Raw genomic sequence first — 57671 nt, forward strand, 5'->3', positions numbered from 1 at the left:
GCACTTGCCGTGTTACTCATGCCAACTGCGTGGGAATATACCGTTTTTCAAGCATTGAACTATACGAAAATTGAAATGGCATTTGCTATTGTACTTATTTTACTGACGCATACAGTCGTCGTGAAAAATCGTTTTACGTTCGATCATGCTGCCTTTTCCGTTTTAGGTGCCCTTTATGTAGGGATTGGTTTTTATTATTTAATTGAAACTAGACTGTATGGTATTGAATTTGTTGTGTATGCGCTGATGGTCATTTGGACGACAGATTCAGGAGCTTATTTCATTGGTCGGAAAATGGGTAAACGTAAGCTGTGGCCTGAAATATCACCGAATAAAACGGTAGAAGGATTTGTCGGTGGTATTGTTTGTGCTGTTGTTGTTGCATTTGTCTTTCAGTATTTTTATCCAATTGCTTCTACGTACACAATACTAGTCGCTGTGACGGTTATTGCATCGATTGTTGGGCAAATGGGTGATCTTGTTGAATCAGCGCTTAAAAGGCATTATGCAGTTAAGGATTCAGGTAAGCTGTTGCCGGGGCATGGTGGTATTTTAGATAGATTCGACAGCCTATTATTTGTATTGCCATTACTTCATTTTCTACATTTTGTAGGTTAAGGAAAGATAGGTGTCACAATGTCAAAGAAAATTAGTCTGCTCGGAGCAACTGGCTCGATTGGAATTCAGACACTGGATATTATCGAGTCCAATCCGGATAAATTTAAACTCGTATCTTTTTCAGCCGGTATGAATATCGATAAGGTGAGGGAAATTGCTCTTAAGCATCAGCCGCAAACGGTCTCCGTCATTAGGAGTGAGGATGCAAATCGATTGCAAGCGGAATTTCCATCCATTCGTTTTCTCTACGGGGAAGAAGGACTAATTGAGGTAGCCGCACATTCGAGGGCTGACGTCTTAGTTAATGCTGTAATCGGTAGTGTTGGGCTTAAACCGACGCTCGAGGCAATCCGTGCAGGTATCACAATTGCCATCTCGAACAAGGAAACGCTTGTCGCGGCAGGGGATATTGTCATGTCTGAGGCGCGTAAGTATGACGTACCATTGTTGCCTGTTGATAGTGAGCACTCTGCATTGTTTCAAGCGTTAAATGGAGAAAATCCAAAACGTATTTCCAGACTGATTTTAACTGCGTCTGGTGGTAGCTTTAGGGATTTATCCCGTGAGGAACTATCCAATGTGACACTTGAACAGGCACTTGCACATCCGAATTGGTCGATGGGCAATAAGCTGACGATTGATTCTGCAACGATGATGAACAAAGGGCTCGAGGTCATAGAAGCACATCATCTATTTGCCATGCCTTATGATCAAATCGATTGCTTGCTACATAAAGAAAGTATTATTCACTCGATGGTGGAGTTTGAGGATACGAGCGTGATGGCACAGCTAGGTTCACCTGATATGCGTGTTCCTATCCAATATGCGCTGACGTATCCAGATCGAATTGCGATGCAAAATGCGAAGCCACTGCGTCTAGAGGAAGTTGGTAAGCTGCATTTCGAAAAAATGGACCTTGTGCGTTTTAAGGCGTTAGCGTTAGCCTATGCTGCTGGTAGAGAAGGTGGCACGATGCCAACAGCGATGAATGCGGCGAATGAAGTAGCCGTAGCTCTATTCATGCAGGGACGTATTCCGTTTATTCAAATTGAGGATATAATTGAGCGTGTCATGGATACACATCGAACAAGTGCCGTTCCAGATTTAGAAACAATTTTGGAGGCAGATTCACTTGCCCGAAAAATGGTGTATGCTATGGTAGAGTGAATTATTTAATTTGAGCCAGAGGGGGTTTAAACTCCCTCTGACTCAAAAACGCCGTGGCGTATTTGATAATCAGAAACGACCAAAATGGTCAGTGAAGGGGTTTTTCATGGAAACCGTTATTGCGTTTATTATCATATTCGGTTCTCTCGTTTTTTTTCATGAACTAGGGCATTTCCTGTTTGCGAAAAAGGCCGGGATTATGGTTCGCGAATTTGCGATTGGATTTGGGCCGAAAATTATTGGTATTCAAAAAGGTGAAACATTATATACAATCCGCCTGTTACCACTTGGTGGTTATGTCAGGATGGCAGGAGAAGATTTTGATAAGGTTGAATTGCAGCCAGGGTATCGTGTGGGTTTGCTCATCAATGCTTCGGATGAAATTGAAAAAGTGTATTTGAATCGTAATGTTGCCAATCCAGATGTACTATTTTTGGAGGTAGAGACATCTGACTTGGAAAGAAAGCTGTTTATCGAGGGCTATGATGATGAAGGGCAATTAGTGCGCTTCAATGTATCTAGAAAAGCAGTTATTTATGAAAAAGGTCAGAAAACGCTTATTGCGCCGTATGACCGACAGTTTGAATCGAAATCTGTAGGTAGTCGAGCGATGGCTATTTTCGCAGGTCCTTTATTTAACTTTATTCTTTCATTCTTCATCTTCCTGGCACTTGGACTTTTACAAGGAGTTCCGGTGAAGGAGGCGGTTATTGCTGATGTGCAAAGTGATAGCGTTGCTTTTGAATCAGGGGCAGAAGCTGGAGATATTGTGAAAGAAATTGATGGTCAGTCGATTAGCACTTGGAATGAATTTGTGGAGGTCGTCCAAGCTAGCCCGGGTATACCGCTACAATTTGTTGTGGAACGTAATGGTGCGCCGGTGAAGCTGGATATTACTCCGACGACGATAAAAGATAAATCAGGCAAAGAATACGGGCAACTTGGTGTTACTAGACCGATGGAAAAAAATCCACTGAAGGCCGTTGTATATGGCGCGGATCAAACGATAAGTTGGATTGTGAAAATATTTGAATTACTAGGTTTGTTAGTAACAGGTAATTTCTCGATTGACGATTTATCAGGACCTGTAGGGATCTATAAGGCGACTGAGGAGGTCGCACAGTATGGGATTTATAATCTCATGAACTGGGCTGCGGTGCTAAGCATTAACCTAGGGATTATGAACTTATTGCCATTGCCTGCATTGGACGGCGGAAGATTATTGTTTTTCCTTTTTGAGGCAGTGCGTGGTAAGCCTGTTGATAAGCAAAAAGAAGGAATGGTCCATTTTGTAGGGATTGTCCTGTTAATGGTCTTAATGTTAGTCGTTACTTGGAATGATATTCAACGCTTTTTCTTTCCGTAACGTTTAACTTCAGTCAGCCGGGGTTCAAAACCGAGCTAGCCACAATTACGCCTAGGCATAATTGATTAAAATTACTTAAGGTGGGAATTTAATGAAACAATCACGAACATTCATACCAACAATGCGTGAAGTACCTGCTGATGCAGATATTAAATCCCATCAGTTGTTGTTACGTGCAGGGTTTATCCGACAAAATACGAGTGGAATTTATTCCTACCTTCCTCTTGGCAAGAGAGTTCTTCAGAAAATCGAGACGATTATTCGTGAGGAAATGGAAGCGATCGATGCGATGGAAGTGTTCATGCCCGCTATGCAACAGGCAGAACTTTGGCAGGAAACGGGAAGATGGAGTACATACGGTCCTGAATTATTCAGATTGAAGGATCGGCATAATCGAGAGTTTGCACTTGGCGCGACACATGAAGAAGTTATTACTTCACTTGTTCGTGATGAAGTGAAATCGTATAAAAAGTTGCCGCTGACGATGTACCAAATTCAGACGAAGTTCAGAGATGAGCAACGTCCACGTTTTGGTTTGCTCCGCGGACGTGAGTTCATCATGAAAGATGCGTATTCCTTCCATGCAACGGAAGATAGCTTGCATGACAAGTATATGGATATGATGCAGGCGTATACGAATATTTTTACGAGGCTTGGTCTAGATTTCCGTGCGGTCATTGCGGACGGTGGTTCGATTGGTGGGACAGGGACGCATGAATTTATGGCCTTGTCAGATATCGGTGAGGATACGATTGCTTATAGTGATTCCTCTTCTTATGCGGCCAATATTGAAATGGCAGAAGTGAAAGTGGACTATGACAAGCGAGATGGGTTATTGAAAGAAGTAACCAAAGTCGCAACACCTAATCAACGAACGATTGACGAGGTTGTGTCATTTCTTGAAGTGGATGTAGAGCGTTTGATTAAGACACTCATATTCAAAGTGGATGATGAACTAATCGTAGTTTTAAGTCGTGGAAATCATGAAATTAATGATATTAAGCTAAAAAATGCGCTTGGTGCGACAGAGGTTGAATTAGCGCATGAGGCAGATGTGTTAGAGCTTCTGTCCTGTGAAGTGGGGTCGGTTGGTCCTATTAAGTTGCCCATCGGTTTAAAAGTAATTGCAGATCATGCAGTTGCATCTGTAGTTAATGGTGTTTGTGGTGCGAATGAAGACGGCTTCCATTTGACAAATGTCAATCCGGAGCGTGACTTTGCGATTGATCGTTATGAAGATCTTCGTTTTATCCGCGAGGGAGATGCTTCACCGGACGGCAATGGAACGATTCGGTTTGCTAAAGGGATTGAAGTCGGTCATATCTTTAAGTTAGGCACTACGTATAGCGAGTCGATGGAAGCAACGTTCTTGGATGACAACGGTAAAGCACAGCCGTTTATCATGGGATGCTATGGCATTGGTGTATCACGGATTCTTGCAGCTGTCGCAGAGCAATATAATGATGATGGCGGTTTGAAATGGCCGGCGAAGCTTGCACCTTTCGATATCCATCTGGTTACGGTAAATGTCAAGGATGACAGTCAAGTAGGCTTGTCCGAGGAATTGTATACGATTTTGAAATCGTATCGTTATGATGTCCTTTATGACGATCGTCCGGAGCGTGCAGGTGTGAAATTTGCTGATTCAGATTTGATTGGTTTGCCAGTTCGGATAACTGTTGGGAAAAAAGCAGTAGATGGTATTGTTGAAGTGAAGTTTAGACAAAGTGGAGAATCATTTGAGTGGCGAAAAGAAGAAATTACTGAGAAACTACAAGCATTTTTCGGTGAGTAACATAAAAGATAATGAGAAGGGAAGGCCGTCTGTCGGTACTTCCCTTCTCGCTTGCTTCTACTGAAGCAAGTTGGCCTCCGGCGGATGTCACAAATTTTGAAGGGAGTTAAAGAAGGCAACCTAAGTTCGCCGCGTCCTGCGGCACGGTTGCATACCCGCATCCTGCGGGCACAATTCAAAATTTGGACGCAATTACGCCAAGGCGTAATTGATCTAAAAGGTAGGGGTGAGAGATTTATGGATGCGATGAACAAGCTGTATATTTTGTTACAACAAATTGGTATGACGGATGACCAATTTGCAATCCACTTTGAACAAGCCGAGCTGAATCGGGTGAATATCCATCGAAAATCACGACTTTGGCAATTTAACCTGACATTGAAGCAGCCGTTACCAGCAGCTGTTTACCGTGAATTTAGCAAACGCGTCAATGAGGCTTTTTCTGTGATTGCAACGGTACGATTGGAAATAACATGTCACAAGACTGAAGTCGATGAGACGATGCTGACGGATTATTGGCCATTTATTATTGAAGAGCTAAGTGATATGTCACCTCCAATTCGGGAGCGGCTAATGAGTCAAAAGCCAGTCATATCGGGCGGGAAGCTAATGCTACATTGTACAAATGATTTGGAGCTACAAACCTTGAAGGGCAAGTATGTGGATTTGATTGCTGATGTCTACCGTTCCTTCGGCTTCGCACGACCATTTATCGAATTCAAATTAACAGAGGCAGATAGTGGTGCAGAAGCGGAACGGTTGGCGTTTCTGGCGCAGCGAACCGCTGAAGAAGAGGCGCTTGGTCAAAAAGCACTTGCCGATATGGTCCAACGAGAATCATCCAAGAAGGAAAGTGGCGGTACTGTATCTGGACCTTTCCGGTTAGGTACACCGATTAAAGCAGATGAACCAATCATGGAGATTCAGCATATTCAGGACGAAGAACGCCGTGTAACTATTGAAGGATTCGTCTTTGATACAGAGGTGCGTGAATTACGCAGTGGTCGATCACTCTTAACAATCAAAGTGACGGATTATACCGATTCTATTTTGGTGAAGATGTTCTCGCGAGATAATGAGGATGCAGAAATGATGAAGACATTGAAAAAAGGGGCGTGGGTGCGCGCGCGTGGAGGGATTCAAAACGATACCTTCGTTCGGGACCTCATTATGATGGCACAAGATGTGCTGGAAGTGTCAGCTATCATCCGTCAAGATAAGGCACCAGCGGATCGCAAGCGAATTGAGTTACACGCCCATACGACGATGAGCCAGATGGATGCAGTCGTATCTGCGTCTAAGCTCGTCAGTCAGGCGGCAAAATGGGGGCATCCAGCCATTGCCATTACAGACCATGCTAACGTGCAGTCATTCCCAGAAGCCTATGCGGAAGGGAAAAAGCAAGGCGTTAAAGTTATTTTTGGGCTGGAAGCGAATTTAGTCGATGATGGCGTGCCGATTGTTTTTGATGAACAGCATCGCAAGCTGGAGGATGACAGCTTTGTCGTCTTTGACGTGGAGACAACGGGTCTTTCGGCAGTATACGATACAATTATTGAGCTAGCCGCGGTACGATTAAAAAATGGTGAAATTGTGGAGACGTTTGAACGCTTTGCCAATCCGCATCACCCACTATCCTCAACGACAACTGAACTAACGGGTATTACGGATGATATGGTGAAGGATGCACCTGAGGTAGCGGACGTCGTGAAAGATTTCAGTGACTTTATCGGTGATTCGATCTTGGTTGCCCATAATGCTAAATTCGATATGGGGTTCTTTTATGAAGCTTCCAAGAAGGCTGGATTACCAGCTATTGCCTATCCCGTAATTGATACGTTGGAGCTGGCACGCTTCATTCACCCGGAAATGAGAAATCACCGACTGAATACATTGGCCAAAAAGTATAATATCGAACTGACGCAGCATCACCGTGCGATTTACGATACGGAAGCAACAGCTCATTTGTTCCTTCGATTAATGAAAGAGTCGGAAGAAAAAGGGATTGTGTACCTCGATGACTTCAACCGTCATATAGGGGAAGGAGATGCCTATAAGCGTTCACGTCCTTCGCATTGTACACTACTGGCGGTGGATGATGAAGGATTGAAAAATCTGTTTAAACTTGTATCCTATTCGCATATGGATTATTTTTATCGGGTTCCTCGTATTCCACGTTCATTGCTCGTTAAACATCGAAAAGGATTACTTGTCGGTTCCGGCTGCGATAAGGGAGAAGTGTTTGAGGGGCTTATGCAAAAGTCTTTAGATGAAGTAGAGGAAATTGCGAAGTTTTATGATTACCTTGAGGTTCATCCGAAACCTGTCTACTCTCATCTTATTGAGCTTGAATTAATTCGCGATGAGTGGAATTTGGAAGATATTATGCGCAAGATGGTCAAGCTTGGGAAAAAAGTCGGGCTACCTGTTTGTGCAACGGGGAATGTCCATTATATTGACGAAACAGATGCGACATTCCGGAAAGTGCTAGTTCGATCACAGGGCGGCGCTAATCCAATGAACCGTTACACACTACCGGCGGTTCATTTCCGGACGACCGATGAAATGCTAGAGGAATTCTCATTCCTCGGAGAGCAAGTAGCAGAAGAAATCGTCATTGATAACCCACATGCGATATTGGAGAGAATCGGTGAAGTCAAGCCGATTAAAGACGATTTGTATACGCCGAAGATTGAAGGAGCAGATGAAGAGGTAAGGGAATTGACCTACTCCATGGCGAACCAGATTTATGGTGAGCAATTGCCGGAGATTATTGAGGCGCGGATTGAAAAAGAATTGAAGTCCATTATCGGTCATGGTTTCGCCGTTATTTATCTAATTTCGCATAAACTCGTTAAGCGGTCGTTGGATGATGGCTATCTCGTTGGTTCGCGAGGTTCGGTAGGCTCGTCACTCGTTGCGACGATGATGGAAATTACCGAGGTCAATCCATTACCGCCCCATTATGTCTGTCCGAAGTGCAAAACAACAGAGTTTTTCGATGATGGATCCGTTAGCTCAGGCTATGACTTGCCGGATAAGGATTGTCCTTCTTGCGAAGCGAAATTCAAAAAAGATGGACAAGATATTCCGTTTGAAACATTTTTAGGTTTCAAAGGGGATAAGGTTCCAGATATCGACCTCAACTTCAGTGGTGATTACCAAGCGCATGCGCATAATTATACGAAAGATTTGTTTGGTGAAGATTATGTGTATCGGGCGGGAACAATTGGTACGGTTGCGGAGAAGACTGCATACGGTTATGTTCGTGGATATATGAATGACAACGGATTTACTTTCCGTGGAGCCGAAATAGATCGCCTTGTACAAGGTTGCTCGGGCGTTAAACGAAATACGGGACAGCATCCCGGGGGTATTATCGTAGTGCCTGATCATATGGAGATATTTGATTTTACGCCGATTCAGTTTCCGGCGGATGATACGAATTCGAGTTGGAAGACGACGCATTTTGACTTCCATTCCATCGATAATAACTTATTGAAGCTTGATATTCTTGGACATGATGATCCGACAATGATTAAAATGCTGCAAGATCTTTCAGGCATAGACCCATTGACGATTCCACCAGATGACGAAGGCGTCATGGCGCTATTTAGTGGTACATCCTCACTAGGTGTGACGGAAGAGCAAATTGGCTGTAAGACGGGAACGCTCGGTGTACCGGAGTTTGGGACACGCTTTGTTCGACAGATGCTTGAGGAGACGAAGCCGTCGACGTTTTCAGAACTCATCCAGATTTCGGGATTATCCCACGGAACAGACGTTTGGCTCGGCAACGCACAGGAATTGATTCAAAATAAAACGTGTGAGTTATCCGATGTAATCGGCTGTCGTGATGATATTATGGTGTACTTGATTTATCAAGGATTAGACCCTTCCATGGCATTTAAAATTATGGAATCTGTTCGGAAAGGGAAAGGATTGACACCGGAATTTGAAACGGAAATGAAAGCGCAAGGTGTGCCGAATTGGTACATCGAATCTTGTAAAAAAATTAAATACATGTTCCCGAAGGCGCACGCAGCTGCTTATGTTCTGATGGCGCTTCGGATTGCATATTTTAAAGTACATCATCCGATTTTATATTATGCGACGTATTTTTCAGTACGGGCAACGGATTATGATTTGCTAACGATGACAAAAGGATCAGCATCCATGCGTGCACAAATTAAAGAAATCAACGCCAAGGGCCTGGATGCATTACCGAAGGAAAAGAGTTTATTGACTGTACTAGAGATAGCTTTGGAGATGAGTGAGCGCGGCTTTTCAATTGTGAAGCCAGACTTGTACAAATCAGATGCAACTACGTTTCTAATTGATGGTGACACACTTATCCCGCCATTCAACTCAATTCCATCCCTAGGGACAAACGTTGCGAATTCGATTGTAGAAGCAAGAAAAGACGGAGAGTTTTTATCGAAGGAAGACCTTCAGCAGCGTGGCCGTGTATCGAAAACGGTTGTGGAGTATATGACAACACTTGGCTGTCTAGAGGGTATGCCAGAAGCCAATCAGCTATCGTTGTTCTAGCACATTATTTGCGTGCCTTTGTAACGTATGGTATGATGGGAACAACTTTTGTAATAGTATTGCGCAAAAAGAGTGGGATTTCCCGCTCTTTTCTGTTGTTCTGTGCTATTTTTTACCAATTCAACGGGCTTCTTAACATGCCCTTGCTTCCGGCACAAATGCGCCGAGGCGTATTTGATTAAGATTTTTGGAGGGATAAGATGAGTAAAATTACAGAAGAAATAGAGAAACTCGTCAGTCCAATTGTGGAAGAGTTAAAATTGGAACTTGTCGATATTGAGTTTCTGAAGGAAGGTAGAGACTGGTTTCTTAGGGTCTATATTGATAATCCAGAGGGAAGTATTGATATAGATCAGTGCGCTCAAGTAAGTGAGAAATTGAGTGAAGAATTGGATCGAACAGATCCAATTACGCAAAACTATTTCCTTGAAGTATCTTCACCTGGTGCAGAACGCCCGTTGAAGAAGGAAGAGGATTACCAAAAAGCGGTTGGCCAGTTTGTATTCATTAAGACGTATGAAGCTATCGACGGGTTGAAGGAATTCGAAGGCTATTTATTGGCAAACGAAGCGGAGACTGTAGAAGTAGAAATGCGTATTAAGACGAGAAAAGTGACTGTTGTGATTGACAAGGAAAAAATCGCACTTGCCCGTTTGGCGATCGACTTTTCCGCATAATTGAATGTAGGAGTGATTAACATGAGTAGTGATCTACTCGATGCATTGACAGCCCTCGAAAAGCAAAAAGGGATTTCTAGGGACGTCTTAGTAGAAGCAATCGAAGCGGCACTTGTAACTGCCTATAAACGAAATTTCAATCAAGCGCAAAACGTGCGAGTTGATTTGAATCTCGATAAAGGAACGATGAAAGTCTATTCTCGCAAAGATGTCGTCGAGGAGGTTGAGGATGATCGTTTGTCTATCTCACTCGAAGATGCACAAAAGATTAATCCAGCTTATGAACTCGCAGATATCGTCGAGCAGGAAGTGACACCACGTGATTTTGGACGTATTGCAGCGCAAACGGCTAAGCAAGTTGTGACGCAACGCGTAAGGGAAGCGGAACGAGGTATTATTTACGAAGAGTATGTCGACAGAGAAGATGATATCGTCAATGGGATTATTGAGCGTCTCGACGCACGTAATTTGTATGTTGGACTTGGCAAGGTTGAAGCTGTTTTGCCGGTAGGCGAACAAATTCCAACTGAATCCTATCAACCGCATGACCGTATCAAAGTGTATATTACAAAAGTTGAACGAACATCACGCGGTCCGCAAGTGTTCGTCTCACGTACACATCCCGGACTTCTACGCAGGTTATTTGAAGTCGAAGTGCCTGAAATCTATGAAGGCATCGTCGAAATCAAATCGATTGCACGTGAAGCGGGAGACCGTTCGAAAATTTCAGTACACACGAATAATGAAGAAGTGGATCCGGTCGGCTCTTGTGTAGGTGCGCGTGGTGCGCGTGTTCAGTCGATTTCGAATGAATTGAATGGTGAGAAAGTCGATATTGTTGAATGGTCTGAAGATCCAGCTATTTTTGTAGCAAATGCGCTTAGCCCTTCAAAAGTAATCGATGTCCAAGTCAATGAAGAAGAAAGATCGACAAGAGTTGTCGTACCGGATTATCAATTATCACTGGCGATTGGGAAACGTGGACAAAACGCAAGACTGGCCGCTAAATTAACAGGCTGGAAGATAGACATTAAAAGTGAAACAGATGCCCGCGAACTAGGTATCTATCCACCTGTCTTCGATGAGTCAGTTGCAGAAGCTCAACTAGAGGAACCTTCAAATACAAATGATCCTTATTTCGTTGAAGAAGAAGTGGCAGATGAGTTGGATCACACATCCATCGATCTGTATTCGGACAACGAAGACTGAGAAGAAAGGATGATTACACATGGCAAACATGAAAAAAGTTCCTTTGCGTAAATGTGCGGCAACAGGTGAAATGTTTCCCAAAAAGGAAATGATTCGTATTGTTCGCCCGAAAGAGGGAGAAGTTTCAGTGGATCTCACAGGTAAGAAATCAGGCCGTGGGACATATGTGTCAAAATCCGAAGAGGCAGTTGAGGCAGCGCGCCGTAACCGAGCCATTGAAAGTCAACTTGGAACTGCAGTGCCTGAACAGGTATATGATGACCTTCTCCATGCGATTCGTCGAGAGGCATTGAAATGAGCGAGTCTAAAAAGATTTTTCAATTGCTAGGAATGGCTGCTCGAGCAAGAATGATCATCACAGGCGAGGAACTAGTCATACGTGAAGTTCGTAATGGCAGTGCGCATCTCGTAATTGTTTCCGAAGATGCATCTAACAATACAATGAAAAAACTAACTGATAAATGTATGTATTACAACGTTGAGAAGCATGATTTTGGGAGTCGAGAAGATCTCGGTCATGCAATCGGAAAAGAGTCGCGAGTTGTACTCGCGCTAACGGACGTCGGGTTTGCCCGTAAATTGTCCGGGCTCCTCAACGAATATAACCGGGGGTGGGCTAATGACGAAAATACGTGTACACGAATACGCGAAACAGGTGAATCGGTCGAGTAAGGAAGTTATCGATGAGCTTGGGAAAATTAATGTGAGTGTATCAAACCATATGTCAACAATTGATAAAGAGGCGGTTGCGAAGCTGAATAGTAAATTTGGTGGCAGTAAAAATAACCAACAAGCACCAAAAACAGATGTGAAAAATAGTGGTCAAAAAGATGCGACAGCATCTGTACGTCCAGCAAGTAAGTCAACATCTGATCAGAAAACGACACAACAAAGCGGCCAAAGTCGTCCAGCACAAGGGACACAAGGCAATCGTCCAGCACAGGGCGGCCAAAACCGTCCGGCTCAAGGAGCACAAGGCAATCGCCCAGCACAGGGTGGTCAAAACCGTCCAGCTCAAGGAGCGCAAGGCAATCGTCCAGCACAGGGCGGCCAAAACCGTCCAGCTCAAGGAGCGCAAGGCAATCGTCCAGCACAGGGCAGTCAAAACCGTCCAGCTCAAGGAGCGCAAGGCAATCGTCCAGCACAGGGCAGTCAAAACCGTCCAGCTCAAGGAGCACAAGGCAATCGCCCTGCACAAGGAACAACGCCAGCTGGCAACCGTCCAGCACAAGGTGGTCAAAATCGTCCTGCGGGTGGCGGTGGTCCGGGTCGTCCAGGCGGTGGTCGCGGTGGACGTCCACCAGCACGTGGTATTAACCAAGGACGTAGAAGATACCGCCCAGCTCCACAACCAAAAGTGGAATTGCCATTACCAGAAAAAATTACATTCTACGAATCACTTTCTGTAGCGGAACTTGGACAGAAGTTACATCGTGAGCCATCTGAAATTATCAAGAAATTATTCATGTTGGGTGTCATGGCGACTATCAACCAAGAATTGGATAAGGATGCAATCGAACTAATCTGTGCAGATTATGAAGTAGAAGTTGAAGAAGAAATTCGCGTCGATGTGACAGATCTTGAAATTTATTTCGAAGAATCTGAAGAAGTAGCATCTGAACCAATTGAACGTCCGGCAGTTGTCACAATCATGGGACACGTTGACCATGGTAAAACAACACTTCTGGACTCGATTCGAAATACAAAAGTAACACAAGGTGAAGCGGGTGGAATCACTCAGCATATCGGTGCTTACCAAATTCAAGAAAAAGGCAAAAAAATTACGTTTTTGGATACACCAGGTCACGCAGCATTCACAACGATGCGGGCGCGTGGAGCGAAAGTAACAGACCTTACGATTCTTGTTGTTGCAGCAGACGATGGCGTCATGCCACAAACGATTGAAGCAATTAACCACGCGAAAGCAGCGGAAGTTCCAATCATTGTTGCGGTCAACAAGATGGATAAACCATCAGCAAACCCTGACCGTGTTATGCAAGAATTGACAGAGCACGGACTTGTAGCAGAGGCATGGGGCGGCGACGCAATCTTCGTACCTATCTCGGCGTTAAATGGTGATGGAATTGACCAATTGCTTGAAATGGTTCTACTTGTTGCAGAAGTTGGTGAATTGAAAGCTGATCCTAACATTCGTGCACGTGGAACTGTTATCGAGGCCCAATTGGACCGTGGTCGCGGTTCAGTCGCAACACTTCTTGTTCAAGATGGAACACTTCATGTAGGTGATCCAATCGTTGTTGGTAACACATTCGGACGCGTACGTGCGATGATTAATGATGTAGGTCGTCGTGTCAAAGAAGCAGGTCCATCGACACCGGTTGAAATTACTGGTTTAAGTGATGTACCACAAGCGGGAGATCGCTTTGTTGTCTTCGAAGATGAGAAAACGGCACGTCAAATTGGTGAGTCAAGAGCGAGTGAAGCGCAGCAAGAGCAACGTGTTGAGAAAACACGCGTGACACTTGATAACTTGTTTGATCAAATGAAACAAGGCGAAATGAAAGAATTGAACCTAATTGTAAAAGCAGACGTACAAGGTACGGTTGAAGCGATGGCAGCCTCATTGATGAAAATTGAAGTCGAAGGCGTTAACGTGAAAATTATCCATACGGGTGCGGGTGCGATCAATGAATCTGATATCTCTCTTGCTTCTGCATCTAATGCGATTGTTATTGGTTTCAACGTTCGTCCAGATACAAATGCGAAACGTGCGGCTGACGAAGAGGGTGTTGATATTCGACAACACCGTGTCATCTATAAAGTGATTGAAGAAATCGAGTTGGCGATGAAGGGTATGCTAGATCCTGAATTCGAAGAAAAAGTTATCGGTCAAGCTGAAGTACGTGCGACAATTAAAGTGTCTAAAATTGGTACGATTGCGGGAAGCTATGTAACAGAAGGTAAAATTACGCGTGATTCAAGCGTCCGCATCCTACGTGATAACATCGTTATCTTCGAAGGTGAATTGGATACGTTGAAACGCTTCAAAGACGATGCAAAAGAAGTTGCAAAAGGCTATGAATGTGGGATTACCATTAAAAAGTTCGATGATATTCATGAAGGTGATGTTATCGAAGCTTACATCATGGAAGAAATTAAACGAGTATGATCGTTTACGCGGAATGTTGTTTCTTCATCTCAGAGGCGGCCTCTTTGAAAGACAAGCGGTCCGTTTTAAAACGGATGACAGACCGGGTGAAAAATGCCTACAACGTCTCCATTGCGGAAATCGATCATCAGGACTTGTGGCAACGAACGACTATCGCGGTCGTTGCCGTGGCCTCATCAAAAGATGCGGCTGAGCGTGAAGTAAGAAGGGCAATCCGATTTCTGGAGTCTAATCCAGAATGGGAAATGTCTGAGTTGACGCTCGACTATTACTGATACGGAATTGGGGTGACCATCCATGTCAATGCGTGCTAACCGTGTCGCAGAACAGATGAAAAAAGAACTTGGTGATATCATCGGTAACAAAGTAAAAGATCCACGAATTGGTTTCCTTACGATAACCGATGTCGAGGTAACTGGTGACCTTCAACAAGCAACGATTTTTATCTCTGTTCTCGGAAAAGAGCGGGAAAAGGAAGATACGTTAAAAGGTCTCAACAAAGCGAAGGGTTTTATTCGCACAGAGATTGGTCAGCGAATCAGACTCCGCATCACACCTGAGATTAAATTCGAATTTGATGAATCCGTTGCATACGGCAATCGAATCGATTCACTTCTTAGACAAGTGAAAGACGGACAGGATGAATAAGAAGAAATTCAGCTAATAAAAATGGAGGAAGTCGGTGTCCACAAGGACTTTCCGGCTTCCTCTCTTTACATATAAAGGAGGTTGCATCATGAACGGAATACTTCCTCTTTGGAAAGAAAAAGGGATGACCTCGCATGATTGTGTTTTTAAATTGCGTAAAATTTTAGGGACAAAAAAAGTAGGTCATACAGGCACACTCGATCCAAGTGTAGAAGGTGTGTTACCCATTTGTATTGGACAAGCAACGAAAGTGGCAGAGTATGTAACGGATTCCGGTAAGGAGTATGTGGCGGTCGTATCGATTGGAAAGGCAACTGAAACCGAAGATGCAGATGGCGAGGTTGTTGCTTCTGATTTAACGCTCAAACAAATTACACAAAGTCAAATAGAAGAAGCGCTTGCTCAATTGACCGGCAAAATTACGCAAATTCCACCGATGTATTCTGCGGTGAAAGTAAATGGTCGTAGACTCTATGAGTATGCGCGCAAAGGAATTGAAGTCGAACGTCCGATGCGTAAGGTCTTGATTCATGACATTGAACTGCTTGACCCTGTACAATTGTACGAAGGGGAAGAAGTTCAGTTCCGTATTCGGGTTGCTTGTGGTAAAGGGACATATATCCGGACGCTTGCGGTGCAGATTGGTGAACTACTTGGTTACCCTGCGCATATGGCGTCACTCGTTAGGACTGCGTCAGGGACATATAGACAGTTAGATTGCCGCACGTTGGATGAAGTAAGGCAATTGCAAGAAGAGGGCAGAATCGCAGCGATACTACGTCCTCTTGAAGATGCTTTAGCTGGCTTTCCGAGTGTTGAAATTAGTGAAGATCTGTATGATAAAGTTATGAACGGTCAAGTATTGCCAGAGCATCCATTGCTACAAGCTAATGAATTTATTGTCTTTACGGCGAAGGACAAGGCAATTGCGGTATATATGAAACATCCTACTAAACCGGGCCAAATGAAGCCGGAAAAGATGTTTCCACTGAACGTGTAGTAATAGGTAAGGAGGAACAACAATGGATATTTACAAATTGCATTATCCGGGAACGATTGACATAGATAGTACCGAACAATACTCGCTTGCCATTGGCTTTTTTGACGGCTTACATAAAGGACATCAGACGGTCATTGCTGAAGCAAAAAAGAAAGCGGCAGAACTCGGTATTCGTTCAGCTGTGATGACATTTGACCCGCATCCATCGCATTTATTCGGTGACGGTGACAATAAGGTAGGTTATATTACACAATACCCTGAGAAAGCACGATTACTTGAAACGATGGGGATTGATGCATTATTTATCGTGACATTTGATTGGGCTCTAGCATCACTATCGCCAAAGCAGTTTGTGGATATTTTCATGAAAGGGCTTCCGATTAAACACGTCACAGCCGGATTTGACTATACATTTGGCTCAAAGGGTGCCGGCACGATGGAACAGATGGCGGCACTGGCGGACGGGGCTTTTGGCACGACGGTCATTGAGAAGGTAACGGACCAAGAAGAGAAGATTTCATCGACGCGCATTCGTCAGCTACTGGCAGTGGGGAATGTTGAGGAGACGGCATTACTACTCGGCAGACCGTTCCGGACGGTTGGTGTCGTTGTCCATGGTGAAAAACGTGGGCGCCTGCTTGGTTTTCCAACGGCGAATGTTTCGCCAGAGAACCACACGGTGTTACCTGCTAACGGGGTCTATGCCGTGCGCTTCACAACAGATGGCATCACGCGTAATGGCGTATGCAGTGTCGGTGTAAAGCCAACCTTCCACGAATCGGGAATCCCGCCTATAGTGGAAGTGAATGTTCTCGACTTTGATGGCGATTTATATGGCAAAGAAGCCGCTGTTGATTGGATCAAATATTTAAGACCTGAGGAAAAGTTTGATTCAGTAGATGCATTAATTGAACAAATGGTTATAGATAAAGAACAAGCAAGAGACATATTAACTTGAGTCAAGCCTCCGGCGGATGTCACAAATTTTGAAGGGAAGGCAGTCTAAGAACGCGACGTCCTGAAAGTGCCTTGATTTCTGCATAGAACGCAGAAATACGGCAAATCGAACCCTTCGCTGTTCGATTCGCAACGACTGCATACCCGTATCCTGCGGGCACAATTCAAAATTTGGACGTAATTACGCCGAGGCGTAATTGATTAGAGTAGTATGACTGTTGCAATTCAAAAATCGTCATGGTATTATAAATGAGTGCCAATGTGCACGAACCATTCCTTGGCAACACGAATCACCAACGTTTGCTCGGGAACCGGGGATATTTCATTATTTGGAGGTGAAAAGGATGGCTATTACACAAGAGCGTAAACATGAATTGATCAACGAATTCAAAATTCACGACAACGATACTGGATCAGCAGATGTTCAGATCGCTGTCCTTACAGAAGAGATCAATAACTTAACAGAGCACCTTAAAACTCATAAGAAAGACCACCACTCACGTCGTGGACTTTTGAAAATGATTGGTACTCGTCGTAGACTTCTTCGTTTCCTACGTGAAACAGAAGTACAACGTTACCGTGATCTTATTGCTAAACTCGGCCTACGCCGTTAATAAGACAACCTGAAAAGCGAGCCTAGTGCTCGCTTTTTTGTGTGTATTTAGCGATTTGCCCCTGCATTCAACCGGCAAATCCTTCGACGTATTTGATTTTGATTTCCCTACAATAAATCAAAACCTCATTAATTATGCCTATCCTATATTAGAATCCACAAAAAAGTGGTATACTGTACAAATGTGCCATGGTGTCGGTTAATGATGATAAAAACTTGTATTCACTGAGCGCTATCACTTACACTACTATTAATACATATAACGTATACAGTTCAGGCTGGAATATGGAGAGGAGTTCTATAATGACAGAGAAAAAAGTCTATACACTTGATTGGGCGGGTCGTCCGTTAACAATTGAAACGGGTCAACTTGCGAAACAGGCGAACGGAGCAGTACTCGTTCGTTACGGAGATACAACAGTACTTTCGACAGCAACAACTTCAAAAAATTCACGGGGGTTGGATTTCTTCCCACTTACGGTGAACTATGAAGAGCGTATGTACGCGGTTGGGAAAATTCCGGGGGGCTTCTTGAAACGTGAAGGACGTCCATCTGATAAGGCTGTTTTAACAAGCCGCCTCATTGACCGTCCAATCCGTCCTTTATTCGCAGACGGCTTCCGTAATGACGTTCAGGTCATTTCTCTTGTGATGTCAGTCGACCAGGACTGCTCATCTGAGATGGCTGCAATGCTTGGTTCTTCACTAGCATTGTCTGTATCGGATATTCCGTTTGAAGGTCCAATTGCGGGCGTTCAAGTAGGACGTATCGACGGGAAGTTCATTGTCAACCCAACACCTGCACAACTAGATAAGAGTGATCTTGACCTTGTCGTTGCGGGAACGAAAGATGCCATTAATATGGTTGAGGCAGGCGCGAAGGAAGTTGCGGAAGACGTAGTTCTTGAAGCAATTATGTTCGGGCATGAAGAAATCATTAAACTTATCGAATTCCAAGAGAAAATTGTCGCGGAAATCGGTAAAGCAAAACTTGATATTCCATTGTTCCAATTGGATGAAACAATTTTAGCTAATATTAAAGCTAGCTGCGAAGCAGATCTTGTAAGTGCAATCCAAACACAGGAAAAGCACGCGCGTGAAGAAGCGATCAATGCGGTACGTAACACAGTCATTGAACGCTATGAGGCGGAAGAAGCTGACGAAGCAACGATGAAACAAGTGAAGAATGTCTTGGAGCATCTTGTGAAAGAAGAAGTACGTCGTTTGATTACGGATGAAAAAATCCGTCCGGATGGCCGCGGCTTGGATGAAATCCGCCCACTTGCTTCTGAAGTTGGCATTTTGCCACGTACGCATGGTTCAGGTCTCTTTACACGCGGACAAACACAGGCGTTAAGCATTTGTACACTAGGAGCATTAGGTGAAGTACAAATCATCGATGGTCTTGGCATTGAAGAATCCAAACGCTTCATGCACCATTATAATTTCCCGAACTTCAGTGTTGGGGAAACAGGTCCAATCCGTGGACCAGGTCGTCGTGAAATCGGTCACGGAGCACTTGGAGAACGCGCATTGTCGGCTGTTCTGCCAAATGAAACAGATTTCCCATACACAATGCGTTTAGTTGCAGAAGTTCTTGAATCCAACGGTTCATCTTCACAGGCTTCTATTTGTGCGTCAACAATGGCAATGATGGATGCGGGTGTTCCGTTGAAAGCACCGGTTGCTGGTATTGCAATGGGTCTTGTGAAAAAAGGGGACAACTACTCTGTACTTTCCGATATTCAAGGGATGGAAGACCATCTTGGCGATATGGACTTCAAAGTGGCTGGAACTGAACAAGGCATTACAGCACTTCAAATGGACATTAAAATCGACGGACTGTCTCGTCAAATTTTAGAAGAAGCATTGGCGCAAGCTAAAGTGGGCCGTTTGAAAATATTGAATCATATGATGACTGCAATTAGTACACCACGCACTGAGCTTTCGGAATTTGCTCCGAAAATCATCATGATCAAAATTAACCCAGACAAAATCCGCGATGTTATTGGACCTGGTGGAAAAGTCATTAACAAAATTATTGAAGAGACGAATGTTAAAATCGATACAGAGCAAGATGGTACGATTTACATTTCTTCTCCGAATAACGATATGAACAATAAAGCCAAAGCCATGATTGAAAATATTGTTCGCGAAGCAAAAGTTGGCGAATATTACATGGCGAAAGTAAAACGCGTTGAGAAATTTGGTGCTTTCCTAGAGTTATTCCCAGGTAAAGACGGGCTACTTCACGTATCTGAAATTGCAGAAGAACGTACAAAAGTAGTAGAAGACGTCTTGAAGCTTGGTGACGAGTTGTTTGTCAAGGTAACTGAAATTGATAACCAAGGACGCGTCAATTTGTCTAGAAAAGCTGTTATTCTTGAAGAAAAAGAAGCGGCGGGCAAAGAGAAAAACTGAATTTGTACAAGCGATAGAATGGAAAGCCCCTCTTCATTATGAAGGTGGAGGCTTTTTGTTCTTACCTATATAAGTAAGCTTATTGAGGGGGATTCATATGATAGAAAAATATATTTGCCCAAATGGCGTGCGAATTGTTCATGAAAAAATGCCTTATGTACGCTCTGTAGCACTTGGAATTTGGGTTGGTGCAGGTTCAGGGGATGAGCAGGAGTCAGAGGCGGGCATTGCGCATTTCATTGAGCATATGTTATTTAAAGGGACAGCGACGAGAAGCGCACGAGCAATTGCGGAGGAATTTGACCGCATCGGTGGCGATGTCAACGCGTTTACGTCGAAGGAAATGACCTGCTATTATACGACGGTGCTTGGACATCATGCACCTCGTGCTTTAACGGTTTTAGCGGATATGTTTTTCAATTCGGCGTTTGACTCAGCTGAAATTGCAAAAGAAAAGTCGATTGTCCTCGATGAAATCGCAGCTGTTGAAGACACGCCGGATGATGATGTCGATGAGCGTCTATGGAGCGAAATGTACCCGGATGATGCGATGGGGAAGCCTGTCTTGGGTAATGAACAGACGATAAACACCTTTGATAAGCTGATGATTGAGCAATTTATGGAGCGCATGTATAGACCTGAACAAATTGTGATTTCTATTGCTGGAAATTTCGATGATCGCCTCATTCAACTTATTAAGGTGCAATTTGGTTCATTTAAGCGACAGGCGAAGATTGAACAGCCGGTAGCTACCCAAGCCCCTGCATTCCATGCAGGAATGACTGTTAAAGCGAAAGATATTGAGCAAGCACATATTTGTATCGGCTATCCGGGACTGACGGTAAAAGATGCACGCATTCATGATCTTATTATTTTAGACAGTATACTGGGTGGCACGATGTCTTCACGTTTATTTCAAGAAGTTCGCGAAGAGCGTGGTTTGGCTTACTCTATCTACTCTTATTATTCGGCATACAAGTCGACTGGGGTATTTGCTGTTTACGGGGGAACATCGCCGGAAAATTTGGGTCTATTAACTGATACGATAGACGAGGTTATCGCGTCGATTTTACAGAACGGCATTACGGAGAATGAATTGCATAATGCCAAGGAACAATTAAAAGGCGGATTTTTATTAGGTTTAGAAAGCTCGGAATCTAGAATGCATCGTAATGGGAAGAATGAATTGATTTTACAGGAGCATAGGACGATTGATGAAGTTGTTGAGCTGATTGATGGAGTTCAAGTGGCCAATGTATACAGAATGGCCAATGAAATTTTTACACACCAGCGAGCGATATCCATCATTGCCCCTGAAGATACTGTCAAGGCATTTGAAATTTAGCAGTCAGCTTTTCCGCTTTTCATTCATATAATGGATGGAATGTAGGAGAGGAGAATGGCGATGCTATTATCAGAGCTTGCACAGAAAGAGCTAATTCAAGTTGAGGACGGGGTCCGCTATGGTTTTTTGGCGGATACCGACCTTATTTTTAATGGCAAAACAGGGGATATTATTGGATTTGAAATTAAGAAGAAACTTGGACGTTTTTCATTGAAGAATCGTCAGGACCAGTCGGATGAGTTTATCCCGTGGAGTGAAATTGTGTTGATTGGAGAACATCGAATCCTTTTTGGTAAAACGCATAGCATGGATGGGGTGAATCTGGATGAAAGATAACGAATGGATCGTAATAGGGGAAGATCCAAGACTTGCAACCTGTTGCACCATGCTAGAAGAGAGAGGCTATAATTGTCACCATATCGCGACAAATCAGTATACAGAGCAAGTAGGCGAAAGCATTATACGCCTGTCCCCGAAGCATGTCATTTTCCCGATTTTACAACTAACAGGGACGCTTCCAGTAGCCTTATTTGCCGAAGGAACACGGTTGTATACAGGTGTTACATCGGAGGAGTGGCGCAAGCCTTTTGAGGATGCGGGACTACGGGTCCATTCATATGTGAAAGATGAATCGTTTATCTGGCAAAATGCAAAATTGACGGCGGAAGCTTTTGTCCATGAATATTATGCACGCGTCAAACGTCAAATGGCGGGAAATCACTTTAAAGTGGCGGGTTTTGGAAAGGTAGGGAAAATGACTGCGCATGTACTGGCTGCGCTTGGCGCGCATGTAACCGTTGTAGCAAGGTCAATCACGCAATTAAGTGAAGCTGCTGCTTTAGGCTATGAAATAGAGCTGCTAACAGCTGATTTTGACCTCGTGGCAGGTAATCTCGTTAACACCATTCCTGCACAATGGCTTGCTATCAATACGAATCCAGAGCTGCATATTTTTGATCTCGCTTCGGCACCCGGTTGCCTAAAGGAACCTCTTTCGTCCGAATACTATACAGTACTCCTCGGATTGCCAGGAAAACATTTTCCGATTGATGCGGCAGCCATTTTGACGGATACCGTCGAGGGGATGTCTAGAAAATGAAAGGGGATCTCGATGCTACAAGGGAAGAGAATTGGCCTTGGCATTACGGCGTCACATTGTACGTATGATGCGATACTACCTGTTATCGATTCGCTTAAGGATGCGGGAGCAACGGTTGTTCCGATTATTACGCATTCTGTATTGACGGCTGCAACGCGTTTTGGCACGGGGGAAGAGTGGATTGCACGTATTGAGAAAGCAACGGGTGAAAAAGTAATTTCGACAATTGTCGGTGCAGAGCCATTTGGTCCGTCGACACCTGTTGATTGTATGATTATAGCGCCGATGACTGGCAATTCAATTAGCAGATTTGCTAATGCGGCGACAGATTCACCCGTCCTAATGGCGGCCAAAGCAACATTACGCAATGGGAGTCCAGTTGTTCTCGGTATTTCAACGAATGACGCACTTGGTTTGAATGCGATGAATATTATGAAGCTGTTAAATATGAAAAACGTCTTTTTTATTCCGTTTGGACAGGACGATCCGTTTCGTAAACCGAATTCTCTCATCTCCGATTTTACGCTGATGGTACCTACTGCGGCAGCAGCGCTTGACAATCGTCAACTCCAACCTTTATTAATTATTCATGATAAAATATAAAAATACAGCACAGAATATTCGTAGATATGATATAATTCCACCAATGAACTGCTAACGGTGTAAAGGACTAAAGTTTTTCTGCGAAGCATGTTACATGTTGCAACAATGTGGAGGACTGCGTAGGTCTTACTATTAACACATCCGTAAAAGCTGAAAGGGAGATAGAGATGAATAAAGTGAATGTTGCAATCGTCGGTGCTACAGGAGCTGTCGGTACAAAAATTCTTGAGAAACTAATTGAAAGAGATTTTCCGGCTCAATCAATTAAACTGCTTGCATCCAAACGATCTGCCGGAACTGAAATTACGGCAGGTGGTTTTACTTATATTGTGGAAGAAACGGTACCAGAATCATTTGAAGGAGTTGACATCGCATTTTTTAGTGCGGGTGGATCTATTTCAGAAAAATTTGCACCAGAAGCTGTTAAAAGAGGTGCGGTCGTCATTGATAATACGAGTGCATTCCGTATGGTGGAAAATATTCCACTCGTCGTTCCAGAAGTGAATGCGCAAGCTTTGAATAATCATGCAGGCATCATTGCCAATCCGAATTGTTCAACAATTCAAATGGTAACAGCGCTTCAGCCTGTCAAAGAAAAATTCGGTGTCAATCGTATTATCGTGTCAACGTATCAAGCTGTTTCTGGAGCGGGTGCAGAAGCGATTGACGAACTAAGTAGCCAAAGCCAGAAATTCGAAGGGCGCGTAACGAATGAGGCGGAAATTTTACCATCTGCGTCAGCAGCGAAACATTATCCAATCGCATTCAATGCCATCCCTCAAATTGATGCCTTTGATGCATCAGGTTATACACTTGAAGAATTGAAAATGATGAATGAGACGAAAAAGATTTTTGGAGACAAAGAGATGTCCGTTGTGGCAACTTGTGTACGACTTCCGGTTGTGACAGGACATTCAGAGTCCGTTTATATTGAAGTTAACCAAGAGGGCGTGACAGTGGAAGACATCCGTGCGAGCATGGACGGTGCTCCAGGGGTTGTTATCCAAGATAATCCGGAGCAACAATTGTACCCAATGCCGTTATTTGCAGAAGGAAAAGACGAAGTGTTTGTTGGTCGTATCCGTAAAGACCCGAATCATGCAGGAGGATTCCATATGTGGATCGTCTCGGACAATTTGCTTAAAGGAGCCGCGTTGAACTCGGTGCAAATTGCAGAACAGCTCATTCGACAATAATACGGTAAAGGATGGATCACATTGAATCTTGGACAGATAGGCACGGCAATGGTAACTCCATTTTCAGAAACAGGGACCATCGATTACAAAAGAGTTGAAAAGTTGATTGAGCATTTAATTGCAAACGGTACAGATACATTGGTTGTCAATGGGACGACTGGTGAGTCACCAACTGTGACAGCACAGGAAAAAAGAGCATTATTGTCGTTTACAGTGAAGCAAGTTAACAAACGAATTCCTGTCATTGCAGGTACAGGTACAAATAGTACAGCGGAATCCGTCTTGCTTACACAGCAGGCGGAAAAGCTCGGTGCAGATGGCATCATGTTGGTAACACCCTATTATAATAAGCCAGACCAAAGAGGCATGTACGCGCATTTTGCACATATTGCAGGAGAAACGAAGTTACCAGTCCTGCTCTATAATATTCCAGGACGGTCTGTTGTCAATATGCAACCTGAAACAGTTATCGAGCTTTCGAAAATTAAAAATATCCGTGCTGTGAAAGAGGCAAGTGGTAGTCTTGAACAAATGTCGACTATCATTGAAGGAACAGATGACGGATTTTCTGTATACAGCGGTGATGACGCGTTAACATTACCACTACTAGCAATCGGTGGTAGTGGTGTCATTTCAGTCGCAGCACATGTAGTCGGCAAAGAAATGCAGCAGATGATTAACGCATTTAAAAATGGGCAAATAGCGCAAGCAGCCGCGATGCATCGTACGCTGTTACCTATATTTAATGCGATCTTCTCCGCACCGAATCCAGTACCAATAAAATATGCACTCGAAAAAATCGGTATCGAAATAGGTGGTGTCAGACTACCATTAGTCGATTTCGATGAGGGGCAAATATCTTTCGATCAAGTATGGGAAAACTATCAAAAAAACCAACTTATTTTTAAATAATTAAATCATACAACACCAGCAAAGGCGCCTTAACAGGGGTCGCCGAAGCCATAAGACTAGCGGCGATAGCTGCTCGGCTTATGGCGGGAGGCATCCCCGAGCGCCGAAGCGAGTTTAGTGGAATAACCCATTTAATTAAAGCCGGTAGTAATAACCGGCTTTTTTTGTTTGTACAGAAAGGTTCTGTCCCGTATAATGAAACATAGTCGTGATGGACGGGAATGAGTAATAGGAGGAAAAAATGTGGTAAAAACTAAAAATGAACTAATAAGAATCATCCCTCTCGGTGGAGTAGGGGAAATTGGGAAAGCAATGTACGTCGTCGAAATTGATGAGGAGCTATTCATCGTCGATGCGGGACTCATGTTCCCAGAAGGAGAAATGCTTGGGATTGACATTGTTATTCCAGATATTTCTTATATTGAAGAAAACAAAGAACGTGTCAAAGGTGTTTTTCTCACACACGGACACGAAGATGCAATTGGTTCAATCGCATATTTACTACAAAAAGTACAAGCACCTGTCTATGGATCGAAATTGACAATTGCACTTGCAAAAGAACATTTAAAGGAAATGCCTGCATCACCAAACGTTAAGTTCTTTGAAGTGACAAACAAAAGTCGTATGAATTTCAAAAGCACGCATGTTACGTTTTTCCATACAACACATAGTATTCCAGATTCACTTGGAATTGTGTTCCATACGAGTGAAGGTGCAATTGTGCATACAGGTGAATTCAAATTTGATCAGTCTGCACAAGGGAAGTATCGTCCAGACATTTCGAAGATGGCGGCACTCGGAGAAGAAGGTGTCTTCATCCTTATGTCAGATTCATCTGAAGCGGAGCGTCCTGGTTATACCACTTCTGAATCAGTCATCGAAAACAGCCTGTCCAAAACATTTCACGGAGCAGAAGGACGAATTCTTGTTGCGCTTTACGCATCGAACTTTATTCGAATCCAGCAAGTGTTTGACAAAGCCTTTGAAAATGGCAAAAAAGTAGCGGTTGTTGGTAAAAGTTTAGAAAGCTACTTTGAAGTTGGTGTCAAATTAGGTTATTTGACGATTAAAGATGATGTTGTCATCCCTGTAAAAGAAATTGATAAATATGATGATAGCCAAGTCGTCATTATCGTAACAGGTAATAAAGGTGAGCCGCTGGATGCACTTGAACGAATTGTGCGTAAGCATCATAAAGACATCCGCATTAAAGAAACAGATACAGTGTTAATTACGTTCACGCCATCACCGGGTATGGAAGTGTCCATGTACCAAACGATGAATGATCTTGCCAAAGCAGGCGCAACTGTATTGACAGCGAGTAAAAATGTCCACGTATCGGGTCATGGTAGCCAGGAAGATTTGAAGCTCATGCTGAACCTAATGCAGCCAAAGTATTTCATCCCGATTCAAGGCGAATACCGGATGCTTATCGCACACTCCAAGCTTGCGCAGGAGACAGGTCTTCAAAAATCACAGGTTTTCATTGCTGATAAAGGTGATATCGTTGAATATAAGAACGATAAAATGCGCATGAGTGGACGCGTTCAGGCAGGCAATATCCTCATTGACGGAATTGGCGTAGGGGATGTAGGTAATATCGTGCTTCGTGACCGTAAATTGTTGTCGCAGGACGGTATTTTCACAGTCGTTGTAACGCTAAATCGTAAACAAAAACGCATTGCAGCTGGACCGGAAATTGTGTCCCGAGGATTTGTGTATGTCCGTGAATCAGAAGAGTTATTCGAAGAATCAACAAAACTCGTAACAAAAATAGTTGAGAAGTATGTGAATAAAGAGACGTTTGAATGGACAAACATTAAACAAGAGATTCGCGATACTCTAAGTTCATATTTATATCAACAAACGAAAAGAAGACCAATGATCATTCCAATTATTATGGAATACTAATACGTAACAATTTATAAGACCGATCCGAAGGATTTCTTGCCGTCTGAGCGGCGGGAAATCCTTTTTTTATCCAATTCGAAAAATGCACAGTCTATACCGATGTCAGTAACTGGCACGTTCAATGTAGAAAGGAGGAGGGAAATGGCTAGGAAAAAGAAAAAATCGGCTGCAAAGAAAAAGAAGCCGTCGAGCTTAAATCCGTTAGTATACGAAGTAATTGGCCTCGCGATGATGGGGCTTGCTGTCATTATTATTTTTGAATTTGGTATTGTTGGCAGAGGTTTATCCTCAGTTTCTCGTTTTATATTAGGAAATTGGCATAGTGCGATTCCACTGCTACTCATTGTGCAGGCGTTAATGTTTATGATTAAACGCAAAGCGGGTGGTTGGAAAAATCGTATTGTCGGGGGGAGTTTATTCATCCTAGCAAGTTTGGTGCTGTTCAGTCATGTCTACTTATTTAAAGAATTGCACGCAAGTCGAGTGCTGTTGACGGATTCTGCACTGAAAGAAACGTGGAAAGTACTCATCACAAATGGTGGTATCGTATCCAGAAGTGGTGCGCTAGGCGGCGGAATGGTGGGAGCTATCCTATTTGCATTGTTCCATTCACTGTTTGATTCAGCAGGGGCGATGGTTGCGGGAGTTTTATTATTGTTAATTGGCCTTGTTTTAATTACCGGAAAAGCATTTGTGCCCTATTTAGTTGATTACTTCCCAAAACTAGTGGAGTCATTGACGAATATATTTGCAAAAAAAGATAAACCTACACCAAAAGCTGCGACTGAGTCGAGAGTAACTCGTTCGAAGAAATCGGCAAGGTCCACAGCTGTCGAGACGTTAGCTGTTCCAGAAGTGGAGATGGAAGAAGTTGTGTCACAGCCGATTATATCTGCCTTTAGTGAGCGCATTGACAAGCCTGTGAGCGATGAGCAAGCGAAGGTCGCAGAGCTGTCGCAAGCGAAAGTGGAGGGGGGAGCCTCATCACCATCATCAACAAAACAGCCAGAGACGGACGAGATTGTGCCGTATGCAGCTGTGGCAGGTGAGGAAGAAAACGAGTCCTATATATTACCTCCCGCCTCCTTGCTGACGCAAACGCCACTCGTTGATCAGTCGGAGGAATATGATTCTATTCAAGCAAATGCCCAAAAGCTAGAGCGAACATTTTTAAGCTTTGGTGTTAAAGCGAAAGTGACGCAGGTGCATCTTGGTCCTGCTGTAACAAAGTATGAGGTATTGCCAGATGTAGGTGTAAAGGTGAGCCGGATTGTCAGCCTCGCAGATGATATTGCACTGGCACTTGCTGCAAATGGTATTCGAATTGAGGCACCGATTCCAGGTAAGTCTGCTATTGGTATCGAGGTGCCGAATAGTTCGATTGCTGTTGTTAGCCTTCGTGAAGTCATCGAGGCAAAGGAAAATAATCGACCAGATTCAAAACTAATGATTTCACTTGGGCGCGACGTGACGGGGCAGGCGATGCTAGCCGAGTTGAATAAAATGCCACATGTACTTATTGCGGGTTCGACGGGTAGTGGGAAAAGTGTCTGCATCAATGGTATTATCGTTAGTATTTTAATGCGTGCTAAGCCGCATGAAGTAAAAATGATGATGATTGACCCCAAGATGGTGGAACTGAATGTCTATAATGGTGTACCACATTTACTAGCGCCCGTCGTTACGGACCCACGAAAAGCATCTCAAGCGCTACAAAAAGTCGTTTCTGAAATGGAGCGGCGTTATGAATTATTTTCGCATACGGGTACGCGAAATATTGAGGGCTATAACGATCATATTGAGGTATGGAATGAGGAGAATGAAGAGAAGCATCCGCGTATGCCGTATATCGTCGTTATTGTCGATGAATTGGCAGACCTGATGATGGTCGCGTCCAGTGACGTGGAAGATTCAATTACGCGATTAGCACAAATGGCTCGTGCGGCAGGAATTCATCTCATCATTGCGACGCAACGTCCAAGTGTCGATGTTATCACAGGGATCATCAAAGCCAACATTCCATCACGCATAGCATTTGCCGTATCGTCTGCAATTGACTCGCGAACAATTTTGGATAGTGGAGGGGCGGAAAAATTGTTAGGTAGAGGGGATATGCTATTTCTACCAGCAGGTGCTTCCAAACCAGTACGTATTCAAGGCGCGTTCGTTTCAGACAGCGAGGTGGAAGCCATTGTTGACTTTGTAATTGAACAACAAAAGGCACAGTATCAAGAAGAAATGATTCCGCAAGATATTGAAGAAGTACCAGCCTATGAAGAAACAGACGAGCTGTATGACGATGCTGTACAACTCGTTACAGAAATGCAGACCGCCTCGGTATCGATGCTTCAACGCCGTTTTCGGGTCGGTTATTCGAGAGCAGCACGCATTGTGGATCAGATGGAGCTACGTGGAGTAGTTGGGCCGCCTGAGGGGAGTAAGCCACGTCAAGTCTTAATTGGCAGAGGGGAAATAGACGATTTTTGATCTGAATGTAGATCAAGCCTTCAGCGGATATCACAGATTTTCTAGGGGAGCTAAGAAGAAGGCAACTTAAGTTCGCCGCACCCTGATTCACTGTTCAATTGACAACAGTTACCTGATTTGCATCGCGCTGGCCCTTAGCTCGAAAAATTCGGACGTAATTCCACCTCGGTGTGATTGATAAGTAGTATGGCAAAATAGGTACAATACAGCACATAATACGAACGTATTAATAATTTTTTTAAGATGTTGTTTATTTTGCATGACGAAAGTGATATAGTATGGATGATTAGTAGTGACGTTTAACATCAGAGGTCTGACCTCGTTGAGAGGGGAGAGATGAAATGATGGTAAAGGCGGATCAAAGACATCTTTATGTTCAAGTCATTGAACGATTGAAGAACGACATCGAATTAGGCATTTTCAAAGAGAATGCAAGGTTCCCTTCAGAATTTGAACTAGCTCGGACGTTAGGCGTCAGCCGTGCAACACTTCGGGAAGCGCTACGTGTGCTAGAAGAGGAAAAAGTGATTGTGCGAAAGCACGGTGTCGGCACATTTGTGAATCCCAAACCGTTATTTTCTTCAGGGATTGAACACTTATCCAGTGTATCTTCTATGATCCGTGCTGCAGGTATGGAACCAGGAACGATTTTTTTGGATGTAACAGAAACAGATTCATGTGAAGATAACATGGAAAAGTTCAACTGTAGCGTAGGTGATCCTCTCGTGACCATAAAAAGAGTAAGAACGGCCGATCAAGAACCGGTTGTCTATTGTATTGATCAAGTACTTTCAAAAAATATTCCGTTAAGAACGGATGAGTTATTGAATGAATCCATTTTCGATGCCATTGAAAAATCGGGTACTATTCGTATTGCACAAGCGGTCGCTCATATAGAACCGGTTGGTTATGACGATGAAGTTTCTTCTATTTTGAGATGTGGTGTGGATGTTCCATTACTTGTTCTTTTACAGCATCATTACAGTGAGGAAGGCGAAATGGTCCTTTACTCAAAGAACTATTTCAGGGCTGATAAATTCAGCTTTCATGTTGTGCGAAAAAGGGTATAAGACGTTAACACGTCATACTATAAAAAGAAAAATAGGGAGGGTCAACAATGAGCAAACGCAAATTTGGTCTTGCTTTGTCAATGGTTCTAGCTGCCGGTACAATTCTTGGCGCATGTGGAACGGATAAAGCGAAAGATAATGAAGGTTCAGGAGCTACAGACACACCGAAAGAGGATACTTTTTCGATTGCAATGGTAACAGATACAGGTGGGGTTGACGACAAATCGTTCAACACATCAGCTTGGGAAGGTATTAAAGCATATGGTGCAGAAAATAATCTTACAAAAGGTGACGGTGGTTTCGACTACCTTCAGTCAAAAGAAGAATCGGAATACCCATCGAACATAAACAAACTTGTTCAACGTGATTTCGATTTAATTTTCGGAATTGGTTTCTTGCTAAAAGATGCACTTGAAGAAGTTGCTACACAACGTCCAGACAATAACTTTGCACTTGTAGATGAAGTGTCTGACCTACCGAACATTGCAAGCTTAATGTTTAAAGAGCAAGAGGGAGCATTCCTTGCGGGTGTTGCTGCTGCTCGTATGACGAAATCTGATAAAATCGGTTTTGTTGGTGGTATGGAAATTCCAGTAATCGATCGTTTTGAAGCAGGATTTGTTGCAGGTGTTGCAGCAGTAAGACCTGATATTAAAGTTGATATTCAGTACACAGGCGACTTTGCAAAAGCGGAACTTGGTAAAATGGCTGCAAACCGTATGTATTCTTCAGGCGTAGATATTATTTTCCACGCTGCTGGTGGTTCAGGTAATGGTGTATTTGCGGAAGCAAAAGAGCGTAAAAAAGCAGATCCAGATGCATATGTATGGGTAATCGGTGTAGACTCAGACCAATATGACGAAGGTCAAGTAGATGCTGATACAAACATAACGTTGACTTCAATGCTTAAACGTGTTGACATTGCAGTTAAAAACACAGCAGAGCTTGCTGCTAAAGGTGATTTCCCAGGTGGAGTAGTAACAACTTTCGGTCTTGCTGACGAAGGGATTGCACTTGCTGACTCACATGGTGCAATTCCAGAAGATGTTCTAGCTGAGATTGAAGAGTTCACGAAAAAAATCGCAGCTGGTGAAATCGAAGTACCAGAATTCAAATAATTATAAGTAAAGTATTGTGAGATCATGAAGGTCGATGTCAAATGGCCTTCATGATTTCCCTTTTAATTAACAGAAGAAAGGATTCCGATCAATCACGCCTCGGCGTGATTGTGCCGAGATTTTGAATTGAGCTTGCTCAATTAACTCCATTCAAAATCTGTGGCATCCGGGAAGGATTGAACTGAATCCTTCCTTGGAGGCCTTAACTACATTCAGTGGGTTTCTCCACTGAATGTAGTTAAGGGATTCTTTTCTTGTGTTAATTTAAAAATAACTGTAACGTACATATACGAATACAAGGGAGTGAACCGAGTGGAACATGTAATTGAAATGCTGAACATTCGCAAAGAATTCGGTAATTTCGTTGCGAATGATAATATTACGCTTCAATTGGAAAAAGGCGAAATTCATGCATTGCTAGGCGAGAATGGTGCCGGAAAGTCGACGCTAATGAACGTGCTATTTGGACTGTATCAGCCTGATGGCGGGGAAATTAAAGTGCGCGGCAAGGTCGAAACAATTACAGATCCGAACGTCGCTAATAATCTGGGCATTGGTATGGTTCACCAACACTTTATGCTCGTTGAAAATTTGACGGTAACTGAAAATATCATTCTTGGCAATGAACCTAAAAAAAGGGGCATGATCAACATTAAGGATGCAGCGAAAAAAGTAGCTGAAATTTCGAAGTTATATGGCCTCGAAGTGGATCCTTATGCGAAGATAGAAGATATTTCGGTTGGAATGCAGCAGCGGGTTGAGATTTTGAAAACGCTTTATCGGGGAGCAGAAATTCTTATTTTTGATGAACCGACGGCTTCATTAACACCACAAGAAATCAATGAGCTCATTTCAATTATGCGTAAATTGATTGATGAAGGAAAGTCGATTATTATCATTACGCACAAGCTACAAGAAATTATGGACGTCTCTGATCGTGTGACAGTTATTCGTAAAGGACAAGGAATTGGTACAGTTATTACGGCTGAAACGAATCCTGAAGAGCTTGCGACATTGATGGTCGGGCGTCAGGTAACATTTAAAACAGAAAAAGGGCCAGCTTATCCAAAAGAGGAAGTCCTTCGCGTCGAAAATCTTGTTGTTGATGATTACAGGGGTATTCCAAAGGTGAAGGGATTGAATCTTTCAGTACGTAAAGGAGAGATTGTTGGGATTGCAGGAATCGACGGCAATGGACAGTCAGAGCTAATCGAAGCCATCACCGGTCTTCGTAAAGTGAAGAGTGGTAAGATTTCTATTAACCAGCAGGATGTGACGGGGAAAAATCCTCGCGACATTACAGAAACGGGTATTGGTCATATTCCACAGGACCGCCATAAGCACGGTTTAGTGTTAGACTTTTCTGTTGGTTATAATGCGGCATTGCAAACCTATTACAAAGCGCCCCTATCTAAAAATGGCATTATTGACTATAAGAAGATTTCTGAAAAAGCGAATACGATCATTGAAACATTTGATGTACGAACGCAGGGAGAACACGAGCTTGCACGTGCGCTATCCGGTGGTAACCAGCAGAAGCTGATTATCGGGCGTGAAGTAGATCGTAATCCGGACCTACTCATTGCTGCGTTGCCGACGCGTGGTCTGGATGTTGGGGCCATTGAGTTTATTCATAAAAGATTGATTGAACAACGTGATAATGGGAAAGCTGTATTGCTCATTTCGTTTGAATTGGATGAAGTGATGAATGTGTCCGATCGTATTGCAGTTATTTATGATGGGACGATTGTCGATACAGTAATTCCATCAGAAACTAACGAACAGGAACTAGGGCTTTTGATGGCGGGACATACGAAAGATGAAGTTGTACTGAAAGAAGGTGGAGAGCACGATGTCCAATAGAGTTATCAAACTATTAGTACCGATTATTTCTATTATTTTGGGTCTACTCGTAGGCGCAGTTGTCATGCTGTTAAGTGGTCATGATCCGGTTGCAGGGTATATTGCGCTCTGGAAAGGGATTTTTGGTAGTCCGTATTCTATCGGCGAAACGATTCGTCAAATCAGCCCATATATTTTAGCGGGTCTTGCGGTCGCTTTTGCCTTCCGCACAGGTTTATTCAATATTGGAGTAGAGGGCCAGCTAATTGTCGGTTGGTTTGCAGCCGCTTATGTGGGTATGGCATTTGAATTGCCTAAGATTATTCATTTACCATTGGCACTTCTTGCCGCAGCTGTAGCAGGAGCACTATGGGGATTCATACCAGGAATTTTGAAGGCAAGATTGCATGTACACGAAGTTATCGTAACGATTATGATGAACTATATTGCACTTCATACTGTCAACGCGCTTGTTAAAACGGTTTCAGGTGGTGGCTATAAGACTGATAAAATTCATCCGACAGCATCACTCCGTTCGGAATTCTTATCCAATCTGACTGATTTTTCTACTTTGCATTACGGAATCATTGTCGCATTGATAATGGTCGTCGTCATGTGGTTCATGTTAGAGAAAACCAAAATGGGCTATGAGCTGAAATCGGTTGGATTTAATGAGCACGCCTCACAATATGCAGGAATGAACGTTAAGAAAAATATTGTCCTATCTATGGTTATATCGGGTGCTTTCGCTGGGCTTGCAGGGGCAATGGAGGCACTTGGGACATTCGGTAATATTGTATCGCGTGGTGCGTTTACCGGAATAGGATTTGACGGAATTGCCGTCGCATTACTCGGTGCTAATACGCCACTTGGAGTTATTTTTGGAGCTACTCTTTTCGGTTCGTTAAAATATGGTGCAAATAATATGCCGAATGAAGCTGGCGTGCCGATTGAAATTGTTTCCATCGTTATTGCACTTATTATCTTCTTTGTTGCTTCAGGCTATATCATCCGTGTATTACTAAGCAAAATGAAGAAGAAAAAGGAGGCGAAGTGATATGAGTTTTCTTGACGTACTTTATTTTGTCATTCCGTTAACAATTTCATACGCTGCTCCTCTTATTTTCACAGCAATTGGTGGTTTGTTCTCTGAGCGTTCGGGTGTTGTTAATATTGGACTGGAAGGGCTTATGGTTATGGGGGCCTTCATCGGTATTCTCTTCAACCTATTTTTCGCAGAGACATTCGGTGCTTGGACTCCATGGCTGGCATTGATTGCAGCGATGATTGTGGCAGCCATCTTCTCGATTATGCACGCGGTAGCGTCGATTTCATTCCGTGCTGATCAGGTTGTATCTGGGGTTGCTATCAATATGCTCGGTGTTGCGATTGCACTATTTTCAGTGAAATTGATTTTTGATAAAGGACAAACAGACTTTATCACACATAGTATTCCACGTTTCAACGTTCCTTTCTTACATGAGATTCCGTTTATAGGACCTTTGTTCTTTAAAGGTGTTTACGGATCATCGTTTTTAGCAATAGGGCTAGCATTCTTAGCTTGGTTTATTATTTATAAAACGCCATTTGGACTGCGTTTACGGTCGGTTGGGGAACACCCAATGGCAGCTGATACAATGGGAATCAATGTGACGAAAATTCGCTATTTTGCAGTTATTATTTCGGGTGGACTTGCCGGTATCGGTGGAGCAATCTATTCGCAAACAATGACGAACGATTTTAGCCACTCAACGATTAATGGTCAAGGGTTCATGGCATTGGCCGCGCTCATATTCGGGAAATGGCATCCGATTGGCGCGATGGGTGCTGCCTTATTCTTCGGATTTGCACAGGCACTCGCCATTAGTGCATCCGGTATTGAACTGTTAGAAAATGTACCTTCTGTCTACTTGCATATTTTGCCATACGTCTTGACGATTCTTGCACTTGCAGGGTTTATCGGAAAAGCGAATGCACCAAAAGCAAATGGCCAACCTTATATTAAAGGGCAAAGGTAACAATTGAGCTGCCACGAAATCTTGCTTTTGTAGATTTCGGGCAGCTTTTTAGGTGTAAAGACGAGCTTTTGTACATATCCTATAGTTCCCCCTACAGTTTATTTGCATATTTCGACAAACGGAATGTATAGTGAAGTGAGGATTCCGCATATTAACGAAAACAAGAGGTGTTTATATGTTTAAAAAAGTTGAGCTTCAAGAAGGCGTTACATTATATATTCGCCAATCTGACCAATTTAAAACGGTCAATTTCTCCGTGAAATGGAAAACAGCTCTTGACGAAAAAAAATCAGCACAACGCACTGTGTTGTCCAATGTTTTGCAAGATTCCAATGGTCGTTATCGAACGCAGACTGCGCTTCGCAACGCATTGGACGAATTATATGGCACAGTCCTATATACGGATGTTGCCAAACGCGGCGAATCCCATATTTTTTCGCTGTACGCTGAATGTGTGAATGAGGAATATTTGTCTGAAAGCGGCGTTCTAGACGAAGTACTTGGACTTATTCAAACAACAATTTTCAATCCGAATTTAGTGGACGGCCAGTTTGATGAAGCGATTGTCAATCGTGAAAAACGTTCAGTCATCGAAAGGATTCGTTCTGTATATGATGATAAAACACGGTATGCCCAAAAACGTATGCTTGAATTGATACGCCCAAATAGCGCGGCATCTGCCTCATCGTATGGGACTGAAGCAGACGTAGGTGCGCTGACATCTGCTGACCTATTTGCAGCCTACAACGATATGATAAACAATGACGAAGTCGTTATTTACATCGTGGGGGATATTGATATCGCCGATATGATTGAAAAAGTTACTGCTGCATTTACTCTTAATGCCCGTCAACGTCAAGCAACTCCTCAACCAATTGTCAACGAACCAGTGGCCGTTCAACATATTGGTGAACAGCAGGATATGAAGCAAGGGAAATTACATCTTGGCTTTAGTACACCCGTGACATTCCACCATCCCGATTACGCAAAAATGCAAGTGACCAATGGTGTTTTCGGTGGTTTTGCGCATAGTAAGTTGTTTATGAATGTGCGTGAAAAGGAAAGTATGGCGTATTATGCATCGAGTGCTTATGCTTCGCATTATGGCTTACTTTACGTTATGGCAGGCATTGATGCAGAGCTGGAAGATAAGGCAGTTACTCTCATTAAAGAACAATTAGTGGCACTCCAACAAGGTGATATTACTGATTTAGAATTGGACCAAACGAAGGCCTTACTTGCTAACGGTATTAAAAGTGCTTTTGACTCGGCAAGAGGACAGATTGAAGTGTTCGATCAGTACAAAGAACAAGACGAGCATTTTACGGCGGAAAAACTCATTACAGGCTGGCAAGCTGTAACAAAAGAGGACGTCCAACAGATGGCTTCTGAAATTACGCTTGAAATCGTCTATCTGTTATCTGGCAAGGAGGCTAAATAATATGAAGAAAATCCATTTTGATACCTTACAGGAAACTTTATATAATGAAAAACTGTCGAACGGGCTTGATGTCTATATTTTGCCGAAACGAGGATTTTCAAAAACATTTGTGACGTTTACAACGAAATATGGCTCCGTTGATAGGACATTCATCCCGCGGGGCAAAAAAGAAGAAGTAACAGTTCCAGACGGGATTGCTCATTTTTTAGAGCATAAAATGTTCGAAAAAGAAGATGGCGATGTGTTTCAAAAGTTTAGTGTCAACGGGGCATCTGCTAATGCGTTCACGTCGTTTACGCGAACGGCTTATTTATTCTCTGCGACAGATAAGCTTTACGACAATACGGAAATCCTTCTCGACTTCGTACAAGAGCCGTATTTTACAGAAAAGACGGTAGACAAGGAAAAGGGCATTATTGCCCAGGAAATAACGATGTATGACGATGAACCCGATTGGCGGCTCTATTTTGGGACCATTGAAAACTTATATCATGAGCATCCTGTGAAAATTGACATCGCGGGAACAGTTGAATCGATTCAAGATATTACAGCAGAGCATTTATATGAATGCTATGAAACGTTTTATCATCCGTCTAATATGGTGCTATTTGTTGTAGGTGCGGTTGATCCTGAAGAGATGATGGCTTTTATCAAACAGAATCAGGATGCGAAAACCTTTGACGAACCGGCAGAAATTGTTCGCGTTTTCCCGACGGAAGGTGATGAGGTTGCCAGTACTGAGCGCACATTGGCGATGGATATTTCAAAACCGAAATTTAATATGGGTATGAAATGTAACAAAACAAATTTGGCTGGGGAAGAGATGCTTGTTCACGAGCTGTCGGCGGGCCTTGTATTGGATTTATTATTCGGTCGAACGTCGACATTTTATACTGCAGCCTATAATGAGGGGCTTATTGATGAGTCATTTTCCTATGATTTCACACTTGAAAACGGTTTTGGCTTTGCGATGGTTGGTTCGGATACAGATCAGCCACAGGAGCTGGAACATGCAGTTCGTAAAACAGTGCAGGATGCAGTGGATCATTGGCCGATTACAGCGACGGAATTGGATCGGATGCGTAAGAAGAAGATTGGGCAATTCATGCGTTCATTGAATTCACCGGAATTTATCGCGAACCAGTTTACGCGTTATGCATTTAATGAAATGAATTTATTCGATGTTGTGCCGACGTTAGAAAAATTGACAATCGACGACTTACAAGAGGCTTTCCAAACATTTTCTAATAGTAGTGGGCATTCGGTGTTTACGGTTGTACCTGCTAATAAAGCTGAATGATGATGGAGCAGAAGTACTGTGTTGTACTCGGAGCATCAGGTGGAATTGGCGAGGCGATTTGTCACGAGTTAGCCTCTGCTGGTTGGTCACTGTATCTTCATTATTATGAAAATGCTTTGCAAGCGGATAAATTGCAGGAGAAATTATGCGCAGCCTATCCGGAGGCGGATTTTCAAGTTGTGCAGGCAGATTTTGGTTCAGAAGACGGTGCAGAAGTGCTAGCGAAGCAAGTTCGACAAATTGCTGCTGTTGTTGTTGCGAATGGGCAGTCTATGTTGAAGCTGCTGACAGAAACGACTATAGAGGACATGGATGCATTATGGAAAGTCCATGTTCGAAATCCAGCAAGATTTATTGGCTTAGTATCCGCCCAGCTACGTCAGCTGGACACCTCGTATGTTGTGTTCATCGGTTCGATTTGGGGTGATACGGGTGCGGCTGGTGAAGTCATGTACTCTGCCGTAAAAGGGGCGCAGCACGCATTTGTTAAAGCCTATGCAAAAGAGGCTGCATTAGCAGGAACACGTGTCAATGCAGTAGCACCAGGATGGATTGAAACCCGTATGAATGATGCTATTCCAACAGATGAACGGCAGATGGTCATCGACGAAATACCGTTGATGACGACAGGTTCACCTAATCATGTCGCGGAAGCTGTCCAATTTTTACTAAGTGGCAAAGCAGATTATATTACGGGTGACATCATAAAAGTAAATGGCGGTTGGTATATGTGAAGAAACGAAGGGAGGGGCAGTAGAACTCAGACTAAGTTCGCCGCGTCCTGCGGCAACAAGGAGGGATGCAGTTCAATCCCTCCCCTCTGAGTAACCAACGGGGAAGGATGTAGTTCAATCCTTCCTCCCTGTTGGCCCAATTCTCCCTTTTTCTTTTTTCCTTTTCTTAATGAACTATATCCGTTAATATAGAACTATATTGCTTATTGTGCGTCCTACTAACAAAAGGGGTGTTTCGGATGGGTGAATGGTATCTTGAATACGAAGTCCAAGTAAACCGTCCTGGTCTTCTTGGCGACATTTCTTCGCTACTGGGAATGTTGCGTGTCAATATTGTCACGATTAATGGTGTGGATGGTGGCCATCGCGGAATGTTATTACGAACAGATAATGATGACCAGATTGAACGTTTTGCGCAAATTGCTTCGACGATGGATACGATTCAGGTAAAGAAAATCCGAGAGCCAAAGTTACGTGATATTTTAGCGGTTCGGCATGGTCGCTATATTCAACGTGATATAGATGAAAGGAAGACATTTCGCTTTCTTCGTAGCGAGCTGGGGATTTTGGTTGATTTCATGGCGGAAATATTTAAACAAGACGGCCATAAGCTGATTGGTATTCGTGGGATGCCACGTGTTGGGAAAACGGAATCGGTTGTTGCGGCAAGTGTCTGTGCGAATAAGAAATGGATTTTTCTATCCTCTACAATGATTAAGCAAACGGTCCGGAATAATTTGATGGGTGACGAGTTTTCTGAGGATAATATTTTTATTTTGGATGGTATTGTGACACGTCGGGCGGAGGACGAGCGTCATATGCAACTTGTTCGGGAGATGATGCGAATGCCTACCATAAAAGTGGTGGAACACCCAGACATGTTTGTACAGCATTCCGAATATGATATTGAAGATTTTGACTATATTATTGAACTAAGGACCGACCCAGATCAGGAAATTACATATGATATGATGGAAAAAAACCATATGATGTCCGACCAAGGGACAATGGGTGGTTCGGGCTTATTTAACTTCTGACAGGTAGGTGTTTTTAGTGACAGGATTAGGTGATCGTCTCAGAGAGGCGAGAATAGCAAAAGGATTTACATTGGACGATTTACAGTCCATAACCAAAATACAAAAACGGTACCTTTCAGGTATCGAAAACGAAGAATATAGTATGATGCCAGGGGCTTTCTACGTCCGTGCTTTTATTAAGCAGTACGCAGAGGCAGTCGGATTGAATGCCGATGAAATGCTAGCGTTGTATAAGGACAGCTCTCCTTCGACTATTTTGGAAGAGGAGAAGCCACAAATTTCCTCGCCTACAATGACGCGGAAAAGGGGCTTGAAAAGCAGTAACCGATTAAATGAAGCGATGCCAAAAGTGATTGTTGCATTATTTATTATTGTCATATTTGTTGCTTTTTGGTTCCTTTATCAACAAGGTGCGGATAAAAATAAACAGAACTTCAACGTTGAACAAGAAGAACCACCGGTAACGGTTGAAAAGAAACCAACTTCTACAAAGCCAGATCCCGATAATGCTGCTGATGATGATGAGGTGGATCCGATTGATGAAGAACCAGATCCGGAGATTGAAAAACCGCAGCAGTCGCTCGTTTATGAAAGTACAAATGGAGAAACGTCAACATATGCATTGACAGGAGCAGAGACGTTCATCCTTGAAATTAAAACGTCTGGAGATTCTTGGATTGGTGTATTAGATAGTGCCAAGAAAGAACGGATGGTACCGAAAGCCGACATTATGAGGGCTGGAGGAACGGTAGAAATGGACGTTTCCGATACAGAATCTGTGCGAATTCGTGTAGGACGCACACAGTCTACCGAAATTTTCGTCAATGGGGAACTGTTGAAATATGAAACGGACCTTGTAACACAAAATATTATTATTGAATACAAGAAAGAATTATAGTCATCTATCCAAGATGACTATTTTCTTTGAAAGGATAGGTGTTTTGAATGAATTTACCAAATAAAATTACAGTATCTCGAGTGCTACTTATTCCAGTCTTTATGGTGTTCATGCTTGTGGATTTCGGTTTTGGCACTGTCAAAGTAGCAGGCACTGAAATGCTGACAGGCCATTTGATTGGCGGACTTATTTTTATTGTGGCATCTATAACAGATTGGTTGGACGGCTATATTGCAAGGAAACATGGATTGGTCACGAATATGGGGAAATTTCTAGACCCATTGGCCGACAAATTATTAGTATCAGCTGCATTGATTATTCTTGTAGAGCTGGGAACAGTGTCTTCATGGATTGTCATTATCATTATAAGTCGCGAATTTGCGGTGACAGGACTGCGACTGATCCTTGCTGGTGGCGGTGAAGTAGTAGCAGCGAACCAGTTAGGTAAGATTAAGACAACTGCACAAATACTTGCCATCGTTTCACTGTTATTGAATAACATCTTTTTCGAATCGATCGGAGTGCCATTCGGCATGATTATGCTTTATATTGCGCTTCTATTTACAATTTGGTCAGGTTTTGATTATTTCTATAAAAATAGACGTGTATTGCTTGAGTCAATGTAAGGGGATGTCTATTCATGAAAGCCGAAATTATTGCGGTTGGATCTGAGCTTTTGCTCGGTCAAATTACAAATACGAACGCTAAATTCATTTCATCTAAGCTTGCAGAAATTGGCATCGATGTTTATTATCAAACGGTTGTTGGTGATAATCCTGCTCGACTAGATGAAGTCATTGATATTGCAAGGAAACGTGCGGATATATTAATCTTTACGGGTGGGCTTGGGCCAACGAAGGATGACATGACGAAAGAGACAATCGCCAAGCATATTGATACGACATTAGTGAGTGATGAGGAAGCACTTCGCTATATTCAACAGTATTTTGAACGTAGTGGACGTGTGATGACGGACAATAATAAGAAGCAGGCACTTGTTTTAAAAGGGGCTACCGTGTTAGCCAACCGTAAGGGAATGGCTCCTGGAATGGTGGTAGAACATAATGGTGTTCGTTATATTTTATTGCCTGGCCCACCGCATGAAATGAAGCCGATGTTTACGGATGAAGCGATTCCATATTTGTTGGGGGCTACCGGAAATAAGGATGTCATTACGTCACGCGTTTTGAAATTTTACGGTATTGGAGAAGCGGAGCTTGAATTTCGCTTACATGCTATTTTGGAGAAGCAGACCAACCCAACAATCGCGCCATTGGCAACAGCTGATGCGGTGACATTACGCTTAACTGCAAAAGCGCAGTCGACAGACGAGGCTTTACAATTAATTGCGCCAGTGGAGGAAGAAATTCGGGCGGTTGTCGGAGAATTCATCTTCGGAGTAGATGATGAAACACTATCGTCTAAAGCTGCGAAATTGCTCATTCAAAATGGTTGGACGATTGCGGCTGCAGAAAGTTTGACAGCTGGCTTGTTCATGGCGGAATTAGCCGATGAGCCAGGAATAGGCTCGTCACTAGCGGGTGGAATTGTCGTTTACAATGAGCAAATGAAAATATCTCAGCTCGGTGTCGATCCGACATTGCTCGATGAATTTGGCATTGTGAGTGAAGAATGTGCAGCAGCACTTGCACTCAATATCCAACGTAAGTTTGGAACGGATATCGGTATTGGTCTTACAGGCGCAGCGGGTCCTTCGCCGCATGATGGAGAGCCAGCCGGCACTGTCTGGATTGGTATTCGCTTCAAAGAAGAAGAACCTGTAACCTATAAATTATTCCTATCAGGCTCCAGAAATACCAATCGTCTAAGAGCCGCAAGATTTGCGCTCTATTATCTCATTCAACAGCTAGATGAAAATAAAGGTCAAAATTAAATTTTGCCTCCTATTCTCAATTAAAAATCAAATATGCGCTCTATTCTCATTTAAAACGTAGATTTATAAAAAGTTTTCGAATAAATGTTCGCTTTTTAGTTGAATGTTTTTGAATAACGGAGTATAGTAGAGAAAGTAAGAAAAGCGCAGGGCATCTGCAATATACTTAAAAACAGAACATCATTTTGAGGGAGGAAATAAATTGAGCGATCGTAAAGCCGCTTTAGACATGGCGTTAAAACAAATTGAAAAGCAATTCGGTAAAGGGTCTGTTATGAAACTTGGAGAAAGGACTAATCTAGAAGTTTCAACATCTTCATCAGGGTCTCTTGCACTCGATGCAGCACTTGGTGTAGGTGGATATCCACGGGGTCGTGTTATCGAAATCTATGGACCTGAAAGCTCTGGTAAAACGACAGTTTCCCTTCATGCGATTGCAGAAGTACAAGCAAATGGCGGAACAGCAGCATTTATCGATGCAGAGCATGCACTGGATCCGATTTATGCGCGTAAATTAGGTGTGAATATTGATGATTTAATTCTTTCACAGCCAGATACGGGTGAGCAGGCGCTCGAAATTGCTGAAGCACTTGTCCGAAGTGGTGCTGTTGATATTATTGTTGTCGACTCCGTTGCTGCACTTGTACCAAAAGCGGAAATTGAAGGAGAGATGGGTGACTCACACATTGGGTTGCAAGCTCGTCTTATGTCACAAGCCTTACGTAAACTTTCTGGAGCGATTAACAAGTCTAATACACTCGCCGTATTTATCAACCAGATCCGTGAAAAAGTAGGCGTAATGTTCGGAAGCCCCGAAGTAACACCAGGTGGACGTGCACTGAAATTCTATTCTTCCGTTCGAATCGATGTACGCCGGGGTGAAGCGATTAAACAGGGCAACGATATTGTTGGAAACAAGACGCGAATTAAAGTCGTAAAAAATAAAGTGGCACCACCGTTCCGTACAGCAGAAGTTGATATTATGTATGGAGAAGGGATTTCTAGAGAAGGTGAGATTATCGATCTTGGTGTCGAACTCGAAGTTGTCCAGAAGAGTGGTTCATGGTTTTCATATGAAGGAGAAAGACTTGGACAAGGACGCGAGAATTCAAAACAATTTTTGAAGGAAAATCCTGCGATTCGTGCGGAAATCTCCAACAAAATTCGTGAATCTTATGGTCTTGCAAATGCAAACTATGTTATTGCGGGACATGACGAAGACGACGAAGATGAAGAACTAGAACTACTTCTTGGTGAAAAAGAATAAGTCAAAGCCAAAGCAAAAGTCAATCATCCTTTTTATAAAGGGAAGATTGACTTTTGCTTTGTGTAATAATGCATACCGATGACCTGTGAAACCTTGACATGTCATTTTTACACGGATACAATTAGAATTGTATAATTGAATACCCTTAAACTGATTTTGGCAGTATGTTGCATGTGGATATACGAGCCGACTGAAAATGAAAGAAAGACAGGAGGAGGTGACCTAAATGTTAGTAGAAATTATCATCTCCGTTTTGGTCGGTCTGCTTGTCGGTGCTGGTGTTAGCTATTTTGTTATTAAGAACGTGAATGATTCAAAAGTGACGGGTGCCAAAAATACTGCGGAGCAAATCGTCGAAGAGGCGAAGCGTGAAGCGGAGGCTATGAAAAAAGAGGCACTTCTAGAAGCGAAGGATGAAACTCACAAACTGAGAATTGAAGCGGAATCAGAGGTCCGTGTACGAAGGTCGGAACTGCAAAAACAGGAAAACCGCCTTTTACAACGGGAAGAAAATCATGACCGCAAGGATGATGCTCTAAACAAAAGAGAAGCAGGTCTGGAGCGTAAAGAAGAAACGCTAACCGGAAGACAACAGCATATCGAGCAGATGGAACGCAAGGCGGAAGAACTTGTTGCCGTTCAAAAAACGGAACTTGAAAGAGTATCATCCCTCACAAGAGATGAAGCGAAAAGGCTTATCCTGAGTGAAGTGGAGCAAGAACTTGCTACAGATATCGCTGTTATGACGAAAGAATCAGAACAACGTGCGAAGGAAGAATCGGATAAGAAATCACGTGAAATCCTTTCACTCGCATTGCAACGTTTCGCAGCGGATCATGTTGCTGAAACAACCGTGTCGGTTGTCAACTTACCGAACGATGAAATGAAAGGTCGCATTATCGGGCGTGAAGGACGTAATATCCGCACACTTGAGACCTTAACCGGCATTGATTTAATTATTGATGATACGCCAGAAGCAGTTATTTTATCAGGCTTCGACCCAGTACGTCGTGAAACGGCACGTCTCGCATTAGAAAAACTTGTGCAAGATGGACGTATTCACCCAGCTCGAATTGAAGAAATGGTTGATAAGTCTAGGCGTGAAGTGGATGAACTTATCCGTGAAACGGGAGAGCAAACATCATTTGATGTCGGCGTCCATAATTTACACCCAGATCTTATCAAAATTTTAGGTAGACTACGTTTCCGTACAAGCTATGGTCAAAATGTTTTGAAGCATTCAACAGAGGTCGCTTACCTTGCAGGATTGTTAGCTGCCGAGCTTGGTGAGGATGTAACACTCGCAAGACGAGCAGGACTTCTACATGATATCGGAAAAGCGATTGACCATGAAGTTGAAGGTAGCCATGTTGAAATTGGCGTGGAGCTAGCAACGAAATACAAAGAACATCCGGTTGTCATTAATAGTATCGCATCCCATCATGGGGATACAGAAGCGACATCGGTTATTGCGGTACTTGTCGCAGCGGCAGATGCTTTATCAGCTGCAAGACCAGGTGCACGTAGTGAAACACTGGAAAACTACATTCGTAGATTACAGAAACTTGAAGAGATTTCAGAATCGTATGACGGCGTAGAGAAATCATTTGCAATTCAGGCAGGACGTGAAGTTCGAATTATCGTTCGACCAGATCAGATTGATGATATTACGGCGCACCGTCTTGCGAGAGATATCCGCAAGCGAATTGAAGAAGAACTCGATTATCCAGGACATATTAAAGTAACGGTCATTCGTGAAACACGAGCGGTCGAATACGCAAAATAAATATACAAAAGCGTAGGACGCCGTCTAGCTCCGACAGGCATAAGACGGTTTGCGAGGATGGCGTACTTCAGCCATCACAACAAAATGACTTTCAAGGGACACAGTCTAAATTCGCCGCGTCCTGCGGCAACGACTGTGTAACTCACATCCTGTGAGCCTCCGAGGAGTTGGCGCCTGGAGTCTAGACGAAAATATAAAAAAGGGGGCTTCCGTGCACTTCGGTCCGGAAGTCTCTTTTTATCTTCATTTTGCAAAGAATCCCGTCTCTATAAGAGGTGGGGGAATATATATTATACTTCTCGTTTTGTGGGTGTTCGTACCCCTACAAAACGAAGATAAAGCCTCCGGCGGATGTCGCCGAGGTGTAATTGATTGGGAGAGAACAGTGCATGAAAGTATTATTTATAGGAGACATCGTAGGTTCACCAGGAAGGGATATGTTATTCGATTATTTGCCACGTCTAAAGCGCAAATATAGCCCGGATGTCATCATTGCAAATGGTGAAAACGCAGCGTCGGGTAGAGGGATTACGAAAGCAATCTTTGATGATTTACTGCGTGCTGGGGTAGATGTTGTCACAATGGGTAATCATACTTGGGACCAAAAAGAGATTTATGATTTTATCGATGGAACGGATTATTTAATTCGTCCGGCGAATTTTTCGGATGAAGCACCAGGTAGAGGGATGACGACGGTTTCGCGCAATGGTGTGACATTATCCGTTATTAATTTACACGGACGGACATTTTTGCCGCCACATGGTGATCCATTTGAAAAAGCAAATGAGCTAGTGGCCGAAGCAAAGGAGATTTCACCGCTTATATTCGTCGATTTTCATGCTGAAGCGACGAGTGAGAAAATTGCGATGGGCTGGCATTTAGATGGCAAGGCATCGGTCGTCGTAGGAACGCATACACACGTCCAAACAGCGGACGAACGCATTTTGCCGGGTGGAACAGCCTATTTGACGGATGCCGGCATGACGGGCCCTTACGATGAAATTTTAGGGATGAAAAAGGAAGATGTTATTTACCGCTTCCGCACCAATATGCCTGTCCGCTTTGAGGTACCTAAAAATGGACGTACCCAGTTGAATGGTCTTTTCGTTGAACTGGACAATCAAACAGGAAAAGCATTAACGGTCGAGCGTGTGAGCATTAATGATGACCGTCCGTTCAAAGGATGATTCGCGTCTAAACACCACCTCCGATTCATAGGATAGTTTATGGAGATATCCATTCCATAGACATCGGACAATAAGGAGGAATAATGGTGAATCCATTGAAGGTATCATCTCGCTCGAATCCAAATTCAGTTGCAGGAGCACTTGTCGCAGTTATCCGGGACCAGGGATATGCAGAAATGCAGGCGGTTGGCGCAGGTGCTTTGAATCAGGCGGTAAAGGCAATTGCCATTGCACGTGGATTCGTAGCACCAAGTGGTGGAGATCTCGTCTGCGCACCGGCTTTTACTGATATCGAGATTAACGGTGAGGGACGTACAGCATTGAAATTACTCGTTGAAAAACGTACACGCTAATGAAGTGAAATTCAAGAATAGAGACCACGGAGAGCAAATTTTACCGTGGTCTTTTATAATTGAAAAAATCTGAACCTGTGACAAACAACCGACAAAGGAAGCTTATCTTGTACAGTCTGTCTACAATTCAGTATAATGAAAGCATATGTTTATCTGCGTTCGGCTACAGAAACTCCCGGCGGAATTCAGATAAAGCCTCCGACGGATGCAATCACGCCTTAGCGTAATTGATCACATTCCTAAGGAATCGTAGGAAAGGGGACTTTTTTTATGAATGAAGAACAGCGTTTAAATGCGGTACCAGTAAAACCAGAAGTAAAGGAAAAGGATTATAGTCAATATTTCCAAACAGTCTATACACCACCTTCGTTGAAAGATGCGAAAAAGCGTGGAAAAGAAGAAATCGCTTATCATGATGATTTCCAAATCGACGAACGCTTTCGCGATATGGGAATAGGTCGGAAATTTTATATACGTACATACGGCTGTCAGATGAATGAACATGATACAGAAGTGATGGCGGGGATTTTTACAGGTCTGGGCTATGAAATAACCGACACTGTTGAAGATGCCAATGTTATTTTACTTAATACTTGTGCGATTCGTGAAAACGCGGAGAATAAAGTATTTGGAGAACTAGGGCATTTGAAATCACTCAAGCGACGAAATCCTGATGTGCTTATCGGAGTATGTGGTTGTATGTCTCAAGAAGAATCGGTTGTTAATAAAATCTTGAAGACTTATGACCAAGTGGATATGATTTTTGGTACACATAATATCCATAGGTTGCCTCATATTTTGCATGAAGCGTATCTTTCCAAAGAAATGGTTATTGAGGTGTGGTCAAAAGAAGGGGATATTATTGAAAACCTTCCAAAAGTGCGCCACGGGAACATTAAAGCATGGGTCAATATTATGTATGGCTGCGATAAATTTTGCACGTATTGCATCGTGCCGTATACACGTGGAAAAGAGCGCAGCAGACGACCTGAGGATATTATCCAGGAAGTACGCCAATTGGCAGCGCAGGGCTACCGAGAAATTACTGTACTAGGTCAAAACGTCAATGCGTATGGTAAGGATTTTGAGGATGTGGACTACCGATTTGGCGATTTGATGAATGATTTAAGAAAAATTGATATTGCTAGGATCCGTTTTACAACGAGTCATCCACGTGATTTCGATGACCATTTGATTGAAGTACTTGCAAAAGGCGGTAATCTGGTGGATCATATTCATCTACCAGTGCAATCAGGTTCAAGTGATATTTTGAAAATTATGTCTAGAAAGTATACACGTGAGCATTATTTAGAACTAGTACGCAAAATAAAACAAGCGATTCCGAGTGTTACATTGACGACGGATATAATTGTCGGCTTCCCAAATGAAACGGACGAGCAGTTTGAAGAGACGATGTCATTATATGAAGAAGTCGGCTTCGACATTGCGTACACATATATTTACTCACCGCGTGAAGGAACACCAGCTGCCAAAATGGTGGACAATGTGCCGATGGACGTGAAAAAAGAACGATTGCAGCGACTGAATAAGCTTGTAAATGATGGGTCAGCAGAAGCGATGAAGCTTTACAAAGATCAAATCGTTGAAGTGCTCGTCGAAGGGGAAAGCAAAAAGAATTCAGAAGTACTTGCAGGGTACACGGCAAAAAATAAATTGGTCAATTTTAAAGCACCACAATCAGTCATTGGGAAACTAGTGAATGTCAAAATAACAGAGGCCAAAACATGGTCACTCGACGGTGAATTTATCGGTGTCGTAGAAAAGGATAAGGTGATGAGCTAATGGAAAAGTTATATACAAAAGATGAGATTGTCGCAAAAGCGAATGAAATTGCAATGATGATCGCAAATACGGAAGAAGTCGAATTTTACAAACGTGCAGAGGCGCAAATCAATGAAAATTCGAAAGTACGTGAAAATATTGCGAGCTTGAAATCTTTACAAAAACAAGCGGTCAATTTCCAACAGTACGGCAAAGAAAAAGCAATGAATATTATTGAAGGTAAAATTGATAAAATCCAAACTGAAATTGATGAAGTACCGATTGTTCAGGAATTCAAGCAATCACAGATGGACGTTAATGATTTGTTACAGCTCGTATCGAGTGCGATTGCCAACGGTGTAACGGATGAAATTATGAGAGCAACTGGTGGCGATGTAACACGCGGTGAAACAGGCTCTTATATCAAAAATACAACATATGATAAGCTATAACTTTAAGAAGTAAGTGCATATTTCAGCGAACAAATCGGCAGAGAAAATTTTCTGCCGATTTTTTTCACTCTCTGGGCTTCTGTTGCATAAGATGGATTGAAGCGAATGGAGGAGGAGTTAAGCTGAAAAATTTACGCCAGATTGTAGCGAGGACGATTATTGCAAAAGGGAAGCAGCGGACTGAAATGAAAGTGACGTTAAAGCCGCCACATAGTCCAACAAGTATATTAGGATGTTGGGTCATCAACCATACGCACCAGGCAAAAAAGGTTGGTAAATACATTGAAGTGACGGGTAAATTCGATGTCAACGTTTGGTATTCTCACCAAGATCATTCCAAAACATCCGTTTTCACAGAATGTGTAACATACAAAGAGCGGATTCGTCTACATTATCGTGATGAGCCAACATCCAACCATGAAGAAATCATCATAAACGTCATTCAGCATCCGAATTGTACAGAAGCGATTATTTCGGATAACGGTGAAAATTTCATCATTACTGTTGAACGTGAATTAATCGCGGAGGTTATCGGGGAAACGAAAATTTGCGTCCTGGTCCATGAGCAGCATAATTTTGAAGAGGAATGGCCTTATCGTGATGAATCGTCATCAATTCACCATGAGAACAATCATAATCATAGCGATCGGAAGGAAAAACGAGAGGACTCTAGACAGGAAGGTAGACCTGGCCACGGTCCCGGACATGATCACCCGAGAGGGAAAGATGCACCATCCTTTTAAGAGCCGGCAAACACTCCGGCTTTTTTTTGCTGAGATTTCTGCAAAGAGCGCAAAAATCTCGCAAAAGCGAACTCTTCGCTGTTCGGTTTTGGTATACTAAAAGAAAAAGTAACTGTAGTGAGGGTATATAAATGACAGCACATACACCAATGATTCAGCAATATTTACAAGTAAAAGCACAGCATGAAGACGCATTTTTATTTTTTAGGCTTGGCGATTTTTATGAACTATTTTTTACGGATGCCACAGAAGCATCTCAAATTCTTGAAATTACGTTAACGAGCCGCGATGCCTCAGGGGGGCGTGAGCGTATTCCAATGTGTGGCGTGCCGTATCATTCGGCTGCCGGTTATATTGAAACGCTCGTCCGCAAAGGGCATAAAGTAGCGATTTGTGAACAAACAGAGGACCCGAAAACGGCAGTAGGCATTGTGAAAAGAGAAGTCGTAAGAATTATTACACCCGGTACAATGACAGAAGGGAAAATGATTGACGCGAACACAAATCATTTCATCGGTGCCGTAGATAGTTTAGATGACGACCATTACGCGCTTGCTTATCTTGACCTCGCAACAGGAGAAGGTAAGGTGGAACGCGTTGAAGGGGATGAACGGTCGTTAATCGCGGAAATCGAGGCGCTCGGGATGAGGGAGATTGTTGTCGGTGAAAGGCTACATATCACACTTAGCGATAGTATGGCGAAGCGTAATATTGTGCTATCCATTGAACATAGCGATGAACAGAGCGAGACGTCGGAGTTGTTTGGCAATATCCCTGCGATTGTAACGGAAGCGTGTACGATGCTCGTATCCTACATTAAAAGGACGCAGAAAACGGCACTCGACCACATCCGACCTTTTGAATTTATCGAAAAGCAGGAGAAACTTTCCATCGACGCCAACTCCATGCGCAATCTTGAATTAATCCAATCCATCCGAAATGATGGAAAGGAAGGCACGCTTTATTGGCTGTTGGATGAAACCGTGACAGCGATGGGTGCGCGTAAGCTGAAAATGTGGATTCACCAGCCACTTGCACAGCAAACAGCTATTGAAAATCGTCAGGATACCGTCACTGAGCTAATGGAGGAATTTTTCCTCAGTGATGAGCTGAAAACGAATTTGAAGGAAGTTTATGATTTGGAACGATTGGCTGGGCGTATTTCGATGGGAAGCGCCAGTGGTAGGGATTTGGCGCAATTGCGAAACTCCTTGCGCCGTGTACCAGAGGTCAAGCGCTTATTGCAGGAGGCACAGCGACCATTATTGAATAATTTCGCACAACGTATTGATGTTTGTGAGGAAGCGTTGACAATGCTCGAAGCAGCGATAGCCGAAAATCCACCGTTATCTGTAAAAGAAGGCGGCGTTATTAAAGATGGCTATGATGCCAAACTTGACCAATATCGAGATGCTTCGAAAAATGGGAAGGTATGGCTGGCGGAACTTGAGCGAGAAGAGCGTGAGCGGACAGGTATTAAAACGTTGAAAATTGGTTATAATCGGGTATTTGGTTATTTTATCGAAATTACGAAATCCAATATTCACCTTGCTGACTTAGAGCGTTATGAACGCAAGCAAACGCTCGCCAATGCAGAACGTTACATAACACCTGAATTGAAGGTTAAGGAAGATTTAATTCTCAATGCAGAGGCGGAAGGGCAGGAGTTAGAATACCGCCTGTTTAGTACCGTCCGTGATGCTATGAAAACGCATATTCGAAAAATTCAACACCTTGCAAGTGTTCTCAGTGAACTGGATGTGCTGTTATCCTTCGCGGCAGTGTCGGAAAAACGTAATTATGTGAAGCCGATATTTCATGAAGACATTGCTTTGGAAATTAAAAACGGACGTCACCCCGTTGTTGAAAAAATGATGGATCATTCACTTTATGTACCAAATAGCTGTAAATTAACGGAGCAAGCGAATATGCTACTTATTACGGGGCCAAATATGTCTGGTAAAAGTACGTATATGCGCCAAGTAGCCCTAACAGTTGTTATGGCACAAATTGGCTGTTATGTGCCTTGTGAACATGCATTATTGCCTGTAACTGATCAGATCTTTACCCGCATCGGGGCCGCAGATGACCTAGCCTCGGGTCAAAGTACATTCATGATGGAAATGATGGAGTCGCAACATGCAATTGCCAATGCAACGGAGAAAAGTCTTTTATTGTTCGATGAAATCGGACGTGGGACATCAACCTACGATGGCATGGCACTTGCACAGGCTATGATGGAGTATATTCATCATGAAATTGGGGCCAATACATTATTCTCAACACATTATCATGAACTAACGAATTTGGATCAAGAGCTAAGTCGTTTGGAAAATGTGCATGTCGCCGCAATGGAGCAGGATGGTAAAGTAGTGTTTCTTCACAAAGTAATGGCGGGTCCGGCTGATAAAAGTTATGGAATCTACGTTGCTGAACTTGCAGGTCTTCCAATACCGTTGCTGGAACGGGCAAAAAATTTACTCTCTACATTTGAAAGCACAGACAAAGTAGTCTCAGAAGCCACAGAACCGCAGCAACTTGCCTTTTTTGATTTATCAAGTGAAGAGCTGCCGGTGCAAACACACTCAGCAGTAGAGCAGCAAGTGCTCGAAGCTTTGGAGAGTTATGATGTACTGAATATGACGCCACTTCAAGCATTCCAATATATTTATGAAATGAAAGAAAAGCTTAGTTCATCTGAATCCAGCGGAAGATCCCGTATCAATAAGTGATGAGATGAATGTAAGGGAATTTCATTCAGTAGTAGTTCAACGCTGCTGAATTCAGATGAAGCCTCCGGCGGATGTCACGGATTTTTAATGGAGATTTTCGAGCAAGCTCGAAAAAATCCGGACACAATTACGCCAAGGCGTAATTGATAGAAAGGGTGAGTCGGATGGATATCATCAAAGTGATGGATGATACGTTGTCGAATAAAATTGCGGCAGGTGAAGTCGTTGAACGTCCAGCATCCATTGTCAAAGAACTTGTTGAAAATGCGATAGATGCGGACAGTACAGTCATCGAAATTGCACTCGAAGAAGCCGGTTTAACATCCATCCGCGTGACTGATAATGGGAAAGGGATGTCAAGGCAGGATGCAGTCCAATCCTTTGAACGCCATGCAACGAGTAAAATTACCAATGATCATGATTTGTTTCGCATCCGCACACTCGGTTTTCGAGGAGAAGCACTCGCCAGTATCGCTTCCGTCTCTAAAATTAGTATGTGGACGTCGGATGGAGAAACGTCTGGAACAGAAGTCCAGTTAGATGGCGGGCGTTTAACGAAGCATGATAACGCAGCGTTTCGTAAAGGGACGGACATCACTGTATCTCAATTATTTTTCAATACACCTGCACGTTTAAAATATATGAAGACCATCCAAACGGAGCTAGGCCATACGATTGACCTCGTCAACCGACTCGCCCTTAGCCATCCGTCGATTGCCTTCAAGCTCTCGCATCAGAGTCAGGTATTGCTACAAACCTCTGGAAATGGCGATCAACGCCGCGTGCTATCTGATATATACGGCATTGCAGTCGCCAAGAAAATGGTCCCGTTTTCAGGTGCTAATGCAGATTACAGCGTACATGGCTATGTGACATTACCAGAAATGACTCGCGCATCGAAAAATTATATGACGTTAATTGTTAATGGTAGATGGGTGAAGAGTCATGCAGTGAATCATATCGTGTTGGATGCTTTTCACACTTATTTACCAATTGGACGTGCCCCAGTCGCCGTCATAAATGTTGAAGGGGACCCTTTTTTAACGGATGTTAACGTTCATCCTTCCAAACAGCATATTCGTATGAGTAAGGAAGGTGAGCTGTTGACGCTCATTAAAGAAGCGGTGCGAGAAGCCATTAAGAAAACGGTTATTGTGCCAGATGCGATTAAAAAAGAACCCATCAAAAAGAACCAGTCAGAGCAAGTGAATATGTGGGATTCATTCCAACCAGTTAAATCGTTGCCAGTGCAAGAGAACCCACCGATGATCGAGACAGAGTCAGTGCCACCCACTGTCTATCACCCCTATGAAACGTTGGAAACGGAGGTTGAGAGTGAACAACCCCTTTGGACGGTCAATGAAGCACCGCCTACTACTGAACGACCGGTAAGCGAACCGAAAAAAGCGTTTCCCTCACTCGTTCCAGTGGGGCAGGTGCACGGGACGTATATTGTGGCACAAAACGAAGATGGTTTCTTTATGATTGACCAACATGCTGCACAAGAACGGATAAAATATGAGTTTTTTAGAGATAAATTAGCGAAGCCGGATCATGAAGAACGCCAGCTGTTATTGCTGCCAATGATGTTTCATTATTCGGCAGATGATAAGACGAAAATCGAGGAAAACGCCACGCTTCTTCACGATGTTGGTATTTTTCTTGAGGAGTTCGGATCAGCCTCTTATGCGGTAAAGGAATATCCATCCTGGTTTCCTGAAGGACAAGAAACGGAGATTATTGAAGAACTCATTGAACAAGTATTGGAAAAACGTAAAATAGATGTTGGCAAACTTCGCGAGGAAGCTGCGATTATGATGAGTTGTAAACGCTCCATTAAGGCTAATCATTATTTGACAGTTGCGGATATGGAAAGGCTGTTGCATGATTTAGAGGAATGTGAAAATCCATTCACTTGTCCACATGGACGACCTGTACTCATTCATTTCACCACATACGAACTTGAGAAAATGTTTAAACGTGTCATGTGAAGACGATAGGACGGAGGATGATTATGAAGGACTTGACAATGGAAATGTCGGACGGTTTTGCAATCCATGCGTTCATCTTACAGCCGGCTGGTGTGCCAAAAGGGCATATCCATTTGTTGCATGGGATGGCTGAACATATTGGTAGATACGCAGAGTTTGCACATTTTCTATCGGAACAGGGCTACATCGTCTCTGGGCATGACCACCGCGGACATGGGAGAACAGTTGAATTGAATGGCACACTCGGGCACTTTGCAGATCAAGGCGGCTTTGAGCGGGTTGTACAAGATGTTTATGAAATTATAACAGCGCTGCGTGCACAACATCCGTCAAATCGTTTTATATTATTCGGACATAGTATGGGCTCGTTTGTAGCACGTAGATTTGTGCAATTGCATGGCGAAGAAGTGGATCTTACGGTATTTTCGGGTACAGGTGGAAACCCAGGTGTGAGTCGTTTGGCAGGGCAGCTCGCAGCTTATGTTAATGGCAAGAAAAATGGTTTCGACCAACCAGATCATTTTTTGAATAAGCTATTGTTTGGCGGCTTCAATAAATCCGTTCAAAACCGGAAAACGCCATTCGACTGGTTATCGAATAATCCGGAGGCTGTTGCACAATATGAAGCGGATCCTGCCTGCGGTTTTGTCCCAACGACGCGATTTTTCGCAGATTTGTTTGAAGGGGTCGGGAAAGTTCACGCTTCCGATGAAATTAACAATATTCCTAAAGATTTGCCGATATTATTGTTTTCAGGAATTGAGGACCCCGTGGGTAATCATGGAAAAGGGGTTTGGAATGCAGCGCAGCATTATGATCGTGCGGGTATTGAAGATGTGACGGTGATGTTATTTGAAGGTGGTAGACATGAAATGCTCAATGAAAACAATCGTCAGGATGTGTTTGAGGCGGTGGTCAATTGGATGGAAAAACGATGAGCAAGAGGCCAGAAGTCATTGCCATCGTCGGACCGACAGCGTCGGGGAAAACCGCTTTAAGCGTAGAGCTTGCCAAGGCTATTGGTGGGGAAGTCATTAATGGCGATGCGATGCAAGTGTATAAGAAGCTGGATATTGGCACCGCAAAAATTACAGTCGAGGAAATGGATGGCGTACCGCATCATTTATTTGATGTGAAAGAACCGGACGAGCCCTTTTCGGTAGCTGAATATCAAACCGCTGTACGTCATTGGATAAAGGATATTCAGGACCGTGGGAAAACGCCGATAATTGCAGGGGGAACAGGCTTGTATGTGCAATCCGTGCTGTATGATTTCCGTTTTACAGAAGAGGCGGCGAATCTTGCGGTGAGGGAACGATTGGAGCAGGAATTGGCGGAGCAAGGTGCTGATGCACTCTATGCGAAACTATTGTCTGTCGATCCAGCAGGTGCTGAAAAAATTCATCCTAATAATCATCGCCGACTTGTACGCGCACTTGAAATTATTGAAGTGACAGGTAAAACAAAAGGAGCCCACGAAGAGAATGCAGGTCATGCGCCTCTTTACAATCATCTGCTCATCGGGCTTGAGATGGACCGGGACGTGCTGTACGAGCGAATTGATCGCCGCGTGGACATCATGATGGACAATGGATTGTTCGCTGAAGCGAAGGGCTTATGGGATGTAGGCATACGGAATGTGCAATCTGTTCAAGCAATTGGTTATAAAGAACTTCATCAAACAATCGAAGGAAAACTGTTGCTCGAAGAGGCTATTGAATTAATCAAAAAAAATACACGTCATTATGCCAAACGCCAAATGACTTATTTTCGTAACAAGCTAGAGGTGGATTGGTTCGATGCACAATTGGGGACTACAGAAATTATTCGGGGTATTTTGACAATTGTGCAGGATTTTGAGCATGGAAAGCGAATAAGGTAAGGGGAGCAGGAGAAATATAAGCACACCAACAGGAGGATTCTGCGTATGGCACAGGGGAATATGCAAGAAACATTTTTAAACTCGTTACGAAAGAATAACACATTTGTAACGGTATTTTTACTCAATGGATTTCAATTGAAAGGACTTATTAAATCGTATGACAATTATACTGTCTTACTTGAAACAGACGGCAAACAGCAATTGATTTACAAACATGCGATTTCAACTTACGTCCCAGCGAAACCAGTGATTTTGAAAGACCAAGAGTAATGCGAGAAAGCAGAATTAGGAGCGAGCCTCCTGGTTCTGCTTTTTTACTTTATTCAGCATCCATTCAGTGGGGGCGGTAAAGCCTCCGGACGCAATCACGCCGAGGCTCGATTGCTTTGTGAGTTCTGGCATCAGCATTCTACCGAATGGGGTTAATTGATTACTAAAA

The 57671-nt window shown here is 43.2% G+C and carries 48 protein-coding genes (1 of these 48 only partly in view); all 48 read left to right on the forward strand.

All coding sequences use genetic code 11. From position 1 onward, the window contains the following. Positions 1-618, forward strand: partial view of a phosphatidate cytidylyltransferase gene (locus tag R2B77_RS04070; protein ID WP_203246254.1) — the 3' portion only. The gene continues 177 nt to the left of window position 1, outside the view; the window shows 618 of its 795 coding nt (coding positions 178-795); its start codon lies beyond the left edge, outside the window; the stop codon is at positions 616-618. 18 nt (positions 619-636) lie between these two features. Then, positions 637-1785, forward strand: coding sequence for a 1-deoxy-D-xylulose-5-phosphate reductoisomerase (locus tag R2B77_RS04075; protein ID WP_203246255.1), 1149 nt, complete (start codon positions 637-639; stop codon positions 1783-1785). A gap of 106 nt (positions 1786-1891) precedes the next feature. Then, entirely contained in the window at positions 1892-3151 is a 1260-nt protein-coding gene (rseP, locus tag R2B77_RS04080; RefSeq protein WP_203246256.1) for an RIP metalloprotease RseP, read from the forward strand. 91 nt (positions 3152-3242) lie between these two features. Next, positions 3243-4946 carry a proline--tRNA ligase gene (locus tag R2B77_RS04085; RefSeq protein ID WP_203246257.1) on the forward strand — a complete coding sequence of 568 codons (1704 nt, stop codon included), beginning with the start codon at positions 3243-3245 and terminating at the stop codon, positions 4944-4946. 237 nt (positions 4947-5183) lie between these two features. Then, positions 5184-9497, forward strand: coding sequence for a PolC-type DNA polymerase III (locus tag R2B77_RS04090; protein ID WP_203246258.1), 4314 nt, complete (start codon positions 5184-5186; stop codon positions 9495-9497). Between the two features lie 200 nt (positions 9498-9697). Beyond that, positions 9698-10174, forward strand: coding sequence for a ribosome maturation factor RimP (gene rimP / locus R2B77_RS04095; RefSeq protein ID WP_203246259.1), 477 nt, complete (start codon positions 9698-9700; stop codon positions 10172-10174). Between the two features lie 21 nt (positions 10175-10195). Then, complete coding sequence (gene nusA, locus R2B77_RS04100) at positions 10196-11383, forward strand: transcription termination factor NusA (protein WP_203246260.1); 1188 nt, start codon at positions 10196-10198, stop codon at positions 11381-11383. A gap of 19 nt (positions 11384-11402) precedes the next feature. After that, positions 11403-11681 carry an RNase P modulator RnpM gene (gene rnpM / locus R2B77_RS04105; RefSeq protein ID WP_203246261.1) on the forward strand — a complete coding sequence of 93 codons (279 nt, stop codon included), beginning with the start codon at positions 11403-11405 and terminating at the stop codon, positions 11679-11681. Beyond that, a complete protein-coding gene (locus R2B77_RS04110; protein ID WP_203246262.1) occupies positions 11678-12055 on the forward strand; it encodes a YlxQ family RNA-binding protein in 378 nt (125 codons plus the stop codon). The genes rnpM and R2B77_RS04110 overlap by 4 nt, the downstream gene beginning before the upstream one ends. Then, positions 12003-14513: a translation initiation factor IF-2 gene (gene infB, locus R2B77_RS04115; protein ID WP_322555648.1), complete on the forward strand. Its 2511-nt coding sequence runs from the start codon at positions 12003-12005 to the stop codon at positions 14511-14513. The genes R2B77_RS04110 and infB overlap by 53 nt, the downstream gene beginning before the upstream one ends. Next, entirely contained in the window at positions 14510-14788 is a 279-nt protein-coding gene (locus R2B77_RS04120) for a DUF503 family protein (RefSeq protein ID WP_203246264.1), read from the forward strand. The genes infB and R2B77_RS04120 overlap by 4 nt, the downstream gene beginning before the upstream one ends. Before the next feature lie 22 nt (positions 14789-14810). Continuing rightward, entirely contained in the window at positions 14811-15161 is a 351-nt protein-coding gene (gene rbfA / locus R2B77_RS04125) for a 30S ribosome-binding factor RbfA (RefSeq protein ID WP_203246265.1), read from the forward strand. An 88-nt stretch (positions 15162-15249) separates the two neighbouring features. After that, positions 15250-16161 (forward strand): tRNA pseudouridine(55) synthase TruB, encoded by a 912-nt coding sequence (truB, locus tag R2B77_RS04130; protein ID WP_203246266.1) that lies wholly within the window; start codon positions 15250-15252, stop codon positions 16159-16161. Between the two features lie 22 nt (positions 16162-16183). Next, the gene (locus R2B77_RS04135) at positions 16184-17119 is read left to right on the forward strand and encodes a bifunctional riboflavin kinase/FAD synthetase (RefSeq protein WP_203246267.1); all 936 of its coding nucleotides are present in this window, start codon (positions 16184-16186) and stop codon (positions 17117-17119) included. Positions 17120-17462: 343 nt separating this feature from the next. Then, positions 17463-17732, forward strand: coding sequence for a 30S ribosomal protein S15 (rpsO, locus tag R2B77_RS04140; protein ID WP_203246268.1), 270 nt, complete (start codon positions 17463-17465; stop codon positions 17730-17732). Positions 17733-18034: 302 nt separating this feature from the next. Next, entirely contained in the window at positions 18035-20152 is a 2118-nt protein-coding gene (gene pnp, locus R2B77_RS04145; protein ID WP_203246269.1) for a polyribonucleotide nucleotidyltransferase, read from the forward strand. 97 nt (positions 20153-20249) lie between these two features. Next, positions 20250-21497: a M16 family metallopeptidase gene (locus R2B77_RS04150; protein WP_203246270.1), complete on the forward strand. Its 1248-nt coding sequence runs from the start codon at positions 20250-20252 to the stop codon at positions 21495-21497. A 54-nt stretch (positions 21498-21551) separates the two neighbouring features. Continuing rightward, on the forward strand, positions 21552-21833 hold the full coding sequence (locus R2B77_RS04155) for a YlmC/YmxH family sporulation protein (protein WP_203246271.1): 282 nt from the start codon (positions 21552-21554) through the stop codon (positions 21831-21833). Next, complete coding sequence (locus tag R2B77_RS04160; protein WP_203246272.1) at positions 21823-22596, forward strand: hypothetical protein; 774 nt, start codon at positions 21823-21825, stop codon at positions 22594-22596. Before R2B77_RS04155 ends, R2B77_RS04160 begins: the two co-directional genes overlap by 11 nt. A 12-nt stretch (positions 22597-22608) precedes the next feature. Beyond that, the gene (locus R2B77_RS04165) at positions 22609-23199 is read left to right on the forward strand and encodes a dipicolinate synthase subunit B (protein WP_203246273.1); all 591 of its coding nucleotides are present in this window, start codon (positions 22609-22611) and stop codon (positions 23197-23199) included. Between the two features lie 161 nt (positions 23200-23360). Then, entirely contained in the window at positions 23361-24395 is a 1035-nt protein-coding gene (locus R2B77_RS04170) for an aspartate-semialdehyde dehydrogenase (protein WP_404830733.1), read from the forward strand. Positions 24396-24416: 21 nt separating this feature from the next. Then, positions 24417-25307 carry a 4-hydroxy-tetrahydrodipicolinate synthase gene (gene dapA / locus R2B77_RS04175; protein ID WP_203246275.1) on the forward strand — a complete coding sequence of 297 codons (891 nt, stop codon included), beginning with the start codon at positions 24417-24419 and terminating at the stop codon, positions 25305-25307. Between the two features lie 243 nt (positions 25308-25550). Further along, positions 25551-27218 (forward strand): ribonuclease J, encoded by a 1668-nt coding sequence (locus tag R2B77_RS04180; RefSeq protein ID WP_322555649.1) that lies wholly within the window; start codon positions 25551-25553, stop codon positions 27216-27218. A gap of 141 nt (positions 27219-27359) precedes the next feature. Next, complete coding sequence (locus R2B77_RS04185) at positions 27360-29705, forward strand: DNA translocase FtsK (protein ID WP_203246276.1); 2346 nt, start codon at positions 27360-27362, stop codon at positions 29703-29705. 341 nt (positions 29706-30046) lie between these two features. Beyond that, the gene (locus R2B77_RS04190) at positions 30047-30775 is read left to right on the forward strand and encodes a GntR family transcriptional regulator (protein WP_203246277.1); all 729 of its coding nucleotides are present in this window, start codon (positions 30047-30049) and stop codon (positions 30773-30775) included. A 47-nt stretch (positions 30776-30822) separates the two neighbouring features. Next, positions 30823-31893 carry a BMP family lipoprotein gene (locus R2B77_RS04195; RefSeq protein WP_203246278.1) on the forward strand — a complete coding sequence of 357 codons (1071 nt, stop codon included), beginning with the start codon at positions 30823-30825 and terminating at the stop codon, positions 31891-31893. A 312-nt stretch (positions 31894-32205) separates the two neighbouring features. Further along, a complete protein-coding gene (locus R2B77_RS04200) occupies positions 32206-33756 on the forward strand; it encodes an ABC transporter ATP-binding protein (protein WP_203246279.1) in 1551 nt (516 codons plus the stop codon). Then, positions 33746-34792: an ABC transporter permease gene (locus R2B77_RS04205; protein WP_203246280.1), complete on the forward strand. Its 1047-nt coding sequence runs from the start codon at positions 33746-33748 to the stop codon at positions 34790-34792. Before R2B77_RS04200 ends, R2B77_RS04205 begins: the two co-directional genes overlap by 11 nt. 1 nt (position 34793) lies before the next feature. After that, complete coding sequence (locus tag R2B77_RS04210) at positions 34794-35753, forward strand: ABC transporter permease (protein WP_203246281.1); 960 nt, start codon at positions 34794-34796, stop codon at positions 35751-35753. 175 nt (positions 35754-35928) lie between these two features. After that, positions 35929-37194, forward strand: coding sequence for an EF-P 5-aminopentanol modification-associated protein YfmF (gene yfmF / locus R2B77_RS04215; RefSeq protein WP_203246282.1), 1266 nt, complete (start codon positions 35929-35931; stop codon positions 37192-37194). A 1-nt stretch (position 37195) separates the two neighbouring features. Beyond that, positions 37196-38494, forward strand: a complete 1299-nt coding sequence (yfmH, locus tag R2B77_RS04220; RefSeq protein WP_203246283.1) for an EF-P 5-aminopentanol modification-associated protein YfmH — start codon at positions 37196-37198, stop codon at positions 38492-38494. Further along, on the forward strand, positions 38494-39228 hold the full coding sequence (gene ymfI, locus R2B77_RS04225; protein ID WP_212391091.1) for an elongation factor P 5-aminopentanone reductase: 735 nt from the start codon (positions 38494-38496) through the stop codon (positions 39226-39228). Before yfmH ends, ymfI begins: the two co-directional genes overlap by 1 nt. A 239-nt stretch (positions 39229-39467) precedes the next feature. Beyond that, the gene (locus tag R2B77_RS04230) at positions 39468-40265 is read left to right on the forward strand and encodes a DUF3388 domain-containing protein (RefSeq protein ID WP_203246285.1); all 798 of its coding nucleotides are present in this window, start codon (positions 39468-39470) and stop codon (positions 40263-40265) included. Positions 40266-40281: 16 nt separating this feature from the next. Then, entirely contained in the window at positions 40282-41163 is an 882-nt protein-coding gene (locus R2B77_RS04235; protein WP_203246286.1) for a helix-turn-helix domain-containing protein, read from the forward strand. A gap of 47 nt (positions 41164-41210) precedes the next feature. Then, a complete protein-coding gene (gene pgsA / locus R2B77_RS04240) occupies positions 41211-41789 on the forward strand; it encodes a CDP-diacylglycerol--glycerol-3-phosphate 3-phosphatidyltransferase (RefSeq protein WP_203246287.1) in 579 nt (192 codons plus the stop codon). Positions 41790-41803: 14 nt separating this feature from the next. Next, a complete protein-coding gene (locus R2B77_RS04245; protein WP_203246288.1) occupies positions 41804-43057 on the forward strand; it encodes a competence/damage-inducible protein A in 1254 nt (417 codons plus the stop codon). Between the two features lie 202 nt (positions 43058-43259). Further along, the gene (recA, locus tag R2B77_RS04250) at positions 43260-44324 is read left to right on the forward strand and encodes a recombinase RecA (RefSeq protein WP_203246289.1); all 1065 of its coding nucleotides are present in this window, start codon (positions 43260-43262) and stop codon (positions 44322-44324) included. Positions 44325-44550: 226 nt separating this feature from the next. Further along, entirely contained in the window at positions 44551-46110 is a 1560-nt protein-coding gene (rny, locus tag R2B77_RS04255; RefSeq protein WP_203246290.1) for a ribonuclease Y, read from the forward strand. Positions 46111-46499: 389 nt separating this feature from the next. Next, positions 46500-47297: a TIGR00282 family metallophosphoesterase gene (locus R2B77_RS04260; RefSeq protein ID WP_203246291.1), complete on the forward strand. Its 798-nt coding sequence runs from the start codon at positions 46500-46502 to the stop codon at positions 47295-47297. An 86-nt stretch (positions 47298-47383) separates the two neighbouring features. Further along, positions 47384-47650: a stage V sporulation protein S gene (locus R2B77_RS04265; protein ID WP_203246292.1), complete on the forward strand. Its 267-nt coding sequence runs from the start codon at positions 47384-47386 to the stop codon at positions 47648-47650. A 270-nt stretch (positions 47651-47920) separates the two neighbouring features. After that, positions 47921-49453 carry a tRNA (N6-isopentenyl adenosine(37)-C2)-methylthiotransferase MiaB gene (miaB, locus tag R2B77_RS04270; protein ID WP_203246293.1) on the forward strand — a complete coding sequence of 511 codons (1533 nt, stop codon included), beginning with the start codon at positions 47921-47923 and terminating at the stop codon, positions 49451-49453. After that, on the forward strand, positions 49453-49884 hold the full coding sequence (locus tag R2B77_RS04275; protein WP_203246294.1) for a RicAFT regulatory complex protein RicA family protein: 432 nt from the start codon (positions 49453-49455) through the stop codon (positions 49882-49884). The genes miaB and R2B77_RS04275 overlap by 1 nt, the downstream gene beginning before the upstream one ends. Before the next feature lie 185 nt (positions 49885-50069). Continuing rightward, positions 50070-50627, forward strand: a complete 558-nt coding sequence (gene cotE, locus R2B77_RS04280) for an outer spore coat protein CotE (RefSeq protein ID WP_232843400.1) — start codon at positions 50070-50072, stop codon at positions 50625-50627. A 131-nt stretch (positions 50628-50758) separates the two neighbouring features. Then, positions 50759-53359, forward strand: a complete 2601-nt coding sequence (gene mutS, locus R2B77_RS04285) for a DNA mismatch repair protein MutS (protein WP_203246295.1) — start codon at positions 50759-50761, stop codon at positions 53357-53359. Positions 53360-53523: 164 nt separating this feature from the next. Continuing rightward, the gene (gene mutL / locus R2B77_RS04290; RefSeq protein WP_203246296.1) at positions 53524-55350 is read left to right on the forward strand and encodes a DNA mismatch repair endonuclease MutL; all 1827 of its coding nucleotides are present in this window, start codon (positions 53524-53526) and stop codon (positions 55348-55350) included. A gap of 23 nt (positions 55351-55373) precedes the next feature. Continuing rightward, complete coding sequence (locus R2B77_RS04295; protein ID WP_203246297.1) at positions 55374-56288, forward strand: alpha/beta hydrolase; 915 nt, start codon at positions 55374-55376, stop codon at positions 56286-56288. Beyond that, a complete protein-coding gene (miaA, locus tag R2B77_RS04300; protein ID WP_203246298.1) occupies positions 56285-57232 on the forward strand; it encodes a tRNA (adenosine(37)-N6)-dimethylallyltransferase MiaA in 948 nt (315 codons plus the stop codon). Before R2B77_RS04295 ends, miaA begins: the two co-directional genes overlap by 4 nt. Positions 57233-57277: 45 nt before the next feature. After that, complete coding sequence (hfq, locus tag R2B77_RS04305; protein ID WP_203246299.1) at positions 57278-57502, forward strand: RNA chaperone Hfq; 225 nt, start codon at positions 57278-57280, stop codon at positions 57500-57502. Positions 57503-57671: the final 169 nt, after the last annotated feature.

This window comes from Sporosarcina beigongshangi (assembly GCF_033485195.1).
Lineage (GTDB): Bacteria > Bacillota > Bacilli > Bacillales_A > Planococcaceae > Sporosarcina > Sporosarcina beigongshangi.

Coding starts and splice junctions, on each gene's coding strand:
- R2B77_RS04075 (WP_203246255.1), top strand. CDS start 637: ATGTCAAAGAAAATTAGTCTGCTCGGAGCAACTGGCTCGATTGGAATT.
- rseP (WP_203246256.1), top strand. CDS start 1,892: ATGGAAACCGTTATTGCGTTTATTATCATATTCGGTTCTCTCGTTTTT.
- R2B77_RS04085 (WP_203246257.1), top strand. CDS start 3,243: ATGAAACAATCACGAACATTCATACCAACAATGCGTGAAGTACCTGCT.
- R2B77_RS04090 (WP_203246258.1), top strand. CDS start 5,184: ATGGATGCGATGAACAAGCTGTATATTTTGTTACAACAAATTGGTATG.
- rimP (WP_203246259.1), top strand. CDS start 9,698: ATGAGTAAAATTACAGAAGAAATAGAGAAACTCGTCAGTCCAATTGTG.
- nusA (WP_203246260.1), top strand. CDS start 10,196: ATGAGTAGTGATCTACTCGATGCATTGACAGCCCTCGAAAAGCAAAAA.
- rnpM (WP_203246261.1), top strand. CDS start 11,403: ATGGCAAACATGAAAAAAGTTCCTTTGCGTAAATGTGCGGCAACAGGT.
- R2B77_RS04110 (WP_203246262.1), top strand. CDS start 11,678: ATGAGCGAGTCTAAAAAGATTTTTCAATTGCTAGGAATGGCTGCTCGA.
- infB (WP_322555648.1), top strand. CDS start 12,003: ATGACGAAAATACGTGTACACGAATACGCGAAACAGGTGAATCGGTCG.
- R2B77_RS04120 (WP_203246264.1), top strand. CDS start 14,510: ATGATCGTTTACGCGGAATGTTGTTTCTTCATCTCAGAGGCGGCCTCT.
- rbfA (WP_203246265.1), top strand. CDS start 14,811: ATGTCAATGCGTGCTAACCGTGTCGCAGAACAGATGAAAAAAGAACTT.
- truB (WP_203246266.1), top strand. CDS start 15,250: ATGAACGGAATACTTCCTCTTTGGAAAGAAAAAGGGATGACCTCGCAT.
- R2B77_RS04135 (WP_203246267.1), top strand. CDS start 16,184: ATGGATATTTACAAATTGCATTATCCGGGAACGATTGACATAGATAGT.
- rpsO (WP_203246268.1), top strand. CDS start 17,463: ATGGCTATTACACAAGAGCGTAAACATGAATTGATCAACGAATTCAAA.
- pnp (WP_203246269.1), top strand. CDS start 18,035: ATGACAGAGAAAAAAGTCTATACACTTGATTGGGCGGGTCGTCCGTTA.
- R2B77_RS04150 (WP_203246270.1), top strand. CDS start 20,250: ATGATAGAAAAATATATTTGCCCAAATGGCGTGCGAATTGTTCATGAA.
- R2B77_RS04155 (WP_203246271.1), top strand. CDS start 21,552: ATGGCGATGCTATTATCAGAGCTTGCACAGAAAGAGCTAATTCAAGTT.
- R2B77_RS04160 (WP_203246272.1), top strand. CDS start 21,823: ATGAAAGATAACGAATGGATCGTAATAGGGGAAGATCCAAGACTTGCA.
- R2B77_RS04165 (WP_203246273.1), top strand. CDS start 22,609: ATGCTACAAGGGAAGAGAATTGGCCTTGGCATTACGGCGTCACATTGT.
- R2B77_RS04185 (WP_203246276.1), top strand. CDS start 27,360: ATGGCTAGGAAAAAGAAAAAATCGGCTGCAAAGAAAAAGAAGCCGTCG.
- R2B77_RS04190 (WP_203246277.1), top strand. CDS start 30,047: ATGATGGTAAAGGCGGATCAAAGACATCTTTATGTTCAAGTCATTGAA.
- R2B77_RS04195 (WP_203246278.1), top strand. CDS start 30,823: ATGAGCAAACGCAAATTTGGTCTTGCTTTGTCAATGGTTCTAGCTGCC.
- R2B77_RS04205 (WP_203246280.1), top strand. CDS start 33,746: ATGTCCAATAGAGTTATCAAACTATTAGTACCGATTATTTCTATTATT.
- R2B77_RS04210 (WP_203246281.1), top strand. CDS start 34,794: ATGAGTTTTCTTGACGTACTTTATTTTGTCATTCCGTTAACAATTTCA.
- yfmF (WP_203246282.1), top strand. CDS start 35,929: ATGTTTAAAAAAGTTGAGCTTCAAGAAGGCGTTACATTATATATTCGC.
- yfmH (WP_203246283.1), top strand. CDS start 37,196: ATGAAGAAAATCCATTTTGATACCTTACAGGAAACTTTATATAATGAA.
- ymfI (WP_212391091.1), top strand. CDS start 38,494: ATGATGGAGCAGAAGTACTGTGTTGTACTCGGAGCATCAGGTGGAATT.
- R2B77_RS04230 (WP_203246285.1), top strand. CDS start 39,468: ATGGGTGAATGGTATCTTGAATACGAAGTCCAAGTAAACCGTCCTGGT.
- pgsA (WP_203246287.1), top strand. CDS start 41,211: ATGAATTTACCAAATAAAATTACAGTATCTCGAGTGCTACTTATTCCA.
- R2B77_RS04245 (WP_203246288.1), top strand. CDS start 41,804: ATGAAAGCCGAAATTATTGCGGTTGGATCTGAGCTTTTGCTCGGTCAA.
- rny (WP_203246290.1), top strand. CDS start 44,551: ATGTTAGTAGAAATTATCATCTCCGTTTTGGTCGGTCTGCTTGTCGGT.
- R2B77_RS04260 (WP_203246291.1), top strand. CDS start 46,500: ATGAAAGTATTATTTATAGGAGACATCGTAGGTTCACCAGGAAGGGAT.
- miaB (WP_203246293.1), top strand. CDS start 47,921: ATGAATGAAGAACAGCGTTTAAATGCGGTACCAGTAAAACCAGAAGTA.
- R2B77_RS04275 (WP_203246294.1), top strand. CDS start 49,453: ATGGAAAAGTTATATACAAAAGATGAGATTGTCGCAAAAGCGAATGAA.
- cotE (WP_232843400.1), top strand. CDS start 50,070: ATGAAAGTGACGTTAAAGCCGCCACATAGTCCAACAAGTATATTAGGA.
- mutS (WP_203246295.1), top strand. CDS start 50,759: ATGACAGCACATACACCAATGATTCAGCAATATTTACAAGTAAAAGCA.
- mutL (WP_203246296.1), top strand. CDS start 53,524: ATGGATATCATCAAAGTGATGGATGATACGTTGTCGAATAAAATTGCG.
- R2B77_RS04295 (WP_203246297.1), top strand. CDS start 55,374: ATGAAGGACTTGACAATGGAAATGTCGGACGGTTTTGCAATCCATGCG.
- miaA (WP_203246298.1), top strand. CDS start 56,285: ATGAGCAAGAGGCCAGAAGTCATTGCCATCGTCGGACCGACAGCGTCG.
- hfq (WP_203246299.1), top strand. CDS start 57,278: ATGGCACAGGGGAATATGCAAGAAACATTTTTAAACTCGTTACGAAAG.